Here is a 57,671-nt window from a genome sequence, read left to right as displayed (position 1 = left end):
TGAGCCCGTAGCCCTGCTGGAGCACGCAGCCGAGCCGCGCGATGCATTGCTCGATGACGTTCGCGCCGAGCGGCGCGGCGCCCGAGAAGAGCTTGCGGATCGACGAGAAGTCGTGCGCCTCGACCGCGGGATGCTTCGCGAGCGCAACGACGAGCGGCGGCACGACGTGGAGCAGCGACGCGCGATGGCGTGCGACGAGATCGAGATAGGGCTCGAGCTCGAACTTCGGCATGATGACCAGGGTGGCGCCGGACCAGAGGCCGAGAAGCGCGATCGCCGTGAGCCCGTAGATATGGAAGAGCGGCAGGAACACGACGGTCAGATCCTCGTCGTGAACGTAGTGGCTCGCGCCGTCGGCCTGGAGCACGTTCGCGACGAGGTTGCGGTGCGTGAGCATGACGCCCTTGGGCAGGCCCGTCGTGCCGCTCGAGTACGGCATGGCGACGAGGTCGCCGGGTGCGATCGAGACCGACGGCGGCGCGCCGCGCGTCGCGGCGAGCACGTCGAAGCCGAGCGGGGAGCTGCCCGCTCGCAGCGTGCCCGAGCCCGGATCGTCGAACACGACGACGCGCTCGACGGCCGTGCCCGCGATCGCGTCGGCCCAAGTCGGCGCGAGCGCGGAGGATGTGAATAGGATCCGAGCCGCGGAGTCGCGGAGCTGCTTGCCGAGATCGTCCTTCGTGTAGAGCGGGCTTGCGGTCGTGAAGACGGCGCCGAGCCGGGCCGTGGCGAGCACGGCGACGAGGTACTCGGGCGTATTGGTCGAGAAAATCGCGCAGACGTCGCCCTTGCGGATGCCGTGCCGGGCGAGGCCGGCCGCAGTCCGCTCCACGATCTCGGGGAGCGCGGCGTACGAAATCGAGCGGCGCGTGACGGCGTCGACGAGCGCGGGCCGATCGCCCCTGGCGGCCGCGCGGGCGAGCACGAATTCCGCGAGCGGCACGGCCGGAATGTCGACCGGAGAATGCGGACTCGAGTAGATCATGGCTCGAACAAACGATACTCCACCGCGGCACCCGCCGCGACGAGGCAACCGGACCAAGCGTCGTGATCGAACGTAGCGACTCCCCTCGCCTTCGCCGCGAGCTCGGCGCTGCAGGCGCCGTGATGATGGGGCTCGGCGCGATGCTCGGGACCGGTATCTTCGTGAGCATCGGCCTCGGCGCGGGGCTTGCGGGTCCCGCCGTCCTGCTCGCCCTCGCCGTTGCGGCCGCGGTGGCGCTCGCGAACGGGCTCGCCAGCGCGCAGCTCGCCGCGGCTCATCCGGTGAGCGGCGGCACATACGAGTACGGCTACGTCTACCTGAGTCCCGCGGCCGGCTTCACGGCCGGCTGGGTGTTCCTGATCGCGAAGTCCGCCTCGGCCGCGACGGCCGCGCTCGGCTTCGCCGGCTATCTGCTGCACGCGGTCGGCTTCGGGCCGGCGTACCTCGTGCCCGTCGCGCTCGGCGCCGTGGCCCTCCTCACGGCCCTCGTGCTCACGGGCATCCGGCGCTCGAGCACGGCGAACGCCGCGATCGTCAGCGTGACGTTGCTGTCGTTGCTCTACTTCGTGCTCGCGGGGCTCCCGTCGATCGATGCCTCGCGCTTCGCTCCGTTCTTCGCCGCCGGCGCGGGCGCGCCTGCCGGCGACGCGAACGCCCGATCGGCGCTCGGCGCCTTCCTCGAGGCCACGGCGCTCACGTTCGTCGCTTACACGGGCTATGCACGCATTGCAACGCTCGGCGAGGAGGTCCGCGAGCCGCGCAAGACGATTCCGCGCGCGATCATCGCGACCGTCGCGCTCGTGATGGTGCTCTATCTCGCCGTTGCGGCTGTCGGCATCGGCGTCGCGGGCAGCGACGGGTTGCGGGCCGCGACCGATACCGAGAGCGCCACGCTCGCCGTCGTCGCGCAGCGGTTCGGCGTGCCGGGAGCACCCTTCGTGCTCGCCGCGGGCGCGATCACGGCGATGCTGAGCGTGCTGTTGAACTTGATTCTCGGCCTCTCGCGCGTCGTGCTCGCGATGGCGCGCCGCGGCGATCTCTTTCGCGTGCTCGGCAGGCTCGACGAGCGCCGCACGACGCCCTACTGGGCCGTGCTCGCCGTGGGCGCGGTGATCGCGGCGCTCGTCACGATCGGCAACGTGCGTACGACCTGGTCGTTCAGCGCGTTCGCGGTGCTGATCTACTACGCGTTGACGAATCTATCGGCGCTGCGGCTGCCGGCCGAGCAGCGGCTCTTCCCGCGCTGGGTCGCGGTTTTCGGATTCCTTGCGTGCCTCGGGCTCGCGTTTTGGGTCGAGCGCCGTGTCTGGCTCGTCGGCCTCGGTCTCGTTATCGTCGGTCTCGTCTGGCACGCGATCGCGCGGCGGAGGGCGCAGCCCTCGCCCTGACGCGGCCGCCGCGTCAGCCCGTAAGCAACCGCTCCCGCAGCAGCCGCAGATCGCTGCCCGCCGATCGATAGGCGATGTATCCATCGGGCCGCACGACATACTGAGCCGAATCCGTTTCATCGACGACGCCGAAGCGTGCCAGCAACCGGCCGGTCGGAGCGACGAGATCGCCCGGCGAAGGAACATGCACGAGGTGTCGGACGACGACGTGCCCCGCGGCGTCCCGCAGCGCCTCGACCTGCGCGGCGTCCCACGAGCCGCGATCTCCGCACAACAGCACGGCGAGATGCGCGCCGACGACTTCCTGCTGCAACCAAATTTCTCGCCCGTCGCAGGTCACCCGGGCGTCCGGCAGGCGTTCGCCGGGCCGCAGCGCGGAGTGTGCCGGTGGCTCGCCCTCGGCGACGGCCGGGCTCCCCCGATAATGAATGTCGAGCTCTGCAACGAAGCGAAACGCCTTCGCGCGCCACCGCTCCGATTGCATCACGCGCGGCAGCACGCGGGCGACGACGTTCCGACGCACCCACCGCGCCGCCCGACCCGCGGACATCAGTCGAACGAGCACGCCGAACGCCCGGTCCGTGGTCCGCAACAGGAACCGCCCTACCGGCCACCGCTCGGCCTCGTACGAATCGAGCAGCGTCTTCTCGGCGAGCCGCCGGCACACGAACGCGAGCTTCCAGCCGAGATTCCACGCGTCCTGAATTCCGGTATTCATTCCCTGTCCGCCGACGGGACTGTGGATATGGGCAGCATCGCCGGCCAGGAACACGCGATCCACACGGTAGTGTCGCGCCTGCCTGTGGTGCAGCTTGAAATGCGTGAGCCACGCCGGACTATGCACGCGCAATCCGCCGCCGGTCGCCCCATCGACTGCAGCCTGCAGCTCTTCGAGCGGCAGCGAATTCATCTTCAAGGCTTCCGCTGCATGGACCGGGCGTCGTCCGCTCTCGGCGGTGGCTTCCGCGAAGGTGATGATGCGCCACGTCGCCGGCACACGAAGCGGAAAGAAGAGCGCCACACCTTGCGGGCCGGCGGCGAAGGCATGCAGCGCGTCGGGCTCGAGCGCGCCCTCGACCTCGACGTCGCCGAGCAGAAAGTCCTGCAAGTAAGCCTCTCCTTGGAAAGGGACGCCGACCAGCTTTCGCACGGTGCTGTGCGCGCCGTCGCAGCCTACGACATAGCGCGCCGTCACCGCTTCCTCGCGGCCGTCGCGACGGCGCAGACGGCAATCCACGCCGTTCGCGCTTTGCCGCAACGCGGTGAGCTCCACTTCGCGTTCGATCGGAATGTCGTGCGCGTCGAGATACTCGCCGAGCACTGCTTCCGTCTCGGTTTGCGGGACGAACAGGACGAAAGGAAAGCGCGTATCCTCCGCGCCGAAGTCGCCGAGACGCACCTCCGCGGGCCGCTCCTGACCGAAATGCAGCAGCACGCGGGCGCTCGGATTGCCGCGGGAGACGAGCTTTGCACCGAGCCCGAGGCTTTCAAGGAGCTCGAGCGTCCTCGCCTGCACGGCCAATGCGCGCGACTCCTGTGCGCGATCGAGCGATTTGTCGACGAGGCGAAACCGAGCTCCGAATGCGCAAAGCTGCGCGGCGAGGGCAAGACCAGTAGGGCCCGCCCCGACGACGAGCACATCGAGCATCTCCTCGCTTTGGAAACGATGATGCATCATTGCGTTATCCCCCGCGTTTCATGCCGTCGTCGAACCGCGACGCGGTGACTCTTCTCTTCCGGCGCGTATGATGACGAGCGTCCGCTGCCTGATTCGATCTTTCGCATATCGACCGCAAGGAGCAAGCGTGGCGCACGATTTGGATACGACAGTGAGCGTCGTGAGGAGAGCGGCGCCGAATCTTCTTTCCCGTGCGAATGTCGTTGCCGCAGGCGTCGGCTTCAAGGTCACGGGAGGCCGGCGAACTTCCGATCTCGCGATCGTGTGCTCGGTGACGCAGAAGCTCGCCGAGGCGCAGCTTGCGCCCGCCGATCTCGTGCCTCGCACGTTCGACGGAATCCCCACCGACGTCGTGCAAACGGGGAGAATCCGCGCGCAGCAGTCACGCACCGCAAGGCACCGGCCGGCGCCGGGCGGTGTCAGCATCGGGCATCGCGACATCACGGCCGGAACGCTCGGATGTCTGGTGAGAAAGGACGGCGATGTGTTGATCCTCTCCAACAACCACGTTCTCGCCGACAGCAACGACGCCCGCCTGGGCGACGCGATCCTTCAGCCCGGTCCAATCGACGGCGGGCGATTTCCCGACGACCACATCGCGAACCTGGAGGCCTTCGTACCGATCAGCTTTGCACGCCCCGAGCCGGCGAGCGAGTGTGCAACCGGGCGCGTAGTCGTTGCCGCGTTGAACGCCGTCTGCGCCGGCATCTCGAGCAAGACGCGCTATCGGACCATTACTTTGCAAGCGCAGGAGAACCTCGTCGATGCGGCTCTCGCGAGGCCGCTGAACCCCGCCGACCTGTCGGACGAGATTCTCGAGATCGACACGATCGAAGGCGTGGCCGAAGCCGACCTCGGGACGACGGTGAAGAAGAGCGGCCGCACGACGGGGCTGACTACCGGCGAGATTCTCCAGGTGGCGGTGACCGTCGACGTCGGCTACGGCGGCGGACGCACCGCGCGCTTCGTCGATCAGCTTCTCGCGGGGCCGATGAGTCAGGGAGGGGACAGCGGATCGGCCATTCTGGATGACCAGAACCGTCTCGTCGGCCTGCTGTTTGCAGGGAGCGACAGCACGACTATCATCAATCGTATCAGCCATGTCTTCTCCGCCTTGGGCGTTCATAGGCGATGGTTCGAATAGCGGCCTTAACGTTGATCGTGATGATGTCCGCCACGGCTTGCGGCGAGGAGTCACCAGTGCAAGCTTCGATTCAAGACGTCAAGGCAAGGCACGAAGCGCGGCTCATGGCCACGCCCGGCGTCGTTTCCGTCGGCATCGGGCGCGACAGCGACGGCCGCCCCGTGATCGTCGTCGGAGTGGAACGCGAAGGGCCGGAAACACGCGAGAGCCTCCCCGAGACCCTCGACGGATATCCGGTGCAGACTCGAGTGGTGGGGAGGATCGAGGCGCAGTAACGCTGCAGGAGCACGCGCCATGTCACCGGCATCGATATGTAGTCATCTGAACGAGATCGAAACCGTCAAACGGAAGCAGCGTCATCAGTGCGACGAATGCGTGAAGACGGGAGACAGCTGGGTTCACCTGCGGACGTGCCAGACTTGCGGGCACACGCATTGTTGCGACAGCTCGATCAACCGCCATGCCACGCGGCATGCGCAAGCGACCGGGCACCCGGTCGTCGCTTCCGCGGAGCCCGGTGAGCGCTGGCTCTACTGTTATCCCGACAACTTGACCGTCGGCTACTGATTCACTGATCGAGCGGCCCCCCCGCCGCGCCCGTGAAGCTCTATCCCCTCCACCGGGCCGCCCTCATCCCGAGCGCCGCCGCTCCGACAACGAGCAGGAGGCCGATCAGCACGCCGCCGGGCGCGTCGTCGAGCTCGGAATAAACGATCAAGGCCCCGCCGAGAGCGGCCACCCCGGCAACGGCGAGAGCGGTGAAAAGGCCGGCGGCAGTGGATTTCATGAGGGTCTCCCGGGCGGAAGTCGTCAGAACGCCGTGGCCCGGCGTATGGTAAAGTACTTTACTGCGCAAAGACCATGCGCGCAACGGGTTCGAATTGGCACGTTTGATGCTGCGCCGATCCCGAAGGACGGGCTCGTTCGGAGGAGCATCGCAATGATCGCCCACACTACGCTGCCGGTCAGCGACTACGCCCGGTCGAAGGAGTTCTACGTCCGGGCACTGGCGCCGCTCGGCTACCGCAACAACATGGAATTCGGCGAGTCGGCCGGATTCAACGACGGCAAGAACACGGACTTCTGGATCACGAAGGAAGAGACCGTCGTCCCCACTCACGTCGCCTTCGAAGCGAGCGACCGCCAGCAGGTCGAGGCGTTCCATCAAGCTGCGCTCGCCGCGGGCGGCAAGGACAACGGCGCACCCGGGTACCGCGACTATTGGCCCGGCTACTATGCGGCTTTCGTGCTCGACGCGGACGGCAACAATATCGAGGCCGTGTGGTACGACTACAGCAACGCGAAGTGAGCGCCGTTCGGCGCAGCGTGCCCCGCCGGCATTGCGCTCTCGGCTCGGAGCATCGCGACCGCCCGATTACGGCTACTCGACGCGCAGCGCCCTGAGCGAATCCACCTTCGAGGCGTGCCGGGCGGGAACCACGCAGGCGAGCATGGCCACCGCCGTCAGCACGAGCGCCACCGTCGTTATCGTCAGCGGGTCCATCGGCGTCACGCCGTAAAGCTGGTTGGCGATCAGCCGAGTCAACGCGAAAGCGGCGCCGATGCCGATGACGATCCCGATCGCGGTGACGAGGAGGCCTTCCCGGACGACCAGCCGGACGATGTCCCGCGGCCCGGCGCCGAGCGCCGTTCGTATCCCGAACTCGTGGGCGCGCTGTTCCACGGCGTAGGAGATCACGCCGTAGATTCCGACGGCCGCGAGGAAAACGGCCAGCCCGGCGAACAGTCCCAGCAAGCGCAGCCAGAATCGTTCGTTCGCCGCCGACTGCGACAGGCGCTCGCGCATCGGCATCACGTTGTCGACGGCGACGGAGGAGTCTGCGTCCGCCACGGCCTGACCGACCGCGTTCGCCAGAGCCATCGGATCGACGCCGTCGGTCCGAATGGCGAAGTCCTTTCGCGCATGAATGTAGAACGGGCCGGTGCCGGCGTAGTCCCAGAGATGCTGACGGTAGGGCACGTACATCATCGGCATGGGGTCGTCCTGCGGGCGTATCCGCGTATCGGAGACGATACCCACGATCTCGCGCGGCCGGTCGTCCGCCAGTTCCGGGTTCCCCTGGTTGATGCGAACCTCGACGATCTGACCCAGCGGATCGGTGTTGCCGAAAAACTGCCGGGCCAGCGTTTCGTTGATGACGACGACCCCGGCCGCCGCTTCGTTGTCCGCCGGTGTGAACACGCGCCCCCGGACCAACTCGATGCCCATCGCCTCGAAATAGTCCTCGCTGACCTCGTGATACTGCGCGAAGCGGTCATTGTCACCGGCATCGCCCGACTCGCCGACGATGCGGAACGGCAAATTCCCCGACAGCCTGGGCGGCAATCCCGACGTCAAACCGACCGAGCGAACCCCGGGCAGCGCCCTCACCCGGTCCATGACCTCGCCGAAGAAAATCGCCGCCTGCGGCGTGACGCTGAAGTGCGCCACATTGTGTCGTGTCCGGTATCGCTCGAGGCCGGAGAGATTGATTTCCATCGTGAGGAGGTCGTCCGGTCTGAACCCCATGTCGACCCGCATCACGCGCGCGTAGCTGTTGATCATGAGGCCCGCGCCGACGAGCAGGACCAGCGCCAGGGCGACCTCCATGATGACCAGCCCGCGGCGGAGGCCCTGGCGGATGCCGCTCGAGCCTCCGCGCGGCGTCTGCTTGAGCGCATCCTGCAAATCGGGGCGCGAGACCCGGAACGCCGGGACCAGTCCCGCTACGATACCCGTCAGCACCGAGACGCCGAACGCAAAGAGCAGAACGGCCGGGCGAATCGCGATGTCCTCGGTCGGGGGATAGAACCCGGGCGCCAGCGTGACGAACACCCAGACGCCCACATAGGCCACCGCGATTCCCAGGACGCCGCCGACGAGCGCCAGCAGGACGTTCTCGGTCACGAGCTGTCGGATCAGGCGCCAGCGGCCCGCTCCGAGAGCCGCGCGTGTCGCCATTTCCGACTGCCGCGTCACGCTCCGGCTCAACTGAAGATTCGCCACGTTCACGGCGGCGATCAGGAGAACGAAACCGACGGCGCCGAGCAGCAGGTACAGCGTTGCCTTGTACTCGGACGTGAACACTTCGTGAAGCGGCTCGAGCTCGATGCGCCAGTCGTCGGCGTCCGTGGCGCCCGGCAGAGAGGCCTCGACGCGGCGGGCGATCGTGCCGAGCTCCGCCTCGGCCTGGTCATAGTCGACGCCCGGAGCGAGACGGGCGATCGTCTGCGCCCGCGCCCCCGGTATCCGAGCGACATTGAACGCAAACCAGCCCTCGACATCCGCCATCGACGGATGGACCCAGAAATCGGGCGGCATGACGCCGATGATGATCCGGCCCCACGCGGCGTCCCACCCGGGGATCGTCTTACCCACGACGTCGGGGTCCCCGCCGAAGTAGCTCTGCCAGAGGCCGTAGCTGATGACGAGCGTCTCCGCCGTGTCTCCCTCGACCGTGGCCTCGTCCAGGCGATACCACCGGCCGACGACCGGCTCGACGCCCAATACGGACAGCGTGCTCAACGAGATGCCGCCGAGGCTGATCCGCGTCGCGCCGGTCGGGCCGGAAACGGACATGTCGACACCGCCGGTGATGCCCGGGCCGACGCTGGTCAGCGTTCGGCTCTGTTCGCGCCAGGCTTCGTGGACCTCGACGGCGGGCGGGCGGATACGTCCGTCCCGCTGATTCACTTCCTGGATCCAGACGAGTTGCTCGGGGTTGGGAAACGGTAAGGGCCGCAGGACGATCGAATGCAAGACGGTAAAGATCGCGCTGGTGGCGCCGATGCCGAGCGCCAGCGTCAGCACCGCGGCCACCGTGAAGCCGGGGCTCTTCCGGAGCAGTTTCAATCCCCAGCGGAAATCCCGGCGGAACTCAGCGAGCCATGAGCGCACCCCTGCCCCCCTTATCGCTACGGGCCAGGATCGGACCGGTGATTCTATCCCACTCATAAGACGTAAATGCGGAGACGCTGGTTACAAGCACGAGGAGGTCGCGTCCCGGACGCAGGACGAGTGTGGTGTTTGTGGGACGCGCAGTATGATGCCGCCGCGCCGCGAGCGGGCCGACTTTTCACTCGAATCAAGCCGTTGGCGCCGATTTCCGCATTGGCATGCTCGTTGCTCACGATGGAGCATCCACGTTCCGGGACAGGGCTGCCGGGAGGAGTGTGCCCGATGAAGATGCGCACGCTGCGGGAAGAGTAGCCGCTCTCGCCCGCTCGCCTCGCGGGCCCGGCGCTTCGTAGCGTCGCGTCGTGCCCGAGGCGGTCTCGCGAGCAAGGAAGCCGGTGTCTCGGCAAAGTCGCGACGCTGCGGCGGAGGGCAAAATGATCCCCCTCGATAAAAGCCAGGGGGAGCCTTGCCATGCGAGCGCTTCACGATCTTCCGTTCCGGCGTGCCTCGCGTCCGCTCGCGTGGTGCGCGGGCCTTTTGACGGTTCTGGGCCAAGCCCCGAGCGCGCCGGCACAGCATGCCGGGCACGACTCACCGTTGCCGCCGGCCGCCACCGAGCTCTATCCAGGCCTCGGCGACTATCACTTTCCGATCACGACGGCCAACCCCGAGGCCCAAGCCTACTTCGATCAGGGCATCGGGTTGCTCTACGGCTTCAATCACGACGAGGCGGCGCGCTATTTCCGCCGCGCGGCCGAGCTCGATCCGCAGGCCGCGATGCCGTACTGGGGGCTCGCCCTTTCGATCGGCCCCAATTACAACGACACGGCGGTCGACGAAGCGCGCGCCCGCGCGACGTACGAAGCCGTGCAGAGCGCCGAGCAGCGCGCCGCCGGGGCCAGCGATCTCGAGAAGGCTTACATCGCCGCGCTCGCGAAGCGCTATCCGTCGCCGGACCCGAACAGCGATTGGCTCGCGTTCCACCGCGAGTATAGCGACGCAATGCGCGAGATGGTCGCGCGCTACCCCGACGATCTCGACGCCGCCACGATGTTCGCGGAGAGCCTCATGATGCTTCGCCCGTGGCAGCTGTGGACGCCCGAAGGCGAGCCCGCGCCCGGAACGCTCGAGCTAGTCGCCGTGCTCGAGTCCGTCCTGAAGCGCAACCCCAACCATCCGGGCGCGAATCACTTCTACATCCACGCCGTGGAGGCGTCGCGCAACCTCGAGCGCGCGATCCCGAGCGCGATGCGGCTCATGACGCTCGTACCGGGCGCAGGCCACCTCGTGCACATGCCGGGGCACATCTTCCTGCAGACCGGTGACTACGAGCTCGCCGCCGCCACCAACGTCTACGCCGCGGCCGCCGACAAGACGTTCGTCGAGCGCACGGACGCGACGGGCATCTATCCACTGATGTACTGGACGCACAACCTGCACTTCATCGCCTACGCGCGCGCGCAGCAAGGCCGGTACGAGGAAGCGCGGCAAGCGGCGCTCGATATGGTCGCGAACGTCGGCGACGGCGATGTCGAAATGCAGATGCTCGAAGGGTTTCGCCTCTATCCGCTAATGGTCGACCTGCGCTTCCATCGCTGGGACGTGATCCTCGCCGAGCCGGAGCCAGATGAGCAGCGTCCGCTCAGCCACGCGTTCTGGCGATACGCGCGCGCAATGGCCTACGCGGGCAACGGGAATGTCCGCGAGGCCGCGGCCGAGCAGCGGCGTTTCGAGCGGGAGCGCGATCGCATAGCGCCGGAGTCGCAGTATCTCGGGAACAACAAGGCGGCCGATCTGCTGGCGCTCGCGGCCGCGACGCTCGACGCGCAGCTCGCGGGCGCACGCGGCGACTCGGCCGCGGAGATCGAGGCGTGGCGGCGCGCCGTCTCGGCCGAAGCCGCGCTCCAGTACGACGAGCCGCCGCCGTGGTTTTACCCGATACGCCAGAGCCTCGCGGCGGCGCTGCTGCGGGCCGGGCAAGCCGTCGAGGCGGAGAAAGTGTTTCGCGAAGCGATCGAGACACGGCCGCGCGACGGGCGGCTGCTGTTCGGCCTCTCGCAAGCGTTACGCGCGCAAGAGCGCGCGAGCGAGGCGCAGCTCGTGGAGAACCAGTTCGAGGAGGCGTGGCGCGACGCGACGACGACTCTGACGCTCGCGGACCTCTAGTGCTCGAACGCAGTCGCTGCGTCGGCCTGGACGCGCTCGTCGGTCACCTGGTCGGTGCCCGGCCGGGAATACTTCAGAACGCCGCCAAGTAATAGCTCAGCTTCGTGGTTTCCGATTGCACCCGCCACCCGGTGGCGAGCGAGTAGGTCATTCGCAGATAGCGCACACTCGTATCGCCGCGCGGCGGGTCGCCTTTGTATCTGTAATCCAGACGCGCGACGATGCGGTCTCCCAACCCATGCCTGGTCACGGAGATGACGTCGAAGTTCTCTTCCGCGAGATCCGCGGCCGCTCGTTCCAGGTATTGCCCATTGCCGGCCCGCGCCGCGTCTTGCATGCGCGGTAGTGAGTTTCGCATGGTTTCCGACACGAGCCACCTCTTGATTTCCTCGACTCCGTCGGCCTCGAGCGCGGCGCTCTGCAAGTTGAAACGGATCAGAGCAAACGCCCCAAGCGCCCCCAACGCCAGAATTGCTTTCCACCCGCTCAGCTTGAAGTGCACTTGATCGACCCCGCTTTGCTCATCCGCCGCTACGGCGCAGATGCACCGGAGAAGGTGCATCGGACGCTCGAGGAGCTGTATAGCGTCCTCGGTCCCCGTCCGGAAGCAATTCATGCGGGTTTTGTGAAGCAGTCGCAGCCGAGCCGGCACCCGGCAACCGCCGTCACCCCCGGCCGCGGGTGAACCGCCGGGCGCGGCACGCCTTCGCCGCCGCCGAATTCGGGCGGGTTTGCCTCATGCTGCGGCAGCGAATCGGCGATCGTGCACCAGGGCGCCTTCGAGCCGACGAATATGTGCGCTTGCGGACGAATGCCGGTGTCCTCCGCAAGGTTCCCGGCGGGGCAGATCGCGAGGTCGAAATCGGGCAACAGCGACGGAGTGACCGAGCCGCAGTAACGGCAGAACGACCGCTTGCCTTCCTCGGAAGACGCGTACTGCTCGATCGCGCTCCCGCCCGTCAACCAACGAAACGCGGCGAAAGGAGCGGATACGGATGTTGCAAATGCTGCACCATGGTGCTTGCGGCACATGGAGCAGTGACAGTGAAGCATCGATTCGAACGGCGCTTCCACCGCGTAACGGACCGTCGCGCACAAACAAGAGCCTTGCACCATGACCGTACCTCGCGGGGAACAGCGCCACACGTCTCGCACGGCCGCGAACTGTGATCCGCGCACTGATCGCCTTTCGCTCCTTCCGCTAGCTTTTGGCCGTCGCGAGACGTCGGGAGCGTACCTCCAGTGCCTGCGGACATGAAGATATTACTGGTCGAGGACGATTCCGACGACGCCGAATTCCTCCGCCTGTCTCTCGCGCAACACAGCAATTCTGTCACCATAACGCATAAGAGCCGGATTGGCGATGCGGTGGCTGCGCTGGACAACGAGCGGTTCGACGTCGTCCTGCTCGACCTCAACCTTCCCGACGGACGCGGCGTCGAGTGCGTGGAGAGAATCCACGAATCCGACGAGCTCGTGCCCATCGTGGTGCTGAGCGGCCAGGACGATGAGGATTTCGCTATCGAGATACTCAACCGCGGCGTCCAGGACTATCTCGTAAAGTGGGAGGGCGATGGCCGCATCATCCTGCGCGCTATCCGCTACGCCATCGAGCGCAAGCGCGCGGAGATCAAGGTCAACTACCTCGCACGTCTCGACTGGTTGACCTTGATTCCAAACCGACAGTACCTGCGTGACGCGCTTGCGCACGCGACTACGCGTGCATTGCGCGGCCGCAGGACGATGGCGCTGCTGCTGCTCGATGTCGATGGGTTAAAGACGGCGAACGACACGCTCGGCCGCCAAACCGGCGACGCGCTGGTGCGCGCCGTCGTTCAGCGGCTCAAGGAAAGTGTTCGCGAAGGCGACCTGGTCGCCCGGGTCGACGGCCACGAGTTCGCCGTCATACTCGAGGACGTCCAAGGTCCGCTCGAGGTCGAGGCAGCGACGCGCAATCTCGGCGACGCTTTGCAGAAGCCATTCGAAGTCGGCGGGCGACAAGTTTCCCTCACGGCGAGCATAGGAATTGCGGTATGTCCGCTCGACAGCACGGACCCGGCGGCGCTGCTCAATAGCGCCGGCAGTGCAATGCACGAGGCGAAGGGGCAAGGACGGAACACGTTGAGGTTCTTCTCGCCCAGGATGCACGAGGACGTTCTGGCCCGTCGCCAGCTCGAGGCCGATCTCAAGGTCGCGATCGAGCGAGAGCAGTTCGAGCTGCTGTACCAGCCGCAGTTTCGTCTTGCCGATCACCGGATCGAGGCCGCGGAGGCTCTGCTGCGCTGGAAACACCCCAAGCACGGGCGCGTGGGCCCGAGCGCGTTCCTCGACGTGGCCGAGGAGAGCGGGCACATCATCCCGTTGGGCCGTTGGGCGATCGAGGAGGTGTGCCGGCAGCTCGTGCGCTGGGAGGGCGCCGGCGTGCCGCTGCCGCGTGTAGCGGTAAACGTCGCCGCCGCTCAATTCCGGCAGCCCGGGTTTCCCGACGTCGTTCGCAATGTGCTGGAATCTCATTCCGTAGACCCCGAGCTCATCGAGCTCGAGTTTACCGAGCGTTCGTTGATGGACGATGCCGACGGCGCGCGAGAATGCCTGCACGCCTTGAAGGACCTCGGCGTGAGGCTCGCGATCGACTACTTCGGCGCCGGCCATTCGTCCCTGAGCGATCTGCGGCAGTTTCCGCTCGACGTGCTCAAGATCGATCGTTCGTTCGTCTCGGACCTCGATACCAGCCAAGACGCCCAGCTCATATGCAGCACGATCTTGACCATCGCGCACCGCTTTTCGCTCGATGCCGTGGCCGAGGGCATCGAGTCGGAGCAACAGGAGTCGTTCTTGACCAGGAACGACTGCCAGTACGGTCAGGGCCACTACTTCAGCCGCCCGATCGAGCCCGACCAATTCGCCGCGATGATGATCGAGAAGGGCGGGCAGGCCACGCGCCGCCGGCGAGCCACGAGAAGGCGCATAGCCATGAAAGCCGGACGAGAGGTATCCAAATGACCGCTGCCGAACACAGACGACCCGAGACGCTCGAAGAGGCGCTTATCGCGCTGGAGAAAGCCGAGGCTCAGCTACGCGCCCGCGAGGGCGGCGATACCCGCCCCACCGGAAGCGCGCAGACGAGCGAGGAGCGCTTTCGGATGCTCGCCGAAGGCGTGCCGAACCACTTTCTGTTCCTGGATCCCGAATTGCGCATAGTGTTCGCCAACGACGCGTTTCTCGAGGCGGCTGGCTGGTCGGCGCATGAGGCCATCGGTCTGCACATCTCGGACATCATGGGCCCCGAGCGCTTCCTTGAGCGGCAACCGTACTATATGCGCGCTCTCGCGGGCGAGGCGGTCAGCTATGAATCGACCGGCGCGGTCGGTAACAGCAACGGCTACTTTCGCTTCTCGTACCGACCGAGCTTCGACGAGTCGGGAAACGTGCGCGGCATCTTCTCGACGGCCACGGATATCTCGGATCGGCGAAAAATGGAGCTCGAGCTCCAAGCGAAGCAAGCCGAGCTCGTCCGCTCGAACAAGGATCTCGAGCAATTCGCCTATGTTGCGTCCCACGACTTGAAAGCGCCGTTGCGGGCGATCGAGCTGCTGGTGGAGTGGATTACCGAGGGGCTGGACGGTTACGACGCGAATAACGTTCAGGAGAATCTCGGGCTCCTGCGCAAGAGGACGCAACGGCTGAACCGGCTGCTCGACGATCTGCTCGCATATTCCCGCGCCGGAAGAAAAGTGGGCGCTCATCGCGTGACCGATACTCATGCCCTCGTGCTCGACGTCGCGCAGCTGATCGATCCTCCGCCGACGATCTCGATCTCGATCGACGGGCAGCTGCCCACGTTCAGCACCTACTCGGCGCCGCTCGAACAGGTGTTCCGTAACCTCATCGGCAATGCAGTGAAGCACCACCCCGGACCGGAAGGCCGCGTCGTCGTCTCCTGTCAGGAGCAGGGCGATCAATACGTCTTTGCCGTCGCGGACGACGGCGAGGGCATCCCGAATGAATATGCGGACCGCGTATTCGAGATGTTTCAGACGCTGAAACCGCGCGATCAAGTCGAGGGAAGCGGTATGGGACTGGCGATCGTGAACCGCATCGTTCAGTGGCAAGGCGGCCGCGTCTGGTTCGAGCCGGCGTCCGGCGGCCGGGGCACTGTGTTCAAGTTTCAATGGAAGAAACAGCAGCCGCTGGCAGCGGATGTGGAGACTGCGGCACGCGAAGCCGCAAAGTCGTGATGATCCTTCGCCCTTCCGCCCTCCTCTCCTCGAGCGCATAACGCCGAAGCCTCACCGGCAGATTTCGGATCGAGGCGCCTGCACCTCGCCGAAAATCGATTCAGCCGCGGGCCTTCTACTAGTCCTATAGTCGCCTTCAACGCCGACGCTCATGCGCTCGTCGCCGGCAAGCCCGGCATGAGAAAAGCGCGGATACACGCTTTGGCATTCCCGGTGTACTACCGCGTCGCCGAGGAGCTGCTGTCTGCGGCGACCTATGCGTCGCTGATGCGCGAGACAAGCCAGCGGAACGGCGGCACCTTCGTGGCGCTGAGCTCCTGCGACCGCTGCGGACCCGCCCGGGATCGGCCGCCGGCGCCGCAATAGGCGGCGGCGCCACAGCCTATCGGAAGTCCCGCTTCCGGAACCTCGTGTCCGATTTCGGGACGGCCGGGCGCGGACTGACCCGGTCTTCCGGCCGCTTTGGCTGACCGAACAGTGCGTTGCGCGCTCCGGCTCATCTGGCACGGGCCGTGCTGGACGAGGAAGACCATGCCGCACGTCGAATACGCCGTCCGTCAGTTGCTGCGCCGTCCCGCGCTGTCGCTGACCGTCATCGTCATGCTCGCGCTCGGCATCGGCGCGACGACGGCGATGTTCTCGCTCTACCATCAGATTCTCGTCCGCCCTCTGCCGGTGCCGGAGCCCGAGCGGCTCGTCAATCTCGCGTCGCCGGGCCCGAAGCCCGGCGGAAGCATTCGGGATCTCGCGATCGGAGACGGCGACGCTCAGTTCAGCTATCCGATGTTCCGCGATCTCGAGCGCGAGCAGACGGTGTTCACGGGGCTCGCGGCCTACGTCGACTTCTTGGCCAACTTGAGCTTCGGAGAGCGGCCGTTCGCCGGCCGCGGAGCGCTCGTCTCGGGCCGCTACTTCGATGTGCTCGACCTGCAACCCGCGCTCGGTCGACTCATCGGGCCGCAAGACGAGCCGCGCATCGGCGAGTCCGCCGTGGCCGTGCTCAGTTACGACTACTGGCAGACGCAGCTCGGCGGCGATCCGAACGTGATCGGCGAGACGCTCACGGTCAACGGCCAGGCGCTCGAGATCATCGGCGTTGCGCCGGCGGGCTTCACGGGCACGACGCTCGGCGTGCGCTCGCAGGTCTTCGTGCCGCTCACGCTGACCTTGATGCGGCCGGCGCCGATTCACGAGAGCCGGCAGTTCTACTGGCTGTATCTATTCGCGCGGCTCGCGCCCGGCGTGACGCCGGAGCGGGCGAATGCGGAGCTCGGCGTCCTCCATAGCCGCATTCTGAACGAGGTCGAAGCGCCGATGCTGAGCGAGGCGGAGTTGCCGGGCGGCATGCTCGAGCAGTTCCGGCAGCGCCGGTTGACGCTCTCTCCGGGAGCGCGCGGCAAGAGCCCGCTCCCGGACAGGGCGGCCCGGCCGCTCGAGCTGCTGCTCGGCGTGACGGTGCTCGTGCTCCTGATCGTCTGCGTGAACGTCGCGAATCTGCTGCTCGCCCGCGGCGCATCCAGGACCGGGGAGATAGCGATTCGGGCGTCCCTCGGCGCGAGCCGCGGCCGGCTCGTCCGGCAGCTGCTCGGCGAGTCGTTCGTGCTGATCGCGGTCGGCGGCGTCGCGAGCCTTCTCGTCGCCGTCCTGATCGTGCGGCTCATCACGGGCCTATTGCCCGCAGGTCTCGCCGCCGTGCTCGATCCGCAGTTGAGCTCCGCCGCGCTGACGTTCGCGGCCGGCGCATCGCTCGCGACCGTCGTCGTGTTCGGCTTGGTACCCGCATGGCGCGTCAGCGGCGTGGACGCGGCCGAGGCGATGAAGGCGCACGCCTCACGAGCGTCCGGCGGCCGCGCTGCGGTGCGCTTTCGCGCAACGCTGACCACGGCGCAAATTGCGTTCTCGATGGTGCTGCTCGTGCTCGCGGGGCTCTTCTCGCGCAGCCTCGTGAACGTGGCCCGAGAGGATCTCGGCATGAACATCGATTCGCTCGTGACCTTCAGCATCACGCCTCGTCTGAACGCGTACGATGCCGAGCGCCTCGCCGCTCTCTACGATCGCGTCGAGGAGACATTGGCAGCGCAACCCGGCGTGCTCGCGGTCGGCAGCGCATGGCTTCCGCTGCTCAGCGACTTCTCGATCGGCGGGCAGATGTCGGTCGAAGGCTTCGAGGCCGCTCCGGATCTCGACCGCGCCGCCACATGGCAGCTGATCGGCTCCGGCTACTTCGATGCGCTCGGCATTTCGCTGCTCGCGGGGCGCGCATTCACGGATCGGGACACGGCCAATTCGCCGCCGGTCGCGATCGTCAACGAGAGCTTCGTGCGCAAGTTCGGTCTCGACGACCCCCTCGGAAAGCGCCTCGGTTTCGGCACGACGACGGACCTTCCCTTCGAAATCGTCGGTGTGGTCGCGGACGCGAAGCACGACTCGGTCAAGGGCGAGATCCAGCCGATCGTCTACGCGCCGCGCCGACAGAGCGCCGACGCGATCGAGTCGATGTTCTACTATGTGCGCGCCGGCGTGGACCCGGAAGCGCTGCTCGCGGCGATCCCGCGCGTCGTCGCGGAGATCGACCCCGACGTTCCCGTCACGAACCTCCGGACGATGACCGATCTCGTGCAAGAGACGGTTTACATCGATCGCCTGCTGTCGGTGCTGTCGGCGGCATTCGCCGCGCTCGCGACGCTGCTCGCAGCCGTCGGCCTCCACGGGGTGCTCGCCTACAACGTCACGCAACGCACGCGAGAGCTGGGCCTGCGCCTCGCACTCGGCGCCGAGCCGAGCCGGCTGCGCGCGATGGTCTTGAAGCAAGTCGGCGCGATGGCGGTGATCGGCGCGGCCGTAGGTCTAGTCGCCGCGCTCGGTCTAGGCCGGTTCGCCGAAGCCCTCCTGTTCGGCTTGTCGGGGCGCGATCCGCTCGTGATTCTCGCGGCGGCGGCCGTGCTCGCCGTCGTCGTGTGGGCCGCGGGCTACGTCCCCGCGCGGCGCGCATCGAGGGTGGCTCCGATGGAGGCGCTGCGCTACGAATAGCAGGAGTGGTCTTCGGATCGTGATCCCGGTCCTGTCGCCGCAGGCTCGCGCCCCCTACGCTGACTCGTCCTCAAAGGCACGAGACGCGACACGATGGAGCGAGACAAGCACCGGGACGAAGAGCACGCCGAGACCGCGATTCTCCCGAAGGAGCCGGACGACGCGCAGATCGACGCCGAGGCGACCGCCGTCCTCGACGAGGCGCGCCTGCGCGAGCTCGGCTGCGAGCCGCTGCCGAAGAAGAAGTAAGCGCGGCCGGTCGGCCTACTCGCCGGCCGGCCGCTTGATCTGAAATTCGATCTCCTCTTCCGCGGCGCCGCGCTCGTGCTCGACGCTGAAGCTCGCGCGCGCCGGGACGTAGATCCGCTGGCCGGCGATCTGAATCTCGAAACTTGGAGCCGGCCTCGAGCGTATCGGCAAGCGAGCACTTTGTCGCAATAGACCGCCGCTGCTACGATTGATCTCCGATTCAGCCACCCGACGTGCCGCGGCCTCGAGGCGCGGCAGACATGTTTGGAGAACCAAAATGGCCAAGGGAAGCTGCTTGTGCGGAAAGGTCACTTACGAAGCGGCCACGGTCGGGCCGAGCGTCACGAAATGCCACTGCAAGATCTGTCAGAAGACGAGCGGCTCGGCTTACGGCGACTACACCACGGCACCGTTCGACAGCTTCAAGTGGACGAGCGGCGAGTCGCTGCTCAAGAAGTACGAAAGCTCTCCCGGCAACTTCCGCAATTTCTGCTCCGTGTGCGGCACGCACATGCCGACCGGTCACCCCTCGATGGGGATCTACTTCATCCAGCCGGGGACGCTCGACACCGCCGAGCCGCTCGTCGAGTCGGCGCACATGTTCTTGAAATCGAGCCCGCCGTGGCACAAGCGCCAGCAGGGGCTCGCGGAGTTCGACGAGTATCCGGGATAGGACGCCGTTCCGCTGCCAAGGATGGCGGAGGGTGCGTGACGCTCGCCGAACGGCATGCCGCTGCTACGCCTTGCCGGCCGCCCGTTCGCGCCGCGTCTGGCTCTCGGGCGGCCACTCCGTCTTCATGTGGTAGTACGCCTCGAACGCACGCGCGCCTTCCGGTAGGCGTACCCATGGGAGCTTCGAACGCGTATAGATGTGCACGTCGGGTGCGATCGCATCGGGCTCGTCGAGCGTGCCGACACGCACGAATCGCAAGTATCGGCGCCGGCCGTAGTCGCTCCAAACGGCCGTGCCGCATGTCGCGCAGCGGTAAACGTCGTGCGGCCGGCCGCTGTCGGTCGGCATGGTGTGCACCGTGAGCTCGCCCGACAAGAGCACGACGCGATCCGTCTCGATCAGCGCGTTCAGCACGAATGCCGAGCCCGTCTGCCGCTGGCAGTCGCGGCAATGACAGCAGTGAACGAACATCGGCTCGGACTCGAGCCGATAACGAACGGCGCCGCAAGCGCACCCGCCTTCATAGCTACTCATCGTGACTCCGGTGTCGGAAAACCCGAGACGTCCAGCTCGAAAACAGTCATGAGCCCTCCGCAGGGAGCGACTGCCGGATTCTCATGCCCCCCTGCCCGGCGATTCTAGCGCTACCGAGCGCCGTAACGGTCGCGCCGGCCGCGCGCGGCGCCGTATCGCGCGAGGAACGTCTCGACTCCTTCCCGCGCACAGGCGACGACGTGCTCTCTGGACGGCACCGTCCCTACCAGCATCGCGCGGTCCAGGGGCTCGCCGGCCACGAGGTACGCGAACTGCGACGCGGCGCATCGCGCGTCCGCCACTCGCAGCAGCCCGGCCCGCCCCAAATGCTCGAATCCCGACGCCAGCGCTTCGAGCACCTGACCGGGAACGCGATCGAAGTACTCCCTCGCCAGAGCGGGAAACGCCCGCGCCTCGGCGATCAGGAGCCGCCGAAGCGCGATCACCTCGCGGCGCACGATGACGAGCGCGAGGCGACAAGCCAGGTCGTCCAGTGCCGCCCTAAGGTTCGTTGCGGTGATCCCGACGGTGAACGCTTCGTGCAGCTCGCGGGCGAACTCTTCCGCGTAAGCGATGACGTCCCCGACGATCTGTGTGAAGAGCGCATCCTTGTCGGCGTAGTTGTTGTAGACCGTGCGCTTCGTGAGGCCGGCGAGCGCCGCGATCTCCTCCATCGTGGTACCCGCATACCCGTTGCGCAGGAAGAGTGTCCGCGCCGCATCGACTACGGCCGCGCGCGACCGAACGACGCGCGGGTCGTCCGCGCGCGGACCCGCGAAGCGGCGAGCTCGGCGCCGGCGAGCGCTCCGGTTGGATGATCTTGTACTGATGGGTGAAATATTATACCGTCCAGGATATAAATCCAAACCAGTCATGGTAAGCCGACGATGGAGCCCGAAACATCCCCCGGCGCGGCACCGAAGCTCGGGAACGAATCGGGATTCGATCGGGGCGCCGCGGTCACGCGGTCGCTGCTCGGTTATGGCGTGCTCGTGGGTCCCTTCTATGTGGCCGTCGGTCTGATTCAGGCTTTCCTTCGCGACGGCTTCGACCTCACGCGTCACCCGCTGAGCTTGCTCGCCAACGGGCCGGGCGGTTGGGTCCAGACTGCGAACTTCGTGATCAGTGGCCTGATGGTACTCGCCGCTGCCGCGGGGGCCGCGCGCGTGCTGGGGGCGAAGGCGCGCGCGGTGAGCGGGTTCCTCGGCGCCTTCGGCGCGAGCATGATCGTGGCGGCCGTGTTCACGGCAGACCCGTCGGACGGCTTTCCCCCCGGGACTCCCGAAGGATATCCCTCGTCTATCAGCACGTCGGGGTTGCTCCACCTCGTCGCGGGCTCGTTGGGATTCATCTCCCTCGCCGTCAGTTGCTTCCTCGCGGCGCGAGTAATGTCGCGCCGTAACGTGCCGTCGCTCGCGCGTCTCTCGCTCACATGCGGCCTTGCGGTCGCGCTGGGATTCTTCGGTGGCGCGGCACTCTCGAGCCGCTCCGCTTCCGCTGCAACCCTGGGAATCTGGTTGAGTGTCGTCGTAGGGTGGGCATGGCTCGCCGTCATGTCGCTCCACCTGTACCGCGCGGCGCCGCACCCGAGCTGCGGGCCTCGATCCCCCTATGAGTAGCTACTCCCAGCCGCCCCACCGGAGCTCAATGGGCAGGACCTTCATGAACGCCTCGACGGCGTGGATCTGACCGTCGTAGACTTTGAAGCTTTCCCAGACCGTAAGCTGGTCTCCGCCTTCTTCGCGTACGCCCCACGCCATGCGGAGCCAGACGATCCCCATTCGCTCGTCGACTCCGATCAGGCGCGTCGAAACGTCGCCGAGGCGCTCGAAAATGGCCAGCGACTGCGTCGCGATGTTCTGGCAGCCCGGGGCGAACGTGCAGTCCGGGCCCGCCATCACCTGGCCGTTCTCGTAACGGTAAGCGTCCGGCGCGAACGGTGCGTTCACCGCGGCGAAGGTCTTCGCCGCATTGAGGCCCGCCGGATAGTGCATCGCCGCCTCGATCGCCTCCTCGCGCGAGGCGAGTTGCTCCGGACGCGGGGCGTAGTTCATCTCTTCGCTCGGGGCGCTCAAACCATCGATGTTGAAGATGAGTCCCTCCGCGCGGCTCCGCGTCGCGACCGTCTCGATCTCGGTGATCTGCCGGTCGACGACCTTGAGACGAACGACCAGCAGCACCGGCGCTCCATCCTCTTCCACGACGACATCCGCACCGGCCATTCCCGCGCGCTCATCGAGGATATCCTGGCGATAGCCGCGGAGCCTCGTGACGGTGTTCAGTAGGCTTACCTGCGCAAGCGGCTTCTCGATGGCGTCCTCCGTCACGCGCAGCGTGTCGGCGACGGGCAACTTGCTCGGATCATGCTCGAGCAGCGCATAGAGGAACGTTGTGATCATGCCGCGCAGACACTCGCGGTCGCATGTGTCGGTGGCGGCCGATGCGGTTCGATCGGCCGTTGCCGCGATGCCGGCCAGCACGGCGAGAGCCGCCCACGTCGTCGTTCTCATTTTTCTCCTCCCCCGCCCGCTCGGTGACGCGGGCCGCCAATAGTCTAAACGTTCGGCTCCTCGCCGCGCGACGTGCGCGCAAGCCATCGCGGCGACGACCTCGCGCCCGGGGCCAGGGGGAGGCATCGGCACCATCCGACCGCCCGGGATGCGCTGCGTCTCTCCCTTGACCCTCGACGTTTCTTGTATTAATGTCTTGATACAACATCACAACTACGGCGGGCGGCTTGCGTATACGAATCTCGCCGGACGAGGGCGTTCCGGTCTATCAGCAGATCGTGAACCAGATCAAGTATCTGGTCGCGTCCAAGGTCCTGCGGCCGGGCGACGAGCTGCCTCCGATCCGCGCGCTAGCGGAGCAGCTCTTGATCAATCCGAACACCGTCGCGCGCGCCTATCGAGAGCTCGAGATCGCAGGGCTGGTCGTGAAGCGCGGCACGGTGGGCACCTTCGTATCGAGCAGCCCTTCGCCGTTCGCGCGCCGAGAGCGGCTGCGAATCGTGCGGCAGAAGGTGGACACGCTGCTCGCGGAGGCGAGCGCGCTCGGCGTCGACGTCGAGGAGCTCAAGGCCGTGATCGACCAGCGCGCGAGCGCGATGCACGCAGGTCTGAAGTCGAAGCGAGGCGGCCATGAAAGCTGAACCGAGGGCGGGCGACATGACAGGCACCGAGACGATCGTCGAGGTTCGTGGGCTCGAGCGGCGCTTCGGCGCAACACGGGCGCTCGCGGACGTGAGCCTGGCCGTGCCGCGCGGCGTCGTATTCGGCCTCGTCGGCGCGAACGGCGCCGGCAAGACGACGCTGATCCGCCACGTGATGGGGCTGCTCCGAGCAGAAGCGGGCGAGGTGCGCGTGTTCGGGCTAGATCCGGTCGCGCACCCGACCGAAGTGCTCGCGCGGATCGGCTATCTCTCCGAGGTGAGCGAGCTGCCGGAGTGGATGCGCGTCGCGGAGCTCATCGCCTTCACACGCGCGTTCTATCCGCGATGGGACGACGACTATGCCGAGCAGCTGCGGCAAACCTTCGAGGTCGACGCGAGCAAGCGTGTGAAGGAGCTCTCGAAGGGGCAGCGCGCTCGGCTCGGGCTCCTGCTCGCGGTCGCGCACCGGCCGGAGCTTCTCGTGCTCGACGAGCCGTCGTCCGGGCTCGATCCGCTCGTGCGCCGCGACATCCTGCGTGCGATCGTGAAGACCATCGCCGAGGAGGGGCGCACGGTCCTCTTCTCTTCGCATCTCCTCGACGAGGTCGAGCGCGTAGCCGATCACGTCGCGATCATCGACCATGGCCGGATCGTCGCGAACGATGCGCTCGACGCGCTGAAAGGCACGTATCACCGCGTCGTGCTCCGCTTCAACGAGCCGCCGCATGCCACGCCGAAGGCGAACGGGTTCTTCCACTGGGAGGGCACGGGGCCCCATTGGTCGGCATTCTTCTACGGCGAAGCGAGCGCGGCGGAATCGGCGGCCGCCGCCCTCGATGCGCGCCTCGTGGAGCGCGCCACCCCCAGCCTGAACGAGCTTTTCGTCGCGCTTGCCGAACGCGACCCGGCAATGCGGGACCAGCATCCGTGAACGCGGCGTTCAAGGGCGCCGCGCTCTACGTCTTCAGCCGTCACCGGCTTCTACTCGTCTCCGCCGGCGCGATCTACGTCGTGATTTTCGCGCTCTTCGACACGCTTTGGGCGCTGGAAGGGAAGCCGCTCGTCGTCACGATGCTCACCTTCCTGCGCGCCGCGCCGTTTTTCCTGCCGCTCGCGCTGTTCGTGACGTCTTCGAGCGTGCTCTCGGTGGATGCCGCAAGCCGTGAATCGGCGTTCCCGCGGCACTTCTCGACGCTGCCGGTCGGCTCGATCCAGCTCGCGCTCCCGTTCGTGGCGTACGCCATGCTCGTATGGGCGGTCGCCTGGGCCGTCGCGATCGAAATCACCGGCGGCCGCGTGCTCCTCGCCGGACCTCTGCACCTGCCGAGCGATGCACTCCGCCGCGAAACGTGGTTCCCGTTCCTCGAGCTCAGCCTCCTCGCGTGGGCGCAGGCGCTCATGTGGACTCCATTCCGTCGCCGCTGGGGCCGGATCGGTCTCTTGCTCGTGCTGGTCGCGGTACACGTCGCCGGGCTCGTTGCCGGCATCAACGAATTTTTGGGTGCGGCGGAATTCGCCGCCCTCTGCGCGGCCGGCGTGCTGTCGGCGGGCGCTGTCGCCGTGCGCGGCGTGGCCCTTGCACGGCGAGGCGATCCGCCGCCCGCCGCGTCGCGCGCGGCAGTCGAGTCGGCCGGCCGAGCGGCGCCGGCGATGACCCGAAGGCCGGCATTTCGCTCGGGGGTCGATGCGCAAGTGTGGTACGAGTGGCACCTGCACGGGCTGTCGCGGTATTTCTTTCTGACCACCGTCTGTGCCCTGATCCTGGCGGCCCCGATGCTGCTCGCGCCGCGCCGCGACGCTTTGAGCGCCGACGCGATACTGCCCGCCGCCGTGGGCTTGCTCTTCATCGCCCTCGTGTTCGTCCCGTCGTTCGGGCCGCTCTTCGCGAACTTCGCGTCGAACCGATACAAGGCGTTTATGATGCCGTCGTTCTTCGCCGCGCTCCCCCTTTCGTCCGGGGATTTCGCATGGGCGAAGATGCGAGCCGCGGCGCGCAGCGTGGCGCTCATGTGCGCGGGCATGACCGCGACGATCGTGCTCTGCGGCGTGCTCATCGAAGCGGCGTGGCCGGCCGTGCTCGCGGCGGGCCTCCGCGAGCGGTACGGTCCGCTCGAGGGCACGACCCTCCTCGCCCTCGCGGCCGCCGCGCTGCCGCTCGTCGCGATTGCGGCAACCATGAACACCGTCTGGCTCGCGCTGTCGGACCGCCGCGCCGTGTGGCACGGCGTGACCTCGGGCCTCGTGCTCATCGTTCTCGGCTGGGGCTTCGGAGTCACGTGGATGCAGACCCATCCCGCCGTCGCGCTGCCCAGCGTGATCCTGACCCTCGCCGCGGTGAAGCTCGCGGCGCTCGCTTGGCTGATTCACCGGGTGGGCACGCGTCGCCTCTACCGATGGTCCCGGGTCGGCACGATCGGCGGCGTTTGGCTCGCAGCGGCCGTCGCGGTGCTCTCCGGGTGCGTGCGCTACGTTCCCGGAGCCGGGGATCACCTCGTCACCGCGGCCGCCGCGATCGTCGTCCTCCTGCCCGTGCTCGGGATCATGGGCGCGCCGCTCGCGCTGCACGTGAATCGTTGTCGGTGAGGCACGCGCAACCGATGGAAGTCAAGATCGCACGCTCCGACGCCGAGCTCGAGCGCGTCGCCCCGGTTCTCCGCCAATTGAGGCCGGATTTGTCGCCGGAAGACTTGATCGCGAGAGTCAAGGCGCAACAGAGGAGCGGGTATCGGGTGGCCTACATCGAGTCCGATGGAGAGATCGTGTGCGCGGCGGGCTTCGTGATCGGGACGAAGCTCGCGTGGGGCAAGCACCTTTACGTGGACGACCTGGTGACGGCGGAGCACCGCCGCTCGGGCGGTTTCGGCACCAGGATGATCGAGTGGCTGAAGGCGTACGCGCGTGAGCACGGCTGCGGCCAGCTTCACTTGGACTCCGGCGTGCAACGCTTCGCCGCGCACCGCTTTTATCTACGCCACGGGTTTCACATCACGAGCCACCATTTTTCCATCGTGGATCTCGCTGCCGGCGAGTGATGCCGAGTGGAAGGCGAGCGTCGACGCGACCTATTCGATACGCCGCCGCAGGACGGACGCGCAGGCCGGGTGAGCGGCGATTCGGCGCCTCGAGGAAGGCGCCTCGCTCGAATCAGTATCTGAGAACCTGCGAGGGCCGCACTCGCGCCGCGCGCCACGTCTGACCAATGACGGCGATCCAAGCGACTACGAGCGTTATCGCCAAGCTCAGCAGGAACGGCGTGAGCGTCACCGGTATCCGGTGCAGAAAAACGCGCAAGTAGGCTTGCACGGCGACGAACGCGAGCGGCCACGCGATGAGGTTCGCGACCACGATCGGCTTGGAGAAGCTGGTAAGCAGCATCGCGCCGATCTGCCGCGCATTCGCACCCAGCGTCTTTCGGACGCCGATCTCGTGCAGCCGCCGGCCGGTGTTGTGCACGGCCATGCCGAAGAGGCCGATCGCGGAGATCACGAGCGCGAACAGCGCAAGGCCGTTGAAGACCGTGTTGATGCGCCCAAAGGTCAGGTAGTTCTGCTCGAACAAAGCGTCCATGAACCTCAAGCTCATCGCGATCTCCGGCGCTTGCCGATCCCAGGCCGCTTCAATCGCGGCCAACGTGGCGGGAATGTCGTCCGCCGCGATCCTTGCGATGACGTACCACTGATGACCGCTGAGAATGTAGACGTTGGACGTGGCGCCGAGACCGAGGAAGTGCATCGGACGGTTCTCGACGGCCCCGATGATCGTGACGGGCACCACCGGCCCCTCCTCGGCCAACGAAGGCATGTAGATCACCTGATCGACGGCCGCTTCCGGCGACGGGAAGCCGAGCTGCTCGGCAAACGCTCGATCGACGACGATGTGCCTCGGGCGCGACGGATCGCTGCCGTCCGGGAACATGTCCTCGCCGTGCTCCCGATCGAAGACTCGTCCGGCGAGGACCGGCGTACGCATCGTCTCGAAGAAGTCGTACGCCACGATGTTCTGGTACGTGACCTGGTTCGCCTCGCTTCGGTCCTCGGTGCGCCGAAACAGCCCGACTCCGATCTCGCTGCTCCACGGAATGGCGCCGACGCTGGTGACCGACCTGACGGTTGGGATGCGCAGCAGATCGTTGCGGAAGACTTCCGGATCGACGCGGGTGAAAAACGGCACGTTGGTTATCGTGATCAGCGGATCCCTGTCGGTGCCGAGCCCGATCTGCCTGAGCTCGCGGTTCTGACTGAACATGACGAGCACCGCGATCAGCAGGAAGCTCGCGGCCGCGAACTGAGCCCCGCCGAGCAGCGCCGGCAGGACCCGCGGGCCGCTGCGCATCCTCCCGGAGCGCAGCGCGTCGACCGGCCGCACGCGCGACAGGACGAACGCCGGGTAGGCGCCCGCGAGCAAGCTGACGACGGCGATGAGGCCGATCACGAATAGCCAAAAGCCCGCCGAGCTCCAGAGCGCGAGCGTGAGATCGACTTCCGCGTAGGCGCGAACGACGGGCGCGACCAGCACGACCGCGAGCAAAGCAACCACGAGACCTGCCGCGGCGAGCAAGCCGGCTTCGAGCACGTACTGGAACATCAGCTGACCGCGAGCGGCGCCGACGACCTTGCGCATGCCGACTTCCTTCGCACGTGCCGTTGCCTGCGCGGTCGCGAGGTTCGCGTAATTGATCGCGGCAACGACCAGCACCAGGCCGCCGAGGAGCAGCAGCAACGTCGTGATCGAGACCGCCACGCGGTTTCCGGCGAAGATCAGCGAGTCGATGCCGGCCACCATCAGGCTGCGGATCGGCACGGCATCGAACTGCAGATCCGCGATTGCGGCCTGCTCGGCCGGCACGTGGCGGCTCGCAAAGTCGGCGAGGCCCGCTCTGAACTCGGCCTCGTCGAGGGAGCCGTCGGCCGGCAGCACCGCATACGTGACGCAGCACGTGCTGAGCCAGTTCTCGGGCGCCTGCCCCGCGTTCCGGCCCTGCGCGATCGCGACCAGCCGCTCCGCGGCATCCCACGACACGAGGACATCGAAGCGCAGGAACGCGGACGCGGAGGGCCCCATGTGCGAGGGCTGCGGAATGTCGTCGATGACGGCCGTGACCGTGCCTTCGATATCGGTGGAGACCTGGATGAAGCGGCCGATCGGATCCGGAACGCCGTAGAGCGTCATCGCCGCCGACTCGGTCAGCACGACGCTGCCCGGCCGGCTGAGCGCCGAGGCGCGGTCGCCGGCGCTCACGGGCAGGTCGAATACATCGAGGAATTCGGCGTCGGCGTAAGCGAGCTGCAGGCGCGTCTTCTTCTCGCCGGTGGTGACCGAGACGTCGTTGCCGTTGCCCGGCCAAGCGCGGACCACCGCCTCGAGCTCGGGAAAATCGGCTTCGAGATACTTCGCGACGACGTCGCTCGTGCGGGGCACGACGCCCGTGGCGGCGCTGCCGTCGCTCAGCGCGAGGTTGGCGGTGATCGCGTAGGTTCGGTCGGCCGCGGCGACATGCCGTTCGGCGTCCGACCAATAGACGACGGTGGCGTAGGCCGCGACGAAGCACGTGAGGCCGAGCGCGAGGGCGAAGATATTGACGGCCGTGGCGAACGGTCTGCGTCGAAAGGCGCGCAACGCGACGACGAAGTAGTGCCCGAGCATTCGCCCCCCCACGCCGACCTTTGAACGGCCGAAGACTTTCTTGCATCGAAGAAGCTATCACAAGATGCCAGGGCCTGGCGACCGGGCTCCCCGAACGCGATCGGCCTGCACGGACCTGCCGGGCTGCGGCAGGAATCGGCCCGAGCGGCCACAGCGATCGCCGCGGGGACGCACCGATGAAACCCGGAGCGCCCTTCGAGGGACAAAAGCATTACGGGCAATCGCCGCCGATATCGGCAACGGGAGCAGGCACGAGACATGGTGGAGGCGTTCATCAATCGAATCGCCGCGTGCGTGCCGCCTCACGACGTGCACGAGGCGTTCATCCGCTTTGCCGAGTCTCAGCTCCGAGACGACCGTCGCAACGCCCTCCTGTTTCGCCGCCTCGTCGGAAAAGGCGGAATCGATCACCGCTATTCGTGCTTGGAGCCGCTGGACGGGCTCGACGGCGACGTGCTGGATGTCGGCGGCCTCTTCGTCCGTGGGCGTTTCCCGGGCACGGGCGCGCGCATGCGCTTTTTCGAGGAGCATGCTCCCGGTCTCGCCGCGGACGCCGTGCGTCGTCTGCAATTGGAGGACGAGCGCAGCCGGATCACGCACCTGCTGATCACATGCTGCACCGGGCTTTCGGCGCCCGGCCTCGATCTCGAGATCATCGAGCGCTGCGGTTTGGCGCGATCGGTCGAGCGAACGATCCTCGGATTCATGGGCTGCTACGCCGCCGTCAACGCCTTGCGTCTCGCACGTCACATCGTGCGATCGGAGCCCGAGGCTCGAGTGCTCATCGTGAGCCTCGAGCTGTGCACGTTGCATCTGAAGGAAACGACGGACCTCGAGGAGATACTGTCGTTCCTGCTGTGGGGCGACGGGTCGGCCGCGTGTCTCGTCACGTCGAAGCCCGAGGGCTTCGCTCTCGACGGCTTCACCACGGTGCTCGCGCCCGCCGCGCGGGATTTGATCACGTGGAACATTCGCGACGCCGGTTTCGACATGCGGCTTTCGGGCCAGGTGCCGCATGCGATCTTCGAGTCGCTCGTCGCGCATTCGAGCGAGATCCTCGCCGGAGCGGAAGCCGGATCGGTCGACCTTTGGGCCGTGCATCCCGGCGGCCGATCGGTCCTCGACGCGGTGGAGCGCGCGCTCGAATTGCAGCCTTCTGCGCTGTCGGCGTCGCGGGAGACGCTGCGGCGCTTCGGCAACATGTCGTCCGCGACGGTGCTGTTCGTGCTCCGGGAGCTTCTCTCGTCGGCGCGCGCAGGCGCGAAAGGGTGCGCGATGTCGTTCGGCCCGGGGCTCGTCGCCGAGACGATGCGGTTTCACGCCGTGGGCTGAGGCGATGCCGGGAAATCTCACTCATGTCCGCGTCGGCCGCAGCGCCCGTTCGGTCGAGCCCGAGTGGCTCGACGAGCTGCCTGCCGCCGATCCTCGGGCGATTCGGTCGCGGCGCGATCTGCAGCGCGTCAACGCCTGGATGCTGAACGCGCGCATCATGGGCGAGCTGCTCGAGAGCCGGTGCGGCGCGCCGCCGCGCTCTATCGTCGATCTCGGCGGCGGCGACGGAACGTTCCTGCTGAAGCTCGCGCGGCGGCTCTCGCGCCGCTGGCCCCGCGTGTCCGTGACGCTGGTCGATCGCCAACCCGTCGTCAGCGATCGAACGCGCGCGGAATTCCGCTCGCTCGGATGGGATCTCGAGCTGGTCGGCGCCGACGCTCTCGCCTATCTCTGGGGGGCGAGCGCCGTTCGCGCGGAGGTCGTGACGGCGAACCTTTTCCTGCACCACCTCGATACGGCGCAGCTAGAGCGGCTCTTCGCGCTGCTCGCCGGCGTCGCGACGCTGTTCGTCGCGTGCGAACCGAGGCGATCGGCGGCCGCGTTGGCCGGCAGCCGGCTCTTGTGGGCGATCGGCTGCAACGACGTCAGCCGTCATGACGCCGTCGTGAGCGTCCGCGCCGGCTTCTCGCGAAACGAGCTGTCGCTGCTCTGGCCCGGCCGCCGCGGGTGGTCGCTCGAGGAGCGCGAAGCGGGCCCGTTCACGCATGCGTTCGTCGCGCGGCGCGGCGCGGCGCCGGGCGCCGAATGATCCACGATGCATTGGTGATCGGCGCCGGCCCCGCCGGGTCGACCGCGGCCTTTCTCCTCGCGAAGGGGGGCTGGTCGGTTGCGGTCGTGGAGAAGCGGCGCTTCCCTCGGCCGAAGGTTTGCGGTGAGTACGTCTCGGCCACGAACGCCGGATTGTTCGACGCCCTCGGGCTCGGCGCCGCTTTTCGCCGAGCGGCCGGCCCCGAAATTCGCCGCGTCGGCCTCTTTGCGAAGGACGCGTTCTTGACCGCCCCGATGCCGAGCGCGCACGGCGCGGCCGACGGATGGGGGCGCGCGCTCTCTCGGGAAATCTTGGATGCGCTGCTGCTCGAGCGCGCCCGGTCCGCCGGCGCCGAGATTTGGGAGCCTTATGCCGCCGTCGAGCTCCGCGCGGAGCGCGGGCACCACGCATGCAGAATCGCCGCGGCGGGCGTGAATCGGATCCTGCGGGCCCGCGTGGTCGTCGCGGCACACGGCTCCTGGGAGCCGGGGCCGCTGCCGAGTCAATGTGCACGCCCCCATCGCGCCGCCGATCTGCTCGCTTTCAAAGCCCGCTTCCGCGGCTGCGTGCTCGAAGCCGACTTGATGCCGCTGTTGGCATTTCCGGGCGGCTACGGCGGCCTCGTGCAAAGCGACGGCGGACACGCGAGCCTGAGTCTCTGCATCCGCCGCGATGCCCTGCAACGAATTCGCAAGGCGTCTCCCGGGCTTCCTGCGGGACCGGCGGTGCTCGGGCACGTGCTCGCCCATTGCCGCGCGGCGCGTGCGAGCCTCGATGATTCGAGCGTCGAAGGGCGATGGTTATCCGCCGGACCGATCCGGCCCGGCATCCGCCCGGCCTATGCAGCGGACGTGTTTCGAGTCGGCAACGCGGCCGGTGAAGCCCATCCGATCATCGCAGACGGCATCAGCATGGCCATGCAATCGGCCCTTCTGCTCGCGCGACACCTGACCGCGGCCGAGAACGCTCTGTCGTCCGAAGACGATCGCAGGCAGGTCGGAGCGGCGTATCGAGCGGACTGGCGGCAGCGCTTCGCGATGCGGATTCGCGCCGCCGGGCTCTTCGCCGCGCTCGCGATGCGAGAGCGCTCCCCCGCGCTGCTCCTGCCGCTCCTGCGCGCTTTCCCCGAGCTCCTGACGTTCGGCGCGAAGCTGAGCGGGAAGACCGCGCCGCTCGACGCGAGCTTCGCGGCCGGGCACTGAGACGATCGTCGCGATCCGCGGAGCGAGCGGTGCTTCGGCGGCGGGCCGCGCTCGCGAACGTGAGACTGATCGAGGTCCTCACTTCGCATCACCGAGGCCCCGCGCGCGGCGCGCCCGTCGCGCCTGCCTTGACGGACGCTCCGAGCGACATTACATTTCCCCTTATCTTTTTAGGGGTAATGCAGGAGACCACATGGCGCAGGATCGGCTCAAGCTGATCCAAGGCACCGTCGACCTGCTCATCCTGCGTACCCTGACCCGCGGCCCGCAGCATGGCTACGGCGTCTCCGCCTGGATCCGCGAACGGAGCGGCGGCGAGCTCGGTCTCGACGACGCGGCCTTGTACCAGGCGCTGCATCGGCTCGAGCGGCGCGGGCTCGTCGCGAGCGAGTGGGGCCTCTCGGACAACAATCGGCGCGCGAAGTACTACGAGATCACCCGCAAAGGGAGGCGGCACCTGACCGAGGAGTCGTCGACCTGGAAGCGCTACGCGCGGGCGGTCTCGGCCGTGCTCGAGTCCTCTTGAGCGCGGTGCGGCCGCGGAACGTCTGCGAGGATTCCCGCGCCGCTTCCGCTTCCCTGGCGCTCGTCGGCCCAAATCCGCCGCGACGCGGAGGACGAGCATTGACCGCAGCCAGCATCGTCGCGGGCGTGCTCCTGGCGCTCGCGGCCGCGCATCTTCTCGGACCGCGCGCCAAAATCCGGCCGCGCGTTACGCTAGTGATCGGGCACCCTTTCGGAAAGTGCACGATTGAATATCGACGCGGCCTCGCCCGTGGTGCTGGGCCTCCTCGGCAGCCTTATCGCCGGCCTCGGAACCGGCGTGGGTGCCCTCCCCGTGCTGTTCGCCGGGAGCGGGCTGTCCCAGCGTGCCTATACGCTCATGCTGGGGTTCGCGGCCGGTGTGATGCTCGGCGCCACGGCGTTCTCGCTCATCGTGCCGGGCCTCGAGGCCGCCGCGGCCCGGGTCGGCGCGGGCTTGCCCGGCGCCCTTCTCGTCGCGGCGGGCACCCTCTTGGGCGGCCTCGCGCTGTCGCGGCTGCATCGCTTCGTGCCCCACGAGCACTTCGTCAAGGGGCACGACGGGCCGCCGATGGAGCGCGTGAGCCGCCTCTGGCTGTTCGTGTTCGCGATCGCATTGCACAACTTCCCCGAAGGGCTCGCCGTGGGTGTGGGATTCGGAGGAGACGAGCCGCTTCGCGGCGTCTCGCTCGCCACCGGCATCGGCCTGCAGAACCTGCCCGAAGGGTTCGCTGTCGCCGCCGCTTTGGGCTCCCTCGGCTACTCGCGGAGCACCGCGTTCGCGATCGCGCTCGGCACGGGGCTTATCGAGCCGCTCGCCGGGCTGATCGGCGTGCTCGCGGTGACGCTGGCCGCGCCGCTGTTGCCGTGGGCGCTCGCGTTCGCGGCTGGCGCGATGCTCTACGTCGTGAGCGGCGAGATCATCCCCGAGACGCACCGCGAAGGCAGCGAGACACGCGCCACGTTCGCCGTCCTCGCGGGCTTCGCCCTCATGATGGTGCTCGACGCATCGATCGTCTGAGGCTCGCCGTCGATCGCGCGCTCCCAGTGTGGCGTCCCGCAAATATCTATGCATGGTGCTTGGCGGGACGCTCGCGGGCAGGGACGCCCGCGAGCGAGCCTACATGGACGTATTCACGGCGGTCCCGGCAAGCACCATGCATAGATATTTGCGGGACACGCGCTTGCGCGCGCGTCGGTCCTCGGGGGAACCTAACGCCGTGGACGAAACGCGCATTCTCGCGCCGCCTCCGATCCCGACGGAGCGCTTCGACGACGCGGCCGCCGCGGTCGCGCGGCTCGAGGAGATCTACGAGCGCAACACCGCGTTTCTGCGGGCTCGGTTCGAGGCCTACGCGAGCGGCGACGATCCGGAGGGCCGTATTCGCGCCGCCTACCCGTTCGTGCGGATCACGACCACGACGTACGCTCGGCTCGATTCCCGGCTGTCGTACGGCTTCGTCGCGGGGCCGGGCGTGCACGAGACGAGCGTGACGCGGCCGGATCTGTTCCGCGACTACTACACCGAGCAGATCGGCCTGCTGATCGAGAATCATGGGACGCCGGTCGAGGTCGGCGAATCATCCGACCCGATTCCGATTCACTTCGCTTATCGGCGCGACGTGAACATCTCCGCCGAGGCCGGCCCGGGGACGCCGCGCCGGCTGCTGCGCGACGTATTCGACACGCCGGACCTCGGCGCAATGGACGATGCCATCGTGAACGGCACGCTGCGCCGCGCGCCGGGCGAGCCCGCGCCGCTCGCGCTCTTTCGCGCGGCGCGCGTCGACTATTCGCTGCACCGCCTCCATCACTACACCGGCACGGACCCTGAGCACTTCCAGAATTTTGTGATCTTCACGAACTACCAGTTCTACGTGGATGCGTTCGCGAGAATCTGCCGCGAGCGCGCGGCCGCGAACGACGGCGAGTGGCAGAGTTTCGTCGAGCCCGGCAACGTCATCACGCCCGCCGGCCGCAACAAGCCGGTAGCCGGCGCGCCGCCCGACCGAATGCCGCACATGCCGGCGTTCCATCTGGTCAAAGCCGGGCACGACGGGATCACGATGATCAATATCGGCACCGGACCGTCGAACGCGCGCAACATCACGGATCACGTCGCCGTGATGCGCCCGCATGCTTGGCTCATGCTCGGCCATTGCGCGGGCCTGCGAAACTCGCAAAAGGTCGGCGATTACGTGCTTGCGCATGGATACGTCCGCGAGGATCACGTTCTCGACGAGGAGCTGCCGCTCTGGGTGCCGGTCCCCGCGCTCGCGGAGATGCAGATCGCGCTCGAGCAGGCCGTCGCGTCCGTGACGAGACTCTCGGGCTTCGAGCTGAAGCGCGTGATGCGGACGGGCACAGTGTGCAGCGTGGACAACCGCAACTGGGAGATCGGCGACAACGAGACGAGAATTCGCCAGCTCTCGCAGTCGCGCGCCGTCGCGCTCGACATGGAATCGGCGACGATCGCCGCGAACGGATACCGTTTCCGCGTGCCGTACGGTACGCTGCTCTGCGTATCGGACAAACCGATGCACGGCGAGATCAAGCTCGCGGGCATGGCAAGCGAGTTCTATCGGCAGCGCATCGGCCAGCACCTCGACATCGGGCTCGACGCCATCGAGCGGCTCCGTGCGCAGGCGCGCGAGCGGCTCCACTCGAGGAAGCTGCGCAGCTTCGCAGAGGTCGCGTTTCGGTAGGGTCGCGGACAGCCGCACCCGTCGACTGCGAAGGATGGGTAGCCTTCTTCCGTTCGCAGGGACCGCGGACCGCCTCATAACCGTCCGGAAATGCGTAGTTTCCGAACCGTTCCGGGGACGATGAGCCCGCCGTAACGCGTTAAAGTGGCGGCCCCGACGGCTTCGAGGACGACATGCCCATTTCCGAGCGGCGCAGCGAATTGGTTGCGGACATGATGGTTCGCACCGGCATAGACGGGCCGATGATCGAGCGGCTCGTGCACGCCTTCTATGCCAAGGTGCGTCGGGACGAGCTTCTCGGTCCGATCTTCGACGCCCGCATCGGCGACTGGGACAAGCATCTCGAGCGCATGTGCCTGTTCTGGTCGTCGGTCGCCCTCGGAGCCGGCGCTTATCAGGGCAGTCCGATGCAGGTACATGCGCCGCTACCGGTCGACTCGCGCCATTTCGACCGCTGGCTGTCTCTTTTCGAGGAGACCGCGAACGAGGTCTGCCCGCCTGCGGCCGCCGAGCACTTCGTGGTCCGGGCGAAGCGCATCGCGCAGAGTCTCGAGCTCGGCATCGCGAGCTATAACGGTCACATCCTCCGAAAGGGGCAGCGCTACCACCGGGCCTGAGCTCCTCGGCGGTTACCGGTCTCACAGGCCGGTTCGCGCATCTCACGCAACGAAGGCAATGGCATGCACTTTGCAAAATGCCTCCGTGAATGCCGGCGGCCGGCAGGAGGACTCGCGAGATGGCTCTGCATTGGTACAGGCGGCCACGCCTGGTGGTACTGAAACCGAACAGCTCGGTGCTCGAGGCGGCGCGGGCAATCGAGCAGAACCGCATCGGCGCCGTCGTCGTGCAGCACAAAGGGCGCGTCGTTGGCATCGTGACCGATCGCGATCTTGCAGTGCGCGCGCTCGGCCGCGCGCTCGATCCGAAGACGACGACGATCGACGAGGTCATGACGCCGGATCCGCTCACGCTCACTCCCGCCGATAGTCAGGCGGATGCGATCCGGCTCATGCAGACGCGCAACGTGAGGCGCATCCCGCTCGTCGAGGAGGAACGCGTCGTCGGCATGGTGACGCTCGACGACCTGCTCATCGACGAAGGCGCGCCGCTCGAGGAGCTCGCCGCGGTCGTTCAGGCGCAGATCGGAGAAGGCGGCCCGGCGCAGTCCGATCGTTTGCCTTCTCGGCGGCGCAGGCTCGCGCGCGCCGAGGGGACGCTCGGGCGATTGGTGAACAAGGTGCGCGAGGAGGCGGACCTCGAGTCCGCGGAGCAAGCGCGCGGCGCCCTCGAGGTCGTGCTCGCGTCGCTGGTCCGGCGGCTGAACGAGGCGGAGGCCGAGCACCTGATCGCACAGTTGCCGTCGCTGCTTCAGGCGCCGCTCCGCAGGCTGCCTCCCGGGCCGGACAAGTCGGTCACTCGAGAATCCATCGAGAGCGAGCTCGCCGCCCGGCTCGACCTGGACCGGGGGCGCGCCGGGCAGCTGCTTGCCGCCGTCGCGGCAACGCTCGCGCAATGGATCAGCCCGGGGCAGATGGAGGATGTGAGAGGGCAGCTGCCGCCGGAGCTTCGCGAGGTGTTTCCGGCTTCTGCGCCGGCCGCTCACGCATGAGGTGATCGGCGAGCGTTTGACGGTCGTACCCGGCGAAACGCATCGAGGGAGTCGACGCACGTTCAGGTTCGACGGTCAAGCCGCCAACGCCGATCACGAACGCCGCCATACTGTGATTCGCGTCGCTCCGGCGTGCTGCTGAACTCGGTACCGTCGTTGCACCTCCCGGCGCTACAGCACGATTCGATCCATGGAAAGCTCGGTGACGTTCACGCCAAAGCGCGCCGCCGGGCTCTTCGGAGCGGCCTTCGCGTTCGTCTTCCTGATGATGCATGCCCCTGATGCAATGCCGCCCGGGATGTTGAGCGCTTCCAAGTGGCTGGTGCTTCTGCCGGCCGCGTTCCTGCTGGCATTGCGGCCGTCCGTCAAGCCCTGGAGCAGCGGACTGGTTTTGGCGGGCGGCGTGTTCGTCGGCGTGTGTATCGCAGCCATCCTGCGCGCGTCCAATATCTGGCCGATCGCCGGCGTGTACTGGACAGCCATCTGGTTGCCGCCGATCGTCGTCGGCTCCGCGGCCGGCGTTTTCGTGGCCCGGGCGGCCGGAGGAACCAGGAGATGAGCCGCTTCGAATCGCAACGTGGGGCCACCGTAAAGCTCGCGGAGACGCGGCGCGCCGGCATCGACGGCGAAGGTGACCTCTGATGGCGCTCTTTCAAGGCGTGCTGCTGCTCGTCGTCGGCTATGGGATGCTGGGCGTGGTCTATCGATCGCTGACCAAGGGATGGCTGCCGTTCGGGAGGAATGGCTTCAAGGGGCGGCTGGAATTGCGCATGGACGAGAGCCCGGTCGGATATTGGACGGCGTACACCCTTTACTGCGCCTTCGGGCTCTGGTGCGTGTTCCTCGCATTGGGCGTGCTTTCCGGACGGATCGAGCCGTTGCCGCTGCGATGACGATCTTCGGGCGCTGACTCCGCGGGTAGCGCTCCGTCTTGTCAAGAAAGCGCCCAGCGCTAGTATCCACTAGAGCATGGTCGAAGACACCGCGCCCTCCCGCCTCTCGTACAGCCTGCGCGCGCCCGAGGTCGAGGGCTTCGATGCGATCGCCGAGCTCGCGCTCGACCTTCGCTGGTCCTGGGACCATGCGACGGACCGGATCTGGGAGCAGCTCGATCCCGAGCTCTGGGATCTCACGCACAATCCGTGGGGCGTGCTGCAAACCGCCTCCCGCGAGAAAATCGCAGCCGTGCTCGCGGATCCGGCATTCCGGGAGCGCGTCGACGAGCTCGTGCAACGGCACCGCGGCCTCGTCGAGGCGCCGGCGTGGTTCCAGCGCACGCACCCGGACGCGGCGCTGACGGCCGTCGCTTACTTCAGCATGGAATACATGTTGAGCGAAGCGCTGCCGATTTATTCGGGCGGCCTCGGCAATGTCGCGGGCGACCAGCTCAAGGCCGCGAGCGATCTCGGCGTGCCTGTCGTCGCGGTTGGCCTGCTCTACAGTCAAGGCTACTTTCGGCAGGTCATCGACCAGCACGGTGCGCAACAGGCGCTTTATCCGTACAACGACCCGGGCCAGCTGCCGATTACGCCGCTCCGGACGCCGGACGGCGAATGGCTTCGGCTCAAAGTCGATCTCCCCGGCTACGCGCAGCGGCTCCGCGCCTGGCAGGTGCAGGTCGGCCGAGTCAAGCTCTACCTGCTCGACAGCAACGACGCCGCGAACTTCGCGACGCGCCGCGGCGTCACGAGCGAGCTCTACGGCGGCGGGCCGGAGCTGCGGCTTCAGCAGGAGATCGTGCTCGGCATCGGCGGCTGGCGGCTGCTGACGGCGCTCGGCATCGATCCCGAGGTTTGTCATTTGAACGAAGGGCACGCGGCGCTCGCGGTGCTCGAGCGCGCGCGCACCTTCATGCAGGCGACGGGACAATCCTTCCACGCGGCGCTCGCCGCGACGCGCGCCGGCAATCTCTTCACGACGCACACCGCCGTCCCGGCCGGTTTCGACCGCTTCCCCCCGCCGCTCGTCGAGCAGTACCTCGGCCGCTACGCGACCGAGGAGCTCGGCATCTCGGTCGAAGAGCTCCTCGCGCTCGGCCGCCGCGATCCGAGCGACGCGGGCGAGGACTTCAACATGGCGTTCCTCGCGATTCGCGGCAGCGGCGCCGTGAACGCCGTGAGCCGGCTGCACCGCGAGGTGAGCCGGCGGCTATTTCAGCCGCTGTTTCCGCGCTGGCCCCGGCACGAGGTGCCCGTCGGGCACGTGACGAACGGCGTGCACATGCCCACATGGGATTCCGCGGCGGCCGACGAGCTCTGGACGACCGCGTGCGGCAAAGCACGCTGGATCGGCGCGTTCGAGACCATCGAGCGCGACATCCGCTGCGTCAGCGACGAGCGTCTCTGGCAGCTGCGCCTCGACGGCACGCGCGCGCTCATCGACTATGCGCGTGAGCGCTTGGCGCGGCAGCTCACCGCGGCCGGCGCGCCGGCACATGAAATCGAGCGCGCAAAGCATCTCTTCGACCCGAACACGCTGACGCTCGGCTTCGCGCGCCGCTTCGCCGAGTACAAGCGCCCGAACCTGCTGCTGCACGATCCCGACCGGCTGCTCAGGATCCTGACGAACCCGCAGCGTCCCGTGCAGATCATCGTCGCGGGCAAGGCGCATCCGGCCGATGCCGCCGGGCAAGCGCTGATTCGCCAGTGGATCGACTTCATCCGAAGCCGGCCGGACGCGAGGGCGCACGCGGTCTTTTTGAGCGACTACGACATGCTGCTGACCGAGCACCTCGTGCAAGGCGTCGACGTGTGGATCAACACGCCGCGCCGGCCGTGGGAAGCTTGCGGCACGAGCGGCATGAAGGTGCTCGTGAATGGCGGGCTGAATCTCTCGGTGCTCGACGGCTGGTGGGCCGAGGCCTATACGCCCGAGGTCGGCTGGGCGCTCGGCGACGGCCGCGAGCACGGCGACGACCCCGTTTGGGACGCGACCGAAGCCGAGGCGCTCTACGACCTTCTCGAGACGCAAGTCGTGCCGGAGTTCTACACACGCGATGCGAGCGGTGTTCCAAGGGCCTGGGTCACCCGGATGCGAGAAAGCATGGCGCGGCTGACGCCGGAGTTCTCGACCAACCGCGCCGTGCGCGAATACACGGAGAAGCACTACTTGCCGGCGGCCGCGGCTTATCGGCGCCGGGACGCGGATCGCGGTGCGGCCGGCGCGCGGCTCGTCGAGTGGCAACGCTGGCTCGAGCGGAAGTGGCCGGCGGTGAGATTCGGCGAGACCAGAATCGAAACCGGGGACCGAAGGCATACCTTCGAGGTGCATGTCTATCTCGACGAAGTCCCGCCCGATGCGGTCTGCGTAGAGCTTTATGCAGACGGCCGCGACGGTGCCGCTCCGTTTCGGCTCGAGATGCTGCGCGCCCGCGAGCTTTTCGGCTCGGCCGGCGGTTTCGTCTACGAGGGTTCCGCGCCGGCGGACCGGCCCGCCGAGGATTACACCCCGCGCATCGTGCCCCGGCACGAGGGCGCGGCGGTGCCGCTCGAGGCGGCGCAAATTCTCTGGTCGAGGTGAGGTCCTCTCCGGCGCGCTGCCGCGTTCCGACGGCGGCTCTCGCCCTGCCTGTTGCAATAGAGCGACAGGCCCTGCCGGGGCAGATTCGGGTTTTTTTCCCAGAGTTTTCAGGACGGGTAGCGAACCGGGGGCTCTTTCGCTACAGTCGCGCCGGCCGTCCGGACCCGGGCCTCTCCGACGCCGAATCGGACGCTTGCGGACTCGGCCGCGTCATCGCGAAATGTTTGTGCAAACGGAGCAATCGACATGAGAAAACAGAGCCTGTTGTTCGCTGGAGCGCTTCTGCCATTGGCCTGCGCGGCGCAAGAGGCGCAACAGCTCGATTACACGTTCGTCGAGGTCGGATATCTGAATTCCGAGATCGACGCCGGGCCTCTGGACGTCGACGGCGACGGCCTCGGACTCGACGGCTCCTTGTCGATCACGGATTCGGTGTTCGTGTTCGCCGGGTACGACTCCTTCGACTACGACGCGGGCGTCGACGCGACCAGCTACGGGCTCGGAGCCGGCATGCATTGGACGTTGAAGCCGGAGCTCGACCTGGTCGCCGACCTCGGCTGGGTGCATGCCGAGGTGGATCGGCCGATCTTGCCCGACGTCGACGACGACGGCCTCGGTCTCGGCGTGGGACTGCGCAGCCGGGTCCACGAGGCGATCGAAGTGCAGGCGGGCATTCGCCACATCGACCTCGACGACTCGGACACCTTCCTGACGCTCGGCGGCCGCTACTACTTCACGGACAGCGTCGCCGCGGGCCTCGGCCTCAGCATCAACGACGACGATACCGGCTGGAGCCTGGGGCTGCGCGCAGAGTTCGGCAACTGAAGCGGCGCCGCCGAGTCCGCCTACACGGTCCACTCCCCGACGATCGCGAACGCTACGAGCTTGCTCACCGCCGGCCGCCCTTTCAGAATGGGTGAATCGTGTCGGAGCAGGCCGCGATCGTCGTCGGAGTGGGCCCCGGCCTCGGGTGGGCCGTGGCGCAGCGGTTCGCGCAGGCCGGCCTGCACACGATCGTCGCGGCACGCGACCGAGGCAAGCTCGAGGCGCTGATCGCACGGAGCGACCGCAACGTCGCGCCGCCGGAGCGCTTCGAAGCGCGGGCCTGCGACACGACGAGCCCCGCCGACGTCGCGGCGCTCTTTTCCTCGTTCGATCGCGACGGCCGGGCGCCGGCCGTCGTCGTCTACAACGCCGGCGCGTTCGTTCCCGCCGGCATCCTCGACATCACGCCGGAAGAGCTCGAGCGCTGTTGGCGCGTCGGCTGCTTCGGCGGGTTTCTCGTGGGCCAAGCGGCCGCGCGCCTGATGACGCGGCACGGATCCGGCACGATCATCTTCACCGGGGCCACGGCTTCGCTTCGCGGGAGCGCGAGATTCGCGAACCTCGCCGTGCCGAAGTTCGGCCTCCGGGCACTGGCTCAGTCCATGGCGCGCGAGCTCGGGCCGAAAAACATTCACGTGGCCCATGTGATCATCGACGGGCAGATCCGCTCGGAACGCTATCGCGCGCTCGCCGACGAGCGCGGCCCGGACGCCATGCTCGCCCCGGAAGCCATCGCCGAGACTTATTATCGGCTGCACGTGCAGCCGCGGAGCGCGTGGACTCACGAGCTCGATCTCAGGCCTTGGTCGGAGAAATTCTGAATCTCCGCTCCTGAAAAGGGAGGAACGCATGCGGAATACCACGATGCTGTGGGTGTGCGTCGTCGGCGCCGTGTTCGCGTGGGACGGCGCGAACGCGCAAGACGCGCTCTTCGAGTCGCTGGCCGACGAGTACGTCGAGGAGCTCTTGGCGATGAACCCGGAGCTCGCCACGGCGCTCGGCGATCATCGCTACGACGACCGGCTCAACGACTACAGTGTCGAAGGTGTCCGCGCCAACCTCGCCCGTGAGCGGAAGTTTCAGGAGCGGCTCGCCGAGATCGACCCTTCGAGGCTCGACGAGACGAACGCCGTCGACTACGAGATCCTGAAAGCGACGATCGACGCCTCGATTTTTGCGCTGGAAGTCCTGCGGGAGTACGAGTGGAATCCGCTCCAGTACAACCTCGGCGGCTCGATCTACTCGCTTCTGGCGCGGGATTTCGCGCCTCTCGAAGAGCGATTGCGGAGCGTGAAGGCGCGCCTCGAGGCGTTCCCGGCCGCGATCGAAGCGGCCAAGACGAACCTCAAGAGCCCGCCGCGCATTCACACCGAGACGGCCATGCTGCAAAACGAAGGCACGATTTCTCTCGTCCGCGACGAGCTCGGCCGCTTTCTCGAGCAGGCGCCCGAGCTCGCGCGCGAGATCGAGCCGGTGCAGCAGGCCGCGGTGGAAGCCCTCGAAGCCTATGGCGAGTGGCTCGAGTCCGAGCTGCTGCCGCGGTCCAACGGCGATTTCCGTCTGGGAGAGGAGAAGTTTCGGGCGAAGCTCGCGCATACGCTGCATTCGGATCTCTCGATGGAGGCCATCCTCGAGCGCGCCGAGCAAAGCCTCGCCGAGACCAAGGCGGCGATGTACGAGACGGCGCTGCCGCTCTATCGCAAGTACTTTCCGGATGCTCGGCCGGAGCAGCTCGAGGACCGCAAGCTCGTGATCAAGAGCGTGCTCGACGAGCTCGCGAAAGACCGCCCGACCGACGACACGATCGTCGACCAGGCGCGCACCGATCTTGCGGAGATCACCCGCTTCGTCGGCGAGCACGAGCTCGTGAGCCTTCCCGACGAGCCGGTCGAGATCATCGTGATGCCGGAGTTTCAGCGCGGCGTAGCGATCGCGTATTGCGATTCGCCCGGCCCTCTCGAGGAGAACGGCGAGACGTTCTTCGCAATCGCGCCCACCCCGATGGACTGGACCCCGGAGCGCACGGAATCGTTCTACCGTGAATACAACGACTACATGCTGAAGGACCTCACGTTCCACGAGGCCATGCCGGGTCATTATCTTCAGATCGCCCACTCGAACGAATTCGACGCCCCGACGAGGGTGCGCGCGATCTTCTCGAGCGGATCGTTCGTCGAAGGCTGGGCGCTTTATGCCGAGCAGCTGATGGTCGAGCATGGCTACGGCGGCCCCGAGGTCAAGATGCAGCAGCTCAAGATGAAGGCCCGGGCGATCATCAACGCGATACTCGATCAGAAGATCCATGCCGGCGACATGACCGAGGAGGAGGCGATGGATCTGATGATGAACGAAGGCTTTCAGGAGGAAGGCGAAGCGGCGGGCAAGTGGCGCCGGGCGGCGCTCGCGTCCACGCAGCTTTCGACCTACTTCGTCGGATACAGCGAGATCGTCGACATTCGGGAGGCCTACGAAGCCGAGCACGGGCCGATCACGGATTGGCGCGCGTTTCACGACGAGCTGCTGTCGTTCGGCTCGCCGCCGGCCAAGTACGTGAAGGCCCTGATGGGCCTCTGACGGCCTCGGGGACGCTTCCGCCGCGACGCGGCGCCGCAATCGATCACGGCTCGGTGCGTGTTCGTTGAACCGCGCCGTCCCGCCGGCCCGTCCGAGCGACGTCATCGGGCCGCACTGCCGTCCTCGCGACGCCCGGCCAGGATGATCCTGTTCCCCGCCCTCGTTTCCGCGCGAGCGATGCCGAGCCCGCACTCCTCGAGCTTCGCTTCGACGTCTCGATAGTCGAAACCGAAATGAGTGCTCCAGTTCTTGCGGGCGTCTCTGAGAACCGATATGGGTCTCCCGACGAGCAGCTTTCGCAAGTATTGGAGGCTCGACGGAGGGCCCGGCAACTCCTGGAGGCCGTATCCCAAGCTCCGCTTGGCGAGGAACTTCAACGTTCCCCATGCCCCGATCTCGATCGGCACCGAGATCAACAGCGTACCTCCCGGCGCGAGGGCGGCCGCGAGATTTCGCACGGCACGCTCGAGGTCGCCCACGTGCTCGAGCGTTTCCAGGCAGGAGACGAAGTCGTAGCGCCGCGGCCATTCGACCGTCTTGTTGAGGTCGACTCGATAGAATCGGATAGCGGGATGATGCCTGCGCGCTTCCGCCAAGAGCTCCTCGGAATAGTCGAAGCCGGCCGCTTCCGCGGCGGGCAGACGCTCCACGATCCGGCACGTGACGTAGCCGTTGCTGCATCCGACGTCGGCGTAGGCGATGGGAGGCGAGCCGAACGAGAGGCCGTCGATCAGCTCGAGCACGGAACGCAGCCGGCGCCTGTGGTGCCAATGCAGCGGCGATCGGGACCGGTATATGCGCGAGTGATCGATCATAACGCTATTCTCGTGCGGCTCGTGCAGCCGTACCGGCTTATGTAACGTACCAGCTCTCGCAAATCTTCAGCAGCTGGTGTTCACCACCTGCGTCGGCGAGAGTGACGGTGGCGGGGGGGAAGCCGGCGCACCGCTCGACGTGCTCGCCCTCCTCGCGCTGCTCGGCGCGTCGCAACGCCTGCGGGAGAAGGTGTCGGACGGGCATTCGCGGCGTGGCGGCCGCGATCGATCAGGGTTCGGTACTGGTTCGCTGAACCGCGCCGTCCCGCCGGCCTAAACTCGGATCGGTCGAAACGTGTGCGGTTTCTCGACATATCCAGCGTAACCGTCGATCCGATCGACACGTCGTGCGGATATGTCGATAAAATCGTCCTTTTTCGACATATGCCTCGAGCTTGTCGATCCGATCGACGTGTTCCGCGGAAATGTCGATAAAATCCGCTTTTGTCGACATATCCAGGGAACGTGTCGATCCAATCGACGCGATCCGCGTCGGATCGGAGCCGCGAAGCCTCAATGAGTTGATTCATCTCTAATTTTCATAGACCAAGAGGGCTCCGGATGGCCTTCGACCCCGTCGTCCCCCACAACCATCTGCCGGATCTGCCCCCGCCGACGCAAGACGTCGAGACCGCGCCGATTCTGAGGAAGTGCATCACCGCACGGGTCGCGCTCGCCGGCCTCAAGCAGGCCGCGGAGCTCATTCCGAACGCGACGGTCCTCGCCAATGCGTTGCCGCTCCTCGAGGCGCAGGCCAGCTCCGAGATCGAGAACATCGTGACCACGGCCGACAAGCTGCTCGAGTATGCGGACCTGCCGGACCATCGCGCGGATGCCGCGACGAAGGAGGCGCTGCGCTACCGGAGGGCGCTTTTCGAAGGGGCGCGCAAGGCTCGGTCGAAAAGGCTTTCGATCGATACGGCCATCGAGGTGTGCCGAACGATCAAGGGCGAGAAGATCGATATCCGATCGAACCCGGGCACGAGGCTGAAGAACAACACGACGGGTCAGGTCGTGTACACGCCGCCCGAGGGCCTGGCCGTGATCCGCGCGAAGCTCGCGAACTGGGAGCAGTTCATCAACGCGCAGAGCGATCTCGATCCGTTGATTCGACTCGCGATCCAGCATTACCAGTTCGAGGCGATCCATCCGTTCGCGGACGGCAACGGGAGAACGGGCCGCGTGCTGAACATTCTCTACCTCGTGCAGCAGGACCTGTTGAGCAGCCCGATCCTGTACATGAGCCGCTACATCATCAGGAACAAGGCGGACTATTACCGCTTGCTGCTCGAGGTCACGATGAATGGAGCGTGGGCGCCGTGGATCCTCTACATGCTCGATTGCGTCGAGAACACTTGCCTGTGGACCACCGACAAGATCAAGGCGATACGGGAGCTGATGCGTCACACGGCGCAGTACATCCAGCGCAAGCTCCCGAAGATCTACACTTGGGAGCTCGTGGAGCTCTTGTTCCGGCAGCCGTACTGCCGCATCGGTCACGTCGTCGACGCAGGGCTCGCGAAGCGCCAGACGGCGTCGGTCTATCTGAAACAGCTCGCCGAGCTCGGCATCCTGACGGAGATCAAATCCGGCCGCGAATCGCTGTTCATCCACCCGAAGTACGTGGAGCTGCTGAAGGGCGACGAAAACGTCTGGGTCTACTACGCGGGCGTGGAGACGGAAAGCCGCTACCAGACCTGACCCCCGAAAAAAGGTGTCAGACACCTTTTTCAACGAAATGGTGTCAGACACCTTTTTTCGGACACCTCCTTTTTCAACGCCGCCAGAGCTCACGGCTCGCGAGCGCGGCCCCCTCGGCGAGCGCTCGGAGCTTGGCCCACGCGATCTGCGGATGAACCCGGAAGCCGAGACCGCAGTCGGTGCCGGCGATGACGTTCTCACGGCCGACGAGGCCCGCGTAACGGACGATCCGATCGGCGACGAGCTCCGGGTGCTCGACGACGTTCGTCGCATGGCTGATCACGCCGGGAATCAGAATCTTGCCTTCCGGAAGCTTCGTGTCCTTCCACACCTTCCACTCGTGCTCGTGACGCGGGTTCGCGGCTTCGACGGAGTACGCGCCGGCGTTCACGCGCAACATCAGGTCGACGACGTGCCGCAGCGGGAGATCGTGCGTGTGCGGCCCGTGCCAGCTCCCCCAGCAGATGTGATAGCGAACGCGGTCCGGAGGAATGCCCTCGAGCGCATGGTTCAGCGCCTCGATGCGGAGCGCCGCGAAGCGGCGATACTCCTCAATCGGCGGCGCCGGCACGATCATGTCGTAAGTATCGGGCAGCGCCGGATCGTCGATCTGCAGCACGAAGCCCGCGTCGACGATCGCCCGGTACTCGTGGCGCATCGCATCCGCGAGAGCGAATAGAAAGTCTTCCTCCTTTTCGTAGTATTCGTTATGGAAGAAGTGCTCGAGCCAGGCCGGCGCGAGCGCGCACATGAACGCCTCCTCGACCGCGACGTTCGCCTCGGCCAGCGCCGCCTGGAAGAACTGAATGTCTTTCGGGATCTCGTCGTGGCCGACGTAGCGGATCGGACCGGTGCAGACGATCCGCTCCGGCGACCCGACCCAGCCGAGCTCGCCGTAGAACTCGGCGAACTCCAGGCGCTCGCCCGTACGGTGAGCCATCCAGGCGGGCTCGCCTTCTCTGACTTCGCGGCTCGTCAACCCGCTCAGGCGCCGGCCATAGTTGAACACCCAGTAGCCGAGACGGCTCAGCTCCCCGTTGCTGACCACGTCGATGCCGGCCTCGGCTTGCTTACGCAGCACGTAAACGATGGCGCCTTGGAGATGAGGCTCGACCTCGGCGGGGTCCGGCGGCCGACGCTCGCGGATGCTGCCGGCGACCTTGCCAAACTCCGGCGGCCCCTCGAGCCGGCCGGCGTGCGTCGTGAGAATCCGATCGATGCTCCTTTTCACGGCACCTCCATTCTAGCGGGTCGAGCCGATGCGGCGGGCGACGCATCGCACTCGCCCGCATCAACTCGCGCTTCGCAAAACGTTGCCGGCCGCAGCCGTGAGGACTATAACTTGGACGTGGCTGCGACGGCGCCCGCCGATCTTCCGATCCAATGCGCTTGCGGCGCCGTCCGCGGCGTGCTGCGCGGAGTCTCGCCCGAGCGAGGCACTCGTGCAGTGTGCTACTGCGACGACTGCCAATCCTTCGCGCACTTTCTCGAGCGCGCCGACGAGATCCTGGACGCTCACGGCGGAACGGAGGTTTTCCAAACCTCTCCCGCACGCGTCGAGATCTCGGCCGGCGCCAACCGGCTCGCCTGCATGCGGCTGACGACGAAGGGGCTTTTTCGCTGGTACACGAGCTGCTGCCGCACGCCGATCGGCAACACCCTGTCCACCGGACGGCTGCCGTTCGTCGGACTGATTCAGTCGTGCGTGGCGGCGGACGCGGCTCGGCGGGAAGCGGTCCTCGGCCCGATCCGCGCCCGGGTCTTCGGCCGTTTCGCGAAAGGAGACGTCTCGGCGCTCGACGTCCATGCCCGGGCGCCGCTGGGGCTGATGGCGCGCGCGGCGCGCATGCTGATCGGCGCGCGGCTTCGAGGCGATCACAAGCGCTCGCCGTTTTTCGACGCGCGAAGCGGCGCGCCCGTGGCCGCTCCGTACGTGCTGACGGACGAGGAGCGGCGCCGCGTCGAGCGCGTCCGCGACGCTCTAAAAGGTGTCTGACACCTTTTCCGAGAAAATCGTGTCTGACACCTTTTTTCCTGATCACGCGGGATGGAGGCGGACCGGCAGCTTCGCGGGCCCGTGGCCGATGGTCGTCATCCAGGGCTCGGGCTCGCCTGCGGCCTCGAACCGCTCGACCTTCTCGACGAGCGCGCCGAGCATCGCATCGGCCTCGAGCTGCGCGAGCGTGCGGCCTACGCACATGTGCACGCCGTACCCCCACCCGACGTGGCCTCTCAGATTGCGGCCGATGTCGAAGCGGTCGGGCTCCTCCCACCTGCGCGGGTCGCGATTCGCGGCCGCGAAGAGCAGACCGCAGCGCGTGCCCTCCGGGATCACGTAGCCGTCGATCTCCACGTCACGCGCGGTGATACGCCCGGCCAGGCGCGACGGTGAGTCCCAACGAAGGCTTTCGTCGAACGCGGCACGGATCATCGACGGCTGCTCGCGCAAGCGCCGATACTCCTCCGGAAACTCGCAAAAGGCGCGCATCGCCGTGCCCAACGTCATGACGGTGGTGTCGGCCGCGGCCGAAAGGAGAATCTGCACGAGCAGCTTCGCCTCGTCCTGCGTGATTTCTCCGCGATCGGCCGCGTAGAACATCTGCATGCCGAGCCCCTCCGGGTCGAGATTCTCTCGGTTGCAGCAGTCGTCGACCCATGCGAGGACCGGCTCACTGCCCGCCATCGCCTCCTCGAACAGCGCGTTCTGCGGCCCCATCGTCGCCCAGACCATATGGCCGAACGCCTCCATGTGCTCGCGCCCCCATTCGGGCAGCCCGAGGATGTCGGGCAGCACCTTGTAGACGAACGGCCGGCTCAAAGCCTGCACGGCGTCGATCGCCTCGCCGCCGCTCGCGAGCGCGCGGTCCACGACCGCATCCGCCTCCGCACGAAACGCCGCGGCCGCCCGGCTCAACGCCTTCGGCGAGAGCACCTTGCCGATCACGAGTCGCACCTCCGTGTGGCGCGGCGGATCGTCGGTCAGGAGGATTTCCGGGCGAACCGACTTCGGGTCGTGCCAGGGCCGCGACCGGCTCGAGAACGACTGCCAATCGGCGAGCCCGTTCGAGACGTGCTCGAACCGGCCGAGCACCATGATGTCCTCGCGCGCGAGGTGCACGACCGGCGCGAGCTCCCTGATCTCGTCGTCGACGGCCCGGGCGTTGCGGACCGAGTCGGCGCCGAACATGTCGATGTCGACGGACGGAATTGTCATCGCCATGCCCGCCACAGTAGAGCAAGTCGCCGGCCCGCGACAATACGAGGTCTGTCGATTGTGGTATATACGCCCCCGTTCCGTTCTACGGGGGGCTGAAGCTCATGATCCATGTCGGCGCATCCAATGCGGATGCCGTCATCGCATTGCTCGGAATCTCCTTTCTGTCGTTCTTGACCGCGACGGCGTTTCGACTCTGGCCGGAGAAGATCCTCACGTGGGCGGAAGGGATCGACGGCTCATTGATGCTCCTGTCGGAGGCGGCGCATCGGGCGTTGATCGCCTTTTGCGCTCGCGCGCTGACGTGCCTGTCGTTCGTCGCGCTGGTCGCGGCGGCCTTCCTTGCCTGAGTCGCTGCCATCGGCGAGGGGTGCCGCCGCTGCATTCGCCTTGCGGCGCGAACGGGAGCTTGTAAACTCGGATTTCTTCGAGCACGAACGCTCGCCGCAGCCGCGCTGCGACGTCCTGTGCGCGGGCGCACGCGGCCCACATCCGAGGAGAAGAAAGTGGCGCTGAAGTCGACGCCGACGTGGGTCCCGATTCTGGCCGGCGGACTGATCGCCGCCGCCGCATTCGCCCAGCGTGCCGGGGACGGCGAGCCGGCAAGAGACGCCGCCGAGGCCGAATGGGAAGACCGCTGCACGGACCCGGCGCTCGACGCTCCCGTCGATTGCGTGCCGGAGACGTTCGACACGTTCGACATCCCGTTCGCATTGCTGCCCGGCGGCCGGATGGATGCCTCCGGGAATCTCGACCCCACGTCGTCGCCGGAGGACGCGCACGCCGGTGCGTTCGCCGCGGCGAAGGAGCTCGGGCTCTTCCGCAACTTCGAGTGGGTGCACTGGATCCCGACCGCGCCCTCCGAGCAGGACCCGGAGACCGGCGCCTGGAGCGGCGGCGACCTCGACGGCTTCCCGACCGGCTGGGGCTCCACCGGCCTCGGCATCGCGGGCGACTGCCTGTTCTGGGGCCGCAGCAACTCCACGAACACCACCGGCCCCGGAGTCACCCGCGAGGTGAAGATCTTCAAGATCCAGCCGGACCCCGAGAAGGATCCCCCCGTCGAGGTCGGCACGATGCCGCAGCTGACGGTCGACAACGGCCGCGTCGCGGTCCGCGACCGAGAGCTTCGCGCGTACAACTACACGTCGAGCGACGGTGTCGAGCGGATGCTGATGGTCCGTGCGGCGGCCACCGGGACGGGCGGCGACGTGATCACCTACACGATCGATCCGGAGACTTGCCTGCCGCTCGACGACGGCGCCGTCGCCGAAGGCGTGCTCGCGCACGAGTTCTATCTCTGGCACGACCCCGACAACCCGAACCGCTTCGTCGTCGCCTCTCAGACCTACGGCTCGCAGAACGAGGACCTGATCTTCACGGCCATCACGGACGAGAACACCGGTGAGGTGCTCGAGGAGCCGGTGTTTCTCGCCGCGTTCACGCTGGAGGACATCGGCGGCCCGGTCCGCGACGAGGTCCCCGACGACACCGGTCTCTACTCCGACGGCCGCTTCCCGGACTACAGCCACCTGACGGATCAGTGGGGCCGCCCCGGCGCGTCGCAGCGCACCCAAGGCAACGACTTGCACTCGGGAAGCCTTTCGAACGACGGTGAGCGCTTCTACGCGGCCGGCGGGACCGCCGGCATGTATGTGCTGAACACCGAGATGATTGCAAACCACACGAACGCCGAGCTTGCGTCGGGCACGGTCTGCAATCAGCGGTCCACGAACGTCTGGGTCGACGGCGAAGTCGGCGGGCTGATCGACGTCCACAAGCTACCCGAGGTCGCCGACGACTGCGTGCATCCGGTGTTGAACAGCGATCCCGGCGTGCTCGCGATGCTCGAGTCCGATCTTTCCGACGTGGAGAAGCTCGTGCGCTACGTTCGGCTCGAGGAGCGCTCCCGCTTCGATTTCGCGCCGCCGTTCGTCGCGGCCGTCGGCGTGCACAGCGCGGTTCCGGTGCCGAACCGGCCTTCTCTCTCGGGCCGCAACACCGAGGGCCGCCCGGCGTACGTCGTGATCACCGAGGAGTGGCCGTTCGGACCGTGCCCGGAGCGCGGCATGAGAATCGTGAGCGTCGAGTCGGAGATCAATCCGATGATGGTGGGCGCTCACGCGATGTCCGACAGCCTCGTCGAGAACTGCATTGCGCAGCCGGTGCCGCCCGGCGCGACGATCCGCCCGATGATGCACGCACACAATCCCACCGTGCTCGAGAATCTCGTCTTCGTGAACTGGCTCGGGCACGGCGTGCGCGCCATCGACATCTCGAACCCGTTCAATCCGCGCGAGGTCGGCCACGCGCGGCCGATCCCGTGGGGCGACGTGATGACGTACCCCGACATCCACGACGGCTTGATCTACATCGGGGACAACCACACCGGGCTGCACGTACTGAAGTACACCGGCCCGCGCGCGGACGAGGTGCCTCAGGAAGGCACGTATTCGTCGAACCGCACGAGCCCGCACTGACCGGCCGGACGAGGAGACGCACGATGCGATGCCGACGGCTGCCGATCCCGATCGTCGTCTCGATGCTCACTATCGGTTTCGTCGCCACAGCGGGTTTCGTCGATACAGCGGCCGCGCAGTCGAACGACGGCGCCGCCCGGCCGCTCTACGACGAGCAGGATTTGATGTTCCTGAGCCACATGATCGTGCATCACGAGCAGGCGCTCGAGATGTCCGCGCTCGTGCCGTCGCGCGCGGAGCGCGACGACTTCGTTCGTTTCGCGGGCTACATCGAACGGGCCCAGGCGGCCGAGATCGCGGTCATGCAGTCGCTGCTCGATCTCGCCGAGGAGCGCGGCCTCGCGATCCCGAGCCACACGCTGCACGGCGACCCGCCGATGGCCGGCATGCTCTCGAGCGCGCAGATGGAAGCGTTGGCCGCGGCGAGCGGCGCCGAGTTCGAGCGGCTGTGGCTCGAAGGGATGATCTACCACCACCAGGGCGCGATCGACATGGCCGAGGCGCAGCAGCAGCGGCAGCTCGAGAGCGGCCGGCGGCCCTACCGCATCGACGTGCTGGTCGAGGACATTCTCGAGGTGCAGCGCGCGGAGATCGCGAAGATGCGGGCCTGGCTCGGTGACTGAGGTGCATTCGGCGTGAGTCAGAATACGAAGCCGAATCCGAAGGCGAGGCCGCTCTGCTCGACATCGTAGAGAAAATCGTCGTCTTCGTAGTCCGTGGAGAGCACTCGGTAGCCGAGGTAGGCGCTCCAGGCGCCGCCGAACCGGTAACCGCCGCCGATCTCCCCAAGCCAAACGCGATCCGACTCGCCGGCGCCGATGTCGCCTCGCACCCACGCGGTCCACGGGCCCGGCCGTTGCGTGCTCCAACGCAACCCGACGATTCCGTCCACCCAGCTCGAATCGTCGCCCCCGATAAAGCCCGGCTCCGCTCGAATCTCCAGATCGAGCGACTGCGCCCGCAGGCCCGCGTACACGGCGAGCCCGTCCCGCAGCGACTTGCTGAAGCCGAGCTCGCCGAGCTGCAGCGTCAGCTCGGCGCTTGCGTTCGTCGGGGTGTCCGTGCTGCTGTCGAGCCGGGTGTAGTTGCCCTCCATGAACCAACCGAGCCCGTCGTTCGTGGCGCGATAGCGAAATGAGGCGCCGACGTCCACGAAGTCGATCAGATCGTCCCAGTCCGCGTCCACGTCGATCGTGCGGCCGCCGATCCCTTGGCGGCCGTCGACGCCGGCTCCCCAGACGAAGGAGATGAATTCGCGCTCGGGCTCTTGAGCGGCGGCGCTCGTCGCACCCAGTGCGCCGAGGGCCGTTGCAACCAGTGCCGATGCTGTGCCCCACGTGACGTTTGGCATGGTGGCTCCGCGTAGATGACGTGCATCGAAACTAACCGCAGAGCCCTCGCGCCGCTATGAGACCTTCGGAACGGGGTCTCAACCGGCGCGAGCAGACTGGCTCGATAGCAGCACGTCCGCGGACGATACCCCGCCGCCGAAGCTATTCAGGGACGACCCTGCCGAGCAGGGCTTCGAGCTCGTAAGCTTCGATCGGCTTCGTAAGGTGCCGGTCGAAGCCGGCCTCCCGGGAACGGCCCAAGTGCATGTCGCCTTCGAAGCCGGTCAGGGCAACGAGCGTCACCGCGCGACCGTACCGCGCCCGCAGTGCTCGAGCCGCGTCGTACCCGTTCAAACGCGGCAGCCCGATATCCATCACGACCACCTCGGGACGAAACTGGTCCGCGACACGGAGCGCCTCGCTGCCGTCATACGCGACCCGGATGTCGTGTCCGAGTATGCGGATGAGTCTCGACAGGGAACGCGCCACGTCCGGATTGTCGTCCACCAGCAGAACGCGGCGCTTCGTCCCGCCCAGCGCGGCGCTCGCGCGCCGCGGTGCCGCGGCCGTCTCCTCGCGAACGAGCGGCAGCAGCATCCTGAACTCGCTGCCCCTGCCCGGACCATCGCTCACCGCTTGCACGGTTCCACCGTGCAGCTCCACGACGGCCTTCACCAGCGCCAGACCGAGGCCGAGGCCCCTGTCGCCGGATTCGAGCGAGCGGTCGAGCCCGTCGAACGTCTCGAATATCGTCTCGAGCCGGTCCGCCGGAATGCCGATTCCCGTGTCCCGCAACGACAAGCACGCGAGGTCGGCGCCGCGCTCCACCGAAAGCTCGATCCGGCCGCCGTGCGGCGTGTACTTTACCGCGTTGCGCAACAAGTGACCGATCGCTTGACCGAGCCGTAAAGGGTCCCCGTCGATGAACGTCGGAGTCGCCGGCAGGGTCGCCGAAAGCGCGTGTCCCGATCGGGCGATGAGCGCGCGGTGCTCCTCGATCGCCGTTCGCACCACGGGAGCGAGCGGGATTCTGCTCCTCTGGAGCCGCAGCGTGCGTGCGTCGAGGCCGTGCGCATTCAACAAGTCGTCGACCAAGCACGACAGCTGCCGCAGCTGACGTTCCATGAGCGTGCAGTGCTGCTCGATCGTTTCGCGATCCCCGTTCGCCTCGCGAATGAGCGCGACTCCTGCGAAAAGGGGTGTGAGCGGGTTGCGCAGCTCGTGCCCGAGGGCGGCCAGCAAGTCCGTCTTGAATCGCTCTGCCTCAAGCACAACCGCCTCCGCCGGCCGCCTCATGGCCCCACGCGTCGCCCCCAATTTCCCACGCGCCGCTGGTGGGCCTCGCGAGGCTCCAGCGTGAAATGGAAAGTCGTGCCGACGCCGCGGCGGCTCTCCACACCGATCCGGCCGCCATGTGCTTCGACGATGCCCTTGGCGACAGCCAAACCAAGCCCCGCGCCGCCCCCCGCCTGGGGATCGGTCCCGCAGAACCGATCGAAAACACGCTCGAGCAAATCCGGGGCGATTCCGACTCCGGTATCCGTAACGGAGATGCGGATCAGACCGTCCTGCAGCGCGGCGCCGAGCGTAATCACTCCGCCCGCGGGGACGAATTTCAGCGCGTTACCAAGCAGATTCGACAGCACCTGCAGCATCCGGTGTCGATCGACGAGGACCGCCGGCAAGCCGATGACAATGCGGCGCTGGAGACGCACGGCTCGGCTTTGCGCTTGGGGCTGAAAAAGCCGGAACACTTCGTCCGCCAGCTCCGTGACTTGCACCGGCTTCTTGTCGAGAGGCAGCCGTCCCGCCTCGATGCGTGAGATCGTGAGCAAGTCCTCGACCAGCCGCCGCATCGTGGTGCTTGCGAGCGCGATGCTCTCGATGCTGTCGACGTCGTCGTCGCTCCGGGGCGCCGACCGCAATGCCGCCGCCGCCGCGGAGATCGACTGGATCGGGCCGCGGAGATCGTGGGAGACCATGGCGATCATATCGTCGCGCTCGCGGACGGCGGACTGCGCCGCTGCATAGAGCCGCGCATTGTCGAGCAGGAGTGCCGCCCTGTTCGCGAGCTCCACCGCATTCGCGAGGTCTTCCTCGCCGAATAGTCGGCCGGAATCGTCCGTTGCGGCGAACATGACCGCACCGAGTGAGCGTCCGCGTGCGTTCAGCGGCACGATCATGAGCGACCGGGGCTCGAGCGTGCGCCCGTCGTTGGGGTCCCGCACGGTCGCGGCCGATGTCCGGTCAGGCACCACTCGCATCGCGAGCTCGGGTTGGCCGCGTCGAATCGCCGCGCCGGGGCCGGTCCGATCCTCGATGCTCACCGGGACATCACGCGCGAACGACTCGACCAACGCACTCTGCTTCGGATTGCAGTGAGCGGCCCCGAGCGTCCGGATCGACCGCTTGTCATCGACTGCGTAAGTGATGCAGTAATCGGCGAAATTCGGGACCACGCGCACAGCGAGCTGCTCGAGTCCCTCGTCCGGATCGAGCGTCGTCGCGAGAACGCGGCTCACGTCCGCGAGCAGAGCGTTCGCTTCGTCCGCGCGTTTCCGCTGCGTCACGTCGCGGCAGACGCCGACCATGCGGCTCGGCGTGCCGTCCGCGTCGCCGAGCACCCGACCGGACGACACGATCCATCGGATCGCTCCGTCGGTTCGGCGGATCCGATATTCGACCTCGCACACGGCGCCGGGCGTGGCGATGGCCGCCTTGACGGCCGCCTCGACGTATGCGGCGTCGGCCGGGTGCACACGGCGAATGGCGCCCTCCAACGTGCGCTCGAACTGGCCCCGCCCGAGGCCGTGAATCGCCTCGAGCTCCGGCGTCCAATCCACTTCGTTCGTCCGGAGGTCCCAGTCCCAGGCGCCCATGTGCCCCGCCGCGAGCGCGAGATGAAGCCGGCTCTCGTGGGCTCGGCGCTGCGCAGCCTCGCTCTCCGCGCGCTGCCGGAGCTCTCGCTCGGCCGCGAGCTTGGCCTCGAGGGCTACCGCGATCCGGTGATGCTCCAATGCAAATGCGACGTGGTCGGCGATCTGCTGCGCGACCTCCACCTCGCCGGCGGAGAACCGGTGCGGCTCGCGGTAATAGAGCATGAATTTTCCGAGCAGCCTCGGTCCGAACTGCAGCGGCACGAACGCGAGTGCCCGGATGGCCTCGGCCCGGAACACCGGCAGGTACCGGGCAAGCGAATCGTCCCTTTCGACGTCGGGCACGAGCAGCGGAGCGGCGGCGGTCTCGTCGGGCCGCCAAGGGGAGTGACCGTCCACGGTCCGCCGATACGCCTCGCTCAGGTCGGACCAGGCGACGAAGCGCATCGCGCCGCCCGCGTCCAGCACCAGCAACGAGGCGCGCCGGACGTCGAGTGCTTCCTGCACGCAACGAAGGGCCGTTCGGTATACGGTCTCCAGCGAGCCGGCGCTCGCCTGGCCCATCAGGTTGCGAAGCGCCACATTCGCGAGCACGGATTCCTCGAACCTCCGGGTTTCGCTATCCATCCCGCCGTGGTGGGTGCCGTCGAATCCGTTGCCGCTGCCGGACGATCTAAGGATCGCACATCGCAAAAGCGAACGCGCCGAGCACGAGATAAGGCCAAGGTCCAATACCATTCGTTGGAGCGATGTGCTAGACCCGTGCCCCCTGCAATCGAGGATTCTCGTCGCACGTTCGCTTCCGCCGGCGGCCGCAGAGTACACGGGGTCATTGCCGCTTTCGTCTATGAGGTTCTCGATGTCGAGGTTCAGCTCGAGATCGAAATAGACGATCCCGGCTCGTGCGAACAGCTCCACCGGGCCGAGCGGCAACGTGCCGATGATGCTGAGCGCAATCCCTTCCGTTTCGGCCGCAAGCGGCAGCTCGTTAAGCACGGTGTCGGAATCGCCGAAACGTAGTAATCCAAGCGCACACCGATGAACCGGTTGAACCGCCAGCCTGCGAAATATTTGGCCGAGAAGCCGCGCTCGGCACAGGGTCGCGGTGCTCGATCAGTGCCGCGGCGTCTGCGCTGCCGGGAGGCGGAACGAGAATGTCGCTCCGCACTCCGCGTTGCATTCACCCCAAATTTCACCCTGGTGCCTCGCAATCACCGTGCGGCAGATCGCGAGCCCGAGTCCGATGCCTTGTTCCTTGGAGGTGTAAAACGGCTCGAACATGCTTTCGAGCGCTTCCTGCGTAAGGCCCGGGCCCGTATCGCTCACGGAGACTTGAACCGCACCGTCGGGCCGCAGCTCCGTGCGAATGCTCAGGACGCGACGCTCGCACGGGACCAGGCTCATCGCTTCACAGGCATTCAGAATCAGGTTCAACAGGACC

55 protein-coding genes (1 of these 55 running past the window's edge) are annotated in these 57,671 nt (G+C 67.1%); 37 read left to right on the top strand and 18 right to left on the bottom strand.

Going from position 1 to position 57,671, the window contains the following annotated elements; translation table 11 throughout:
• A protein-coding gene (locus VF329_10880) for a 4-coumarate--CoA ligase family protein (protein ID HEX7081509.1) crosses the window boundary here: on the bottom strand, positions 1-985 show its 5' portion. 593 nt of this gene lie to the left of the window's left edge; the window shows 985 of its 1,578 coding nt (coding positions 1-985); its start codon is at positions 983-985; its stop codon lies beyond the left edge, outside the window.
• A 122-nt stretch (positions 986-1,107) separates the two neighbouring features.
• Here VF329_10880 and VF329_10875 point away from each other — a divergent pair, with 122 nt between their 5' ends.
• Entirely contained in the window at positions 1,108-2,373 is a 1,266-nt protein-coding gene (locus VF329_10875; GenBank protein HEX7081508.1) for an APC family permease, read from the top strand.
• Between the two features lie 13 nt (positions 2,374-2,386).
• On the opposite strand, the gene VF329_10870 is transcribed toward VF329_10875, so the two are convergent.
• Positions 2,387-4,051, bottom strand: a complete 1,665-nt coding sequence (locus VF329_10870) for an FAD-dependent monooxygenase (protein HEX7081507.1) — start codon at positions 4,049-4,051, stop codon at positions 2,387-2,389.
• A 127-nt stretch (positions 4,052-4,178) separates the two neighbouring features.
• On the opposite strand from VF329_10870, the gene VF329_10865 reads away from it, so the two are divergent.
• From VF329_10865 to VF329_10855, 3 genes are read left to right on the top strand one after another with little or no spacing between them, the layout of a single operon-like run.
• Positions 4,179-5,195: a hypothetical protein gene (locus VF329_10865; protein HEX7081506.1), complete on the top strand. Its 1,017-nt coding sequence runs from the start codon at positions 4,179-4,181 to the stop codon at positions 5,193-5,195.
• A gap of 56 nt (positions 5,196-5,251) precedes the next feature.
• The gene (locus tag VF329_10860) at positions 5,252-5,470 is read left to right on the top strand and encodes a hypothetical protein (GenBank protein ID HEX7081505.1); all 219 of its coding nucleotides are present in this window, start codon (positions 5,252-5,254) and stop codon (positions 5,468-5,470) included.
• 19 nt (positions 5,471-5,489) lie between these two features.
• Positions 5,490-5,762, top strand: coding sequence for a UBP-type zinc finger domain-containing protein (locus VF329_10855; GenBank protein HEX7081504.1), 273 nt, complete (start codon positions 5,490-5,492; stop codon positions 5,760-5,762).
• Between the two features lie 40 nt (positions 5,763-5,802).
• Here VF329_10855 and VF329_10850 read toward each other — a convergent pair whose 3' ends face one another.
• Positions 5,803-5,982, bottom strand: coding sequence for a hypothetical protein (locus tag VF329_10850; GenBank protein HEX7081503.1), 180 nt, complete (start codon positions 5,980-5,982; stop codon positions 5,803-5,805).
• Between the two features lie 153 nt (positions 5,983-6,135).
• Between VF329_10850 and VF329_10845 the strand changes: the two genes are divergently transcribed.
• Positions 6,136-6,504: a VOC family protein gene (locus VF329_10845; protein ID HEX7081502.1), complete on the top strand. Its 369-nt coding sequence runs from the start codon at positions 6,136-6,138 to the stop codon at positions 6,502-6,504.
• A gap of 72 nt (positions 6,505-6,576) precedes the next feature.
• Here the strand turns inward: VF329_10845 and VF329_10840 are convergent, their stop codons facing one another.
• On the bottom strand, positions 6,577-9,150 hold the full coding sequence (locus VF329_10840) for an ABC transporter permease (GenBank protein HEX7081501.1): 2,574 nt from the start codon (positions 9,148-9,150) through the stop codon (positions 6,577-6,579).
• 414 nt (positions 9,151-9,564) lie between these two features.
• Here VF329_10840 and VF329_10835 point away from each other — a divergent pair, with 414 nt between their 5' ends.
• Positions 9,565-11,259: a hypothetical protein gene (locus VF329_10835; GenBank protein ID HEX7081500.1), complete on the top strand. Its 1,695-nt coding sequence runs from the start codon at positions 9,565-9,567 to the stop codon at positions 11,257-11,259.
• Between the two features lie 73 nt (positions 11,260-11,332).
• Here VF329_10835 and VF329_10830 read toward each other — a convergent pair whose 3' ends face one another.
• Positions 11,333-11,761, bottom strand: coding sequence for a hypothetical protein (locus VF329_10830; GenBank protein ID HEX7081499.1), 429 nt, complete (start codon positions 11,759-11,761; stop codon positions 11,333-11,335).
• 110 nt (positions 11,762-11,871) lie between these two features.
• Positions 11,872-12,375, bottom strand: a complete 504-nt coding sequence (locus VF329_10825; protein ID HEX7081498.1) for a GFA family protein — start codon at positions 12,373-12,375, stop codon at positions 11,872-11,874.
• Between the two features lie 138 nt (positions 12,376-12,513).
• On the opposite strand from VF329_10825, the gene VF329_10820 reads away from it, so the two are divergent.
• The 5 genes from VF329_10820 (at position 12,514) to VF329_10800 (ending at position 18,776) form a co-directional block, all read left to right on the top strand.
• Positions 12,514-14,262, top strand: coding sequence for an EAL domain-containing protein (locus tag VF329_10820; protein HEX7081497.1), 1,749 nt, complete (start codon positions 12,514-12,516; stop codon positions 14,260-14,262).
• Positions 14,259-15,497 (top strand): ATP-binding protein, encoded by a 1,239-nt coding sequence (locus VF329_10815; GenBank protein ID HEX7081496.1) that lies wholly within the window; start codon positions 14,259-14,261, stop codon positions 15,495-15,497. Before VF329_10820 ends, VF329_10815 begins: the two co-directional genes overlap by 4 nt.
• Before the next feature lie 201 nt (positions 15,498-15,698).
• Positions 15,699-15,863, top strand: a complete 165-nt coding sequence (locus VF329_10810) for a hypothetical protein (protein HEX7081495.1) — start codon at positions 15,699-15,701, stop codon at positions 15,861-15,863.
• 165 nt (positions 15,864-16,028) lie between these two features.
• A complete protein-coding gene (locus VF329_10805) occupies positions 16,029-18,527 on the top strand; it encodes an ABC transporter permease (GenBank protein HEX7081494.1) in 2,499 nt (832 codons plus the stop codon).
• 93 nt (positions 18,528-18,620) lie between these two features.
• Positions 18,621-18,776, top strand: a complete 156-nt coding sequence (locus tag VF329_10800) for a hypothetical protein (protein ID HEX7081493.1) — start codon at positions 18,621-18,623, stop codon at positions 18,774-18,776.
• Positions 18,777-18,791: 15 nt separating this feature from the next.
• On the opposite strand, the gene VF329_10795 is transcribed toward VF329_10800, so the two are convergent.
• Positions 18,792-18,947 carry a hypothetical protein gene (locus VF329_10795; protein ID HEX7081492.1) on the bottom strand — a complete coding sequence of 52 codons (156 nt, stop codon included), beginning with the start codon at positions 18,945-18,947 and terminating at the stop codon, positions 18,792-18,794.
• 106 nt (positions 18,948-19,053) lie between these two features.
• On the opposite strand from VF329_10795, the gene VF329_10790 reads away from it, so the two are divergent.
• Complete coding sequence (locus tag VF329_10790; GenBank protein ID HEX7081491.1) at positions 19,054-19,449, top strand: GFA family protein; 396 nt, start codon at positions 19,054-19,056, stop codon at positions 19,447-19,449.
• Between the two features lie 63 nt (positions 19,450-19,512).
• Here VF329_10790 and VF329_10785 read toward each other — a convergent pair whose 3' ends face one another.
• Both VF329_10785 and VF329_10780 read right to left on the bottom strand, forming a co-directional pair.
• The gene (locus VF329_10785) at positions 19,513-19,983 is read right to left on the bottom strand and encodes a GFA family protein (GenBank protein HEX7081490.1); all 471 of its coding nucleotides are present in this window, start codon (positions 19,981-19,983) and stop codon (positions 19,513-19,515) included.
• Positions 19,984-20,093: 110 nt separating this feature from the next.
• Positions 20,094-20,858, bottom strand: coding sequence for a TetR/AcrR family transcriptional regulator (locus VF329_10780; protein HEX7081489.1), 765 nt, complete (start codon positions 20,856-20,858; stop codon positions 20,094-20,096).
• Between the two features lie 12 nt (positions 20,859-20,870).
• Between VF329_10780 and VF329_10775 the strand changes: the two genes are divergently transcribed.
• Positions 20,871-21,602, top strand: coding sequence for a DUF998 domain-containing protein (locus VF329_10775; protein ID HEX7081488.1), 732 nt, complete (start codon positions 20,871-20,873; stop codon positions 21,600-21,602).
• Here VF329_10775 and VF329_10770 read toward each other — a convergent pair whose 3' ends face one another.
• Positions 21,603-22,493 carry a hypothetical protein gene (locus VF329_10770; GenBank protein HEX7081487.1) on the bottom strand — a complete coding sequence of 297 codons (891 nt, stop codon included), beginning with the start codon at positions 22,491-22,493 and terminating at the stop codon, positions 21,603-21,605.
• A gap of 227 nt (positions 22,494-22,720) precedes the next feature.
• Here VF329_10770 and VF329_10765 point away from each other — a divergent pair, with 227 nt between their 5' ends.
• Genes VF329_10765 through VF329_10750 form a run of 4 tightly spaced genes read left to right on the top strand, consistent with a single transcriptional unit; the run spans position 22,721 to position 26,166 of the window.
• Positions 22,721-23,134, top strand: coding sequence for a GntR family transcriptional regulator (locus tag VF329_10765; GenBank protein ID HEX7081486.1), 414 nt, complete (start codon positions 22,721-22,723; stop codon positions 23,132-23,134).
• A gap of 16 nt (positions 23,135-23,150) precedes the next feature.
• Positions 23,151-24,065: an ABC transporter ATP-binding protein gene (locus tag VF329_10760; protein HEX7081485.1), complete on the top strand. Its 915-nt coding sequence runs from the start codon at positions 23,151-23,153 to the stop codon at positions 24,063-24,065.
• Positions 24,062-25,717 (top strand): hypothetical protein, encoded by a 1,656-nt coding sequence (locus VF329_10755; GenBank protein HEX7081484.1) that lies wholly within the window; start codon positions 24,062-24,064, stop codon positions 25,715-25,717. The genes VF329_10760 and VF329_10755 overlap by 4 nt, the downstream gene beginning before the upstream one ends.
• Positions 25,718-25,731: 14 nt before the next feature.
• Complete coding sequence (locus VF329_10750; GenBank protein ID HEX7081483.1) at positions 25,732-26,166, top strand: GNAT family N-acetyltransferase; 435 nt, start codon at positions 25,732-25,734, stop codon at positions 26,164-26,166.
• Positions 26,167-26,278: 112 nt separating this feature from the next.
• On the opposite strand, the gene VF329_10745 is transcribed toward VF329_10750, so the two are convergent.
• Positions 26,279-28,789 (bottom strand): FtsX-like permease family protein, encoded by a 2,511-nt coding sequence (locus VF329_10745; GenBank protein HEX7081482.1) that lies wholly within the window; start codon positions 28,787-28,789, stop codon positions 26,279-26,281.
• Between the two features lie 198 nt (positions 28,790-28,987).
• Between VF329_10745 and VF329_10740 the strand changes: the two genes are divergently transcribed.
• The 14 genes from VF329_10740 (at position 28,988) to VF329_10675 (ending at position 43,813) form a co-directional block, all read left to right on the top strand.
• Entirely contained in the window at positions 28,988-30,109 is a 1,122-nt protein-coding gene (locus VF329_10740) for a type III polyketide synthase (GenBank protein HEX7081481.1), read from the top strand.
• A 4-nt stretch (positions 30,110-30,113) separates the two neighbouring features.
• Complete coding sequence (locus tag VF329_10735; protein HEX7081480.1) at positions 30,114-30,857, top strand: methyltransferase domain-containing protein; 744 nt, start codon at positions 30,114-30,116, stop codon at positions 30,855-30,857.
• Entirely contained in the window at positions 30,854-32,059 is a 1,206-nt protein-coding gene (locus tag VF329_10730) for an NAD(P)/FAD-dependent oxidoreductase (GenBank protein HEX7081479.1), read from the top strand. Before VF329_10735 ends, VF329_10730 begins: the two co-directional genes overlap by 4 nt.
• Positions 32,060-32,252: 193 nt before the next feature.
• Positions 32,253-32,585: a PadR family transcriptional regulator gene (locus VF329_10725; protein ID HEX7081478.1), complete on the top strand. Its 333-nt coding sequence runs from the start codon at positions 32,253-32,255 to the stop codon at positions 32,583-32,585.
• Between the two features lie 225 nt (positions 32,586-32,810).
• Positions 32,811-33,602 carry a ZIP family metal transporter gene (locus VF329_10720; protein ID HEX7081477.1) on the top strand — a complete coding sequence of 264 codons (792 nt, stop codon included), beginning with the start codon at positions 32,811-32,813 and terminating at the stop codon, positions 33,600-33,602.
• Positions 33,603-33,816: 214 nt separating this feature from the next.
• Positions 33,817-35,286, top strand: coding sequence for an AMP nucleosidase (locus VF329_10715; GenBank protein ID HEX7081476.1), 1,470 nt, complete (start codon positions 33,817-33,819; stop codon positions 35,284-35,286).
• Positions 35,287-35,459: 173 nt separating this feature from the next.
• Entirely contained in the window at positions 35,460-35,903 is a 444-nt protein-coding gene (locus VF329_10710; GenBank protein HEX7081475.1) for a group III truncated hemoglobin, read from the top strand.
• Between the two features lie 152 nt (positions 35,904-36,055).
• Positions 36,056-36,895, top strand: a complete 840-nt coding sequence (locus VF329_10705) for a CBS domain-containing protein (protein ID HEX7081474.1) — start codon at positions 36,056-36,058, stop codon at positions 36,893-36,895.
• A gap of 190 nt (positions 36,896-37,085) precedes the next feature.
• Positions 37,086-37,454: a hypothetical protein gene (locus tag VF329_10700; protein ID HEX7081473.1), complete on the top strand. Its 369-nt coding sequence runs from the start codon at positions 37,086-37,088 to the stop codon at positions 37,452-37,454.
• Between the two features lie 82 nt (positions 37,455-37,536).
• On the top strand, positions 37,537-37,788 hold the full coding sequence (locus tag VF329_10695; protein ID HEX7081472.1) for a hypothetical protein: 252 nt from the start codon (positions 37,537-37,539) through the stop codon (positions 37,786-37,788).
• 76 nt (positions 37,789-37,864) lie between these two features.
• On the top strand, positions 37,865-40,414 hold the full coding sequence (glgP, locus tag VF329_10690) for an alpha-glucan family phosphorylase (protein ID HEX7081471.1): 2,550 nt from the start codon (positions 37,865-37,867) through the stop codon (positions 40,412-40,414).
• 246 nt (positions 40,415-40,660) lie between these two features.
• A complete protein-coding gene (locus VF329_10685) occupies positions 40,661-41,239 on the top strand; it encodes an outer membrane beta-barrel protein (GenBank protein ID HEX7081470.1) in 579 nt (192 codons plus the stop codon).
• 95 nt (positions 41,240-41,334) lie between these two features.
• Positions 41,335-42,060, top strand: a complete 726-nt coding sequence (locus tag VF329_10680) for an SDR family NAD(P)-dependent oxidoreductase (GenBank protein ID HEX7081469.1) — start codon at positions 41,335-41,337, stop codon at positions 42,058-42,060.
• Positions 42,061-42,088: 28 nt separating this feature from the next.
• The gene (locus tag VF329_10675) at positions 42,089-43,813 is read left to right on the top strand and encodes a DUF885 domain-containing protein (GenBank protein ID HEX7081468.1); all 1,725 of its coding nucleotides are present in this window, start codon (positions 42,089-42,091) and stop codon (positions 43,811-43,813) included.
• 101 nt (positions 43,814-43,914) lie between these two features.
• Here the strand turns inward: VF329_10675 and VF329_10670 are convergent, their stop codons facing one another.
• On the bottom strand, positions 43,915-44,628 hold the full coding sequence (locus tag VF329_10670) for a class I SAM-dependent methyltransferase (GenBank protein ID HEX7081467.1): 714 nt from the start codon (positions 44,626-44,628) through the stop codon (positions 43,915-43,917).
• A 561-nt stretch (positions 44,629-45,189) separates the two neighbouring features.
• On the opposite strand from VF329_10670, the gene VF329_10665 reads away from it, so the two are divergent.
• Positions 45,190-46,329 (top strand): Fic family protein, encoded by a 1,140-nt coding sequence (locus VF329_10665; protein HEX7081466.1) that lies wholly within the window; start codon positions 45,190-45,192, stop codon positions 46,327-46,329.
• Between the two features lie 73 nt (positions 46,330-46,402).
• On the opposite strand, the gene VF329_10660 is transcribed toward VF329_10665, so the two are convergent.
• Positions 46,403-47,560 carry a cobalamin-independent methionine synthase II family protein gene (locus tag VF329_10660; GenBank protein HEX7081465.1) on the bottom strand — a complete coding sequence of 386 codons (1,158 nt, stop codon included), beginning with the start codon at positions 47,558-47,560 and terminating at the stop codon, positions 46,403-46,405.
• 117 nt (positions 47,561-47,677) lie between these two features.
• Between VF329_10660 and VF329_10655 the strand changes: the two genes are divergently transcribed.
• Positions 47,678-48,325: a DUF6151 family protein gene (locus VF329_10655; protein ID HEX7081464.1), complete on the top strand. Its 648-nt coding sequence runs from the start codon at positions 47,678-47,680 to the stop codon at positions 48,323-48,325.
• Positions 48,326-48,367: 42 nt separating this feature from the next.
• Here the strand turns inward: VF329_10655 and VF329_10650 are convergent, their stop codons facing one another.
• Positions 48,368-49,543: a cytochrome P450 gene (locus VF329_10650; GenBank protein HEX7081463.1), complete on the bottom strand. Its 1,176-nt coding sequence runs from the start codon at positions 49,541-49,543 to the stop codon at positions 48,368-48,370.
• 104 nt (positions 49,544-49,647) lie between these two features.
• Between VF329_10650 and VF329_10645 the strand changes: the two genes are divergently transcribed.
• From VF329_10645 to VF329_10635, 3 genes are all read left to right on the top strand, one after another.
• On the top strand, positions 49,648-49,893 hold the full coding sequence (locus VF329_10645) for a hypothetical protein (GenBank protein ID HEX7081462.1): 246 nt from the start codon (positions 49,648-49,650) through the stop codon (positions 49,891-49,893).
• Positions 49,894-50,049: 156 nt separating this feature from the next.
• Positions 50,050-52,023 carry a hypothetical protein gene (locus VF329_10640; protein HEX7081461.1) on the top strand — a complete coding sequence of 658 codons (1,974 nt, stop codon included), beginning with the start codon at positions 50,050-50,052 and terminating at the stop codon, positions 52,021-52,023.
• Between the two features lie 23 nt (positions 52,024-52,046).
• Positions 52,047-52,646 (top strand): DUF305 domain-containing protein, encoded by a 600-nt coding sequence (locus VF329_10635; protein HEX7081460.1) that lies wholly within the window; start codon positions 52,047-52,049, stop codon positions 52,644-52,646.
• A gap of 17 nt (positions 52,647-52,663) precedes the next feature.
• On the opposite strand, the gene VF329_10630 is transcribed toward VF329_10635, so the two are convergent.
• From VF329_10630 to VF329_10620, 3 genes are all read right to left on the bottom strand, one after another.
• Complete coding sequence (locus tag VF329_10630) at positions 52,664-53,374, bottom strand: outer membrane beta-barrel protein (GenBank protein HEX7081459.1); 711 nt, start codon at positions 53,372-53,374, stop codon at positions 52,664-52,666.
• Between the two features lie 142 nt (positions 53,375-53,516).
• Positions 53,517-54,626: an ATP-binding protein gene (locus VF329_10625; GenBank protein HEX7081458.1), complete on the bottom strand. Its 1,110-nt coding sequence runs from the start codon at positions 54,624-54,626 to the stop codon at positions 53,517-53,519.
• 20 nt (positions 54,627-54,646) lie between these two features.
• Entirely contained in the window at positions 54,647-56,824 is a 2,178-nt protein-coding gene (locus VF329_10620; protein HEX7081457.1) for an ATP-binding protein, read from the bottom strand.
• Positions 56,825-56,992: 168 nt separating this feature from the next.
• Here VF329_10620 and VF329_10615 point away from each other — a divergent pair, with 168 nt between their 5' ends.
• Positions 56,993-57,250, top strand: a complete 258-nt coding sequence (locus VF329_10615) for a hypothetical protein (GenBank protein ID HEX7081456.1) — start codon at positions 56,993-56,995, stop codon at positions 57,248-57,250.
• 93 nt (positions 57,251-57,343) lie between these two features.
• Here VF329_10615 and VF329_10610 read toward each other — a convergent pair.
• Positions 57,344-57,671, bottom strand: a 328-nt coding sequence (locus VF329_10610) for an ATP-binding protein (GenBank protein ID HEX7081455.1), incomplete at its 5' end; no start/stop codon positions are given.

This window comes from Gammaproteobacteria bacterium, assembly GCA_036381015.1.
Lineage (GTDB): Bacteria > Pseudomonadota > Gammaproteobacteria > Steroidobacterales > Rariloculaceae > ZC4RG20.
This window is presented reverse-complemented; position numbering and strand designations above follow the sequence as displayed.

Bases quoted from the DNA above. Each gene is read 5' to 3' on its own strand.
- VF329_10875 (HEX7081508.1), top strand. From the start codon at position 1,108: ATGATGGGGCTCGGCGCGATGCTCGGGACCGGTATCTTCGTGAGCATC.
- VF329_10870 (HEX7081507.1), bottom strand. From the start codon at position 4,051: ATGATGCATCATCGTTTCCAAAGCGAGGAGATGCTCGATGTGCTCGTC.
- VF329_10855 (HEX7081504.1), top strand. From the start codon at position 5,490: ATGTCACCGGCATCGATATGTAGTCATCTGAACGAGATCGAAACCGTC.
- VF329_10850 (HEX7081503.1), bottom strand. From the start codon at position 5,982: ATGAAATCCACTGCCGCCGGCCTTTTCACCGCTCTCGCCGTTGCCGGG.
- VF329_10845 (HEX7081502.1), top strand. From the start codon at position 6,136: ATGATCGCCCACACTACGCTGCCGGTCAGCGACTACGCCCGGTCGAAG.
- VF329_10840 (HEX7081501.1), bottom strand. From the start codon at position 9,150: ATGAGTGGGATAGAATCACCGGTCCGATCCTGGCCCGTAGCGATAAGG.
- VF329_10835 (HEX7081500.1), top strand. From the start codon at position 9,565: ATGCGAGCGCTTCACGATCTTCCGTTCCGGCGTGCCTCGCGTCCGCTC.
- VF329_10825 (HEX7081498.1), bottom strand. From the start codon at position 12,375: ATGGTGCAAGGCTCTTGTTTGTGCGCGACGGTCCGTTACGCGGTGGAA.
- VF329_10820 (HEX7081497.1), top strand. From the start codon at position 12,514: ATGAAGATATTACTGGTCGAGGACGATTCCGACGACGCCGAATTCCTC.
- VF329_10815 (HEX7081496.1), top strand. From the start codon at position 14,259: ATGACCGCTGCCGAACACAGACGACCCGAGACGCTCGAAGAGGCGCTT.
- VF329_10805 (HEX7081494.1), top strand. From the start codon at position 16,029: ATGCCGCACGTCGAATACGCCGTCCGTCAGTTGCTGCGCCGTCCCGCG.
- VF329_10800 (HEX7081493.1), top strand. From the start codon at position 18,621: ATGGAGCGAGACAAGCACCGGGACGAAGAGCACGCCGAGACCGCGATT.
- VF329_10790 (HEX7081491.1), top strand. From the start codon at position 19,054: ATGGCCAAGGGAAGCTGCTTGTGCGGAAAGGTCACTTACGAAGCGGCC.
- VF329_10785 (HEX7081490.1), bottom strand. From the start codon at position 19,983: ATGAGTAGCTATGAAGGCGGGTGCGCTTGCGGCGCCGTTCGTTATCGG.
- VF329_10780 (HEX7081489.1), bottom strand. From the start codon at position 20,858: ATGACTGGTTTGGATTTATATCCTGGACGGTATAATATTTCACCCATC.
- VF329_10775 (HEX7081488.1), top strand. From the start codon at position 20,871: ATGGAGCCCGAAACATCCCCCGGCGCGGCACCGAAGCTCGGGAACGAA.
- VF329_10770 (HEX7081487.1), bottom strand. From the start codon at position 22,493: ATGAGAACGACGACGTGGGCGGCTCTCGCCGTGCTGGCCGGCATCGCG.
- VF329_10760 (HEX7081485.1), top strand. From the start codon at position 23,151: ATGACAGGCACCGAGACGATCGTCGAGGTTCGTGGGCTCGAGCGGCGC.
- VF329_10750 (HEX7081483.1), top strand. From the start codon at position 25,732: ATGGAAGTCAAGATCGCACGCTCCGACGCCGAGCTCGAGCGCGTCGCC.
- VF329_10735 (HEX7081480.1), top strand. From the start codon at position 30,114: ATGCCGGGAAATCTCACTCATGTCCGCGTCGGCCGCAGCGCCCGTTCG.
- VF329_10730 (HEX7081479.1), top strand. From the start codon at position 30,854: ATGATCCACGATGCATTGGTGATCGGCGCCGGCCCCGCCGGGTCGACC.
- VF329_10725 (HEX7081478.1), top strand. From the start codon at position 32,253: ATGGCGCAGGATCGGCTCAAGCTGATCCAAGGCACCGTCGACCTGCTC.
- VF329_10710 (HEX7081475.1), top strand. From the start codon at position 35,460: ATGCCCATTTCCGAGCGGCGCAGCGAATTGGTTGCGGACATGATGGTT.
- VF329_10700 (HEX7081473.1), top strand. From the start codon at position 37,086: ATGGAAAGCTCGGTGACGTTCACGCCAAAGCGCGCCGCCGGGCTCTTC.
- VF329_10695 (HEX7081472.1), top strand. From the start codon at position 37,537: ATGGCGCTCTTTCAAGGCGTGCTGCTGCTCGTCGTCGGCTATGGGATG.
- glgP (HEX7081471.1), top strand. From the start codon at position 37,865: ATGGTCGAAGACACCGCGCCCTCCCGCCTCTCGTACAGCCTGCGCGCG.
- VF329_10685 (HEX7081470.1), top strand. From the start codon at position 40,661: ATGAGAAAACAGAGCCTGTTGTTCGCTGGAGCGCTTCTGCCATTGGCC.
- VF329_10675 (HEX7081468.1), top strand. From the start codon at position 42,089: ATGCGGAATACCACGATGCTGTGGGTGTGCGTCGTCGGCGCCGTGTTC.
- VF329_10670 (HEX7081467.1), bottom strand. From the start codon at position 44,628: ATGATCGATCACTCGCGCATATACCGGTCCCGATCGCCGCTGCATTGG.
- VF329_10665 (HEX7081466.1), top strand. From the start codon at position 45,190: ATGGCCTTCGACCCCGTCGTCCCCCACAACCATCTGCCGGATCTGCCC.
- VF329_10650 (HEX7081463.1), bottom strand. From the start codon at position 49,543: ATGACAATTCCGTCCGTCGACATCGACATGTTCGGCGCCGACTCGGTC.
- VF329_10645 (HEX7081462.1), top strand. From the start codon at position 49,648: ATGATCCATGTCGGCGCATCCAATGCGGATGCCGTCATCGCATTGCTC.
- VF329_10635 (HEX7081460.1), top strand. From the start codon at position 52,047: ATGCGATGCCGACGGCTGCCGATCCCGATCGTCGTCTCGATGCTCACT.
- VF329_10630 (HEX7081459.1), bottom strand. From the start codon at position 53,374: ATGCCAAACGTCACGTGGGGCACAGCATCGGCACTGGTTGCAACGGCC.